Raw genomic sequence first — 57671 nt, 5'->3', positions numbered from 1 at the left:
CGCTGTGCTCGTTCGTCATCGCCATCACCCCGACGGTGTCCACGATCGGTATTGCCGCGCCCATCATCCTGCTGCTGGCGCGCCTGCTGCAGGGCTTTGCCACCGGTGGCGAGTACGGCACCAGCGCGACCTACATGTCCGAGGCGGCGATTCCGGGCCGGCGTGGGTTCCTGTCCTCGTTCCATTACGTGACGCTGGTGGGCGGGCACGTGCTGGCACAGACCACCTTGCTGGTGATGCTGCATTTCTTCGATGCGCCGCAGGTGTCCGAGTGGGGCTGGCGTGTGGCGTTCGGCCTGGGCGGCATCGGTGCGCTGGTGGTGTTCTGGCTGCGCCAGACCATGGACGAATCGCTGAGCTCCGAATCCATCGCCGATTCGCGCACCGGCAAGGCCAAGGCGTCGGGTTCGATGCGCGAGCTGTTCGTCAACCAGTGGCGCCCGTTGCTGCTGTGCTTTTTGATCACTGCCGGCGGCACCATCGCGTTCTACACCTACTCGGTGACCGGGCCGAAGATGATCCAGACCGCATTCGCCGGTGGCGACGTGATGGCCGGCACCATCATCAACCTGGTCGCGCTGACGGTGCTGATGCTGATGCAGCCGGTGGGCGGCTGGCTGTCGGACATCGTCGGGCGCAAGAGCCTGCTGGTGTTCTTCGGTATCGGCGGGGTGCTCTACACCTGGTTCCTGGTGATGGAACTGCCCAAGCAGACCGACTGGCTGACCGCGTTCGCGATCCTCACCGTGGGCTTTGTGATCCTGACCGGCTACACCTCGATCAATGCGGTGGTGAAGGCCGAACTGTTCCCCACCCATGTGCGCGCGCTGGGCGTGGGCCTGGGCTATGCGCTGGCCAACTCCGCCTTTGGCGGCACCGCGCCGTTGCTGTACCAGGCCTCGTTGAAGACCGGCCACGTCAGCGAGTTCGTGATCTATGCGACGGCGGTGATCGCGGTGTCGTTGGTGGTGTACATGTTCTTCCTGACCAACAAGGGCAGCAACTGGCTGGACGACGAAGCGGCGATGCATCAGCGCAAGCGCTGAGGTGTTGATGCAACCGCAAGATTGAGATCTAGCTCCCTTCTCCCGTCGGGAGAAGGTGCCCCGAAGGGGCGGATGAGGGGCGCCTCCGGTGACTGGCACGCCGACTGTGGTGAGCGCGTCGCCACGCGCCGCCAAGGTGAAGCATCGATACTGCGGTCGTGGATTGGCACCCGTACCCTCACCCCAACCCCTCTCCCGACGGGAGAGGGGCTTGAGTAGCCTGTTGTTGCATGAAGTCTTGATGGTGCTGCGTCGTCTCGGCAAACACGCTGTAACGCAGTCCGATCAACCCCAGCAGCGCCTCATCGCGATGCGCACCCGCCGGCACCTTGCCGACGCGCGCCAGCGACGCATCCAGACGATCACGCAACGCAGCCGGCCCAGGCAACGGCCGCTTGTGCGCGATCTGTTGCCGGTAATGCGCGGCGACATCGGCCAGAATCGCATCCACCGCATCAACGCTCGACTGCGGCAAGCCATGCCGCGCACTGCGCAGTTGCAGGATGTTCAAGCCCACGCGCACTTCGTTGAGCATGTCCATCGAGGCCAGGTCGCTGCCTTCCGGCGCCAAGGCCAACCGGGGTGCGAGCAGGCCAAGCAGGTCCAGCATGCGGGCGGCAAAGTGCTGCCGGTTCTGTACGCCGCGGCCCTCGGCGGCATCGGCCAGCGTGCGCCAACCCTGGCGCACCAGCCGGCGCGCGCTCCATTCGGCGCCCACCGAACGGAACAATCGCGTCAGCACCACCGCAAATCCAATGCCCAGCACCATCGCCACCGCCGCGTTGACGAAGCTCTGGATATTGGCGTTGTAGGTGTTCTGCAGGCTGAGCAGGGCGGTGAGGTTTACCACCAGCGGCAGCGCGATCAACATGCTCTTGGGGCGATGCAGCAACGCGCCGATCGGCAGGAATACCGCCGCCAATACCAGCACCAGCATCGGGAAATCGTGGATGGCCGGGAAGATGCCGAACAGGTAAACGCCGGCGACCACGCTGGCGACTACCGCCCAGGTCAGGAACGACAGCATGCTCGGCGCCGGGTCGTCCTGCGCGGCGAAGAACGCTGCCGTCACCGCGGCCATCATCGCGCCGTTGCCGCCGCCTTCCCAACCGATGCCGATCCACAGCACGCAGTACGCCATCAACGCAAAGCCCGCGCTCAGCGCGGAAAACGCGGCCATGCCGAAGTCGATGTGCCGCGCGCCGCTGGCAGGTACCGGTGCATCGCTTGGGTCGCGCGGTGACCGGGTAAGCCGCTGCAGCAACGAGGGTTGCGTGCGCGAACGCGCGGCAGGCTCGCGTTGCGCAGCCTCGGTCCTTTCGGGTGATTCGGCCATTGCAGCATCGCGTCGTGACCAGCCCAGGCGCTGCAGCAATGAAGGCTGCATGCGCGAACGCACAGCAGGTTCGCTTTGTGCAGTGTCGGCCCGTTCGGATGATTCCGCCGTTGTAGCTTGTCTCGCCGCAGCCGGCATCGCACGCAGCACCGGCATCGCCGTGCCGTGCACCACCGCCTGCTGCAGCGCGCGGCAGTCCTGCCACAGGTCGAGCAGCTCTTCCAGCCGCAGCAGCAAACTCGCCAGCAGCAGATGCTCGATGTCCTGGTCCACCGCCGGGCGCAGTGCGGCGATGCGTGCACGCAAGGCGTCGACGTCCGCATCGCTGCGTGCGTCCTCGTCCTGATCCACCCAGGCCGCGACGTCCTCCATCAGCGCTGCAATCTCAGCCGGCAACGCCGACCCATCGCGCTGCAACGCATCCAGCCGGTCGGCGATCGACGACAGCACCGGCAACAGCATCAGCATGCGTGCGCGCAGTTGCTCCATGGCCGGCGCCGCACCGGCATGGCGTGGGTCATCGTGGCGCACGAAGGCGATCAAGGCCTCGAACTGCACCAGATCGGCGGCCAGCCGATTGCGCGGTGCCTGCCATGGACCGCGCTGCAGCACCTGCCGGCACCATTGCGCGGCGTCGCGCATCCAGTTGCCGATGCGCGCGGTCAGCATCGGCTTGACCGAGGCGGGGAACACCAGCGCGGCGAACAGCACCGCCATCACCGTGCCCAGGATGATCTCCTCGCTGCGCGCCACCACGGTGTCGAAGATGCCTTCCGGCGCGGTCACCGCCGGGAAGCCGATGAAGGCGGTGGTGTAGCCGGCCAGCAGAAACGCATAGCCGCGCGGGCCGCGATTGAGCAGCGCCAGGAACAGGCAGGCCGACAGCCACAGCGCCATCGCCGCACTGAGCAGCAGCGGCGTCTCCACCAGGTTCGGCAGCATCACCAGGGTCGCCGCGCCGGCCAGCAAGGTGCCGAGCACGCGGTACACGCCCTTGGCGCGGGTGGGGCCGAGCAGCGGCTGGGAGACGATGTAGACCGTGGCCATCGCCCAGTACGGCCGCGACAGGTTGCCGGCCAGCGCCACGTACAACGCCGCGATCGACGCGGCAAAGGTCTTGGCCGAAAACAGCCAGGCCTGGCGATCGCGCAGCAACGCACTCATCGCGCGGCCGTGGCGTCGGTGCGGCCGGCGGTCGCTTCCCAACCACCGCCCAATGCCAGGAACAGCTGCAGTTGATCCTGCGAGACCTGCGCCTGCGCATTGGCCAGCGTCATGTCGGCGGTGGCCAGCGTGCGCTCGGCATCCAGGCTGGACAGATACGGCGTGCGTCCGCCCTGATACAGCCGGCGGTTTTGCGACGAGGCCAGCTCGGCCTGTTGCTGCGCCTGCTCGAGCAGGTGCAGGCGGTCCAGGTCCTGCGCATAGCGCGACAGTGTGGTCTGCACTTCGCGCAGCGCCTGCAGCACGGTGTGGTCGAACTGCGCCAGCGCCGCGTCCGCGCCGGCCTCGGTGGCGCGCACGCGGGCACGCGCGCCGCGGGAGGGCAGCGTCCACGAGATCAGCGGGCCGAACGACCAGGCATGCGTGGCCGGCTCGCCGAAGTCCGCCAGCAGGCCGGTGGCACCGATCGAGCCGCCCAGGCGGATATCCGGATACAGCTCTGCAGTGGCCACGCCGATGCGCGCGGTGGCTGCCGCCAGCCGACGTTCGGCCTGGCGCACATCCGGGCGACGCGCCAGCAGCGCGCGGCCGTCGCCGATCGGAATCGGGCGCTGCAGGGCCGGCGCGTGCGCACAGCTGTCCACGCCGGCCGGCACCTCGCCGGGGGTCTTGCCGAGCAGCGCGGCCAGTTGATACCCGGCGGCCTGGCGGCGCGCGCGCAGCGGCGGCAGCGCCGCTTCCAGCATCGCCACCTGTGCAGTGGCGCGGGCCAGATCGGGTGGGGTGCCGCGGCCGGCAGCGATCAGGCGCTGGGTGATGTCGCGGCTGCGCTGCTGCAACTGCAGCGAATGCTCGGCCACGTGCAGCTCGTGGTTGGCGTGGCAGATCTCCACGTAGCTGCCGGCCACCTGCGCGGCCACGTTGACGCGCGCCAGGTCGATCGCGGCCTGGGCGACCTGCGTATCGGCCTGCGCGGCCTCGGCGCCGCGTTGCAGCTTGCCGAACAGATCGAACTGATACGACACCCCGAGCTTGCCATCGGCCAGGTTGAACACCGGCAGCTTTTCCTGCTGCAGGAACGCCTCGGCCGACACCTGCGCGCGGCTGACGCCGGCCTCCACCTCGTAATCGAAGCCGCCCGCGTCCAGCGCCTGTTCGTACACCGCGGCGGCGCGGCGCAGGTTGGCACCGGCCACCTTCAGCTCGACGTTGTCGCGCAAGGCCTGTTCGATCAGGCCGTCCAGCATCGGGTCCTGATACAGCGCCCACCAGCGTGCCGGCAGCGGCGCGCCGGCCTGCACCTGCGCGTTGCCGGTGTCGAGAAACGCCGCATTGGCGGCCGGGCGCTGGTAGGCCGAATCGTCCGGCACGGCATAGTTCGGGCCGACTGTGGTGCAGGCGGCCAGCAAGGTGACGGCAGCGCTCAGGCCGAGCAGACGCAAGCGGTTCATGGCGCGGCCTTTGCCTGCACGTGCGCAGGCGAGGCAGCGGACGGCGTCTGCGTGGCATCGGGCAGGATCGTCACCGTGGCGGTACGTCCGGCGATCAGCTGCACATGCGCCGGTACCTGATCCAGCACGATGCGTACCGGGATGCGCTGCGCCAGCCGCACCCAGTCGAACGCCGGGGTGACGTTGGGCAAGGCGCCGGCGCTGCCGCTGCGGTAACGGTCCTCGATCCCGGCGGCGATGCTCTGCACATGCCCGTGCAAGGTGGCCGGCTCGCCCATCAGGTGCACGTCCACGCGCTGGCCGGCATGCACGCCCTGCAGGCGGGTTTCCTCGAAATAGCCATCGACGCGGAACGAGCCGGTATCCAGCACCGCCACCACCGGGCGCCCGGCACTGACGTAATCGCCCACGCGCACGGTGCGGTCGCTGATGTGGCCATCGGCCGGGCTGCGCACCTGCGTGCGGTCCAGATTGAGCTGGGCCAGGTCCACCGCCGCTTGCGCGGTGGCCACGGCGGCCTGCGCCTTTTGCACATTGGAGCGTCGCACCTCGGCATCTTCGGCGGCCACCAGGTCCTGCAGGCTGCGGTCGCGCGCGATCTCGCGGCGCAACTGGCTCAGCGTGGCCTGGCGCTCGGCCAGCGCGGCGCGCGCCTGTTCCAGCGCGATCGCATAGCGCGCGCGGTCCACCACAAACAGCAGCTGCCCGCGCTTGACCGCCTGGTTGTCGGCCACCGCCACCGATTCCACCAGCCCGGACACATCCGGCGCCACCTGCACTACATCGGCGCCCACGTGCGCATCGCGCGTCCACGGCGCGTCCATGTAATAACGCCACAGGTGCTGCAGCACCAGCGCGGCCACCACCACCATTGCCAGGGTCAGCAGCGCCGGCCCCGCGTTCTTGATCAGCTTTTTCACGATTGCATCCAACGGGTAATGAAAAACAGGCCGCCCAGCAGCGTGATGTACAGCGCCAGGTTGAACAGCGCCGGGTGCCAGATGTGGCGGTACGCACCGGCCCGGGTCAGCAGCGCGCCGATGGCGCTGTTGAGCAGATAGGCCAGCGTCATCAACGCCAGCAAGGTGGGAACGAACACACCGTAGAGACTGAATTCGCCGTACATCGGGACGTCCTGCAATAGCTAAAGGAAAAACACCACCACTGGGCAGCGCAGGTGCGCCGCCTTGCACGCTCACCGCGCATGGCGACCAACAGAGCTGCTGCGTGGCCGTCAGGCCGGCTGGCCAGCGCGGCCAATGGGGAAGCGACACGTACCGCGCACGGGAAGGTGCCTCCGCGCTGTCGGCTGCTGCCGTACGGCCGCTTGCCGCGTTCCGTCAGCCGCTCGGGTCGGACTGGCCCAGCCGCGCATGCGCCTGCGCGATCTGCTCCCACAAGGTCAGCACCACGTGCACCTGCGCCTCGCTGAGTGCGCCGAACACCTCCGCACGCAGCGCATCCAGGCGGATCTCGATGCGCCCGACCAGCGCCTGGCCTGCGTCGGTGAGCCACAGCTGGTTGGCGCGGCGGTCGCTGCTGTCGGCCTCGCGCCGGACCAGGCCCTGCGCGGCCAGCTTGTCCAGCAGCCGCACCAGCGAGGGGCCTTCCATGCCCAGTTGCTGGGCCAGCGCCACCTGGCGGATGCCGCCGCCGGAGCGGCCGACCATCAACAGCGGGCCGGTGCAGGCACTGGAAAGGTCGAATTCGGCAAATGCCTGGTCGGCCAGCCGTTGCCACTGGCGGGCGGCGACCAGCAGGCCGGAGCTGAGCTGGGCACGAGGGGGGAGAACACTGTTCGTCATAATAGTTAGGATGCTATCAATTCAACAATGAATCAATAGTCACTGAACCCGCGCAAGCCGGCGCAACCGCCACTGGGGCCGCCGGCCCGTCCTCGGGTACCATGCTCGCCCCCTTTGGGTGCACCTGCGCATGAGCCAGTCCGACCAGCCCGATTCTTCCGTCACCCAGGCCCAGGCCGAAGACGCCGTGCGCACCCTGCTGCGCTGGGCCGGCGAAGACCCGGCCCGCGAGGGCCTGCTGGATACCCCGCGCCGGGTTGCCGAAGCCTATGGCGACTGGTTCAGCGGCTACCGCGAGGAACCGCGCGAGTATCTGGAACGCACCTTCGAAGAGGTGGCCGGCTACGACGAGCTGATCGTGCTGCGCGACATCTCCTACGAAAGCCATTGCGAGCACCACATGGCGCCGATCATCGGCAAGGTGCACGTGGGCTACCTGCCGCGCGGCAAGGTGGTCGGCATCAGCAAGCTGGCGCGCGTGGTGGAAAGCTATGCGCGGCGCTTCCAGGTGCAGGAAAAGATGACCGCGCAGATCGCCCAGTGCATTCAGGACGTGCTGCAGCCGCGCGGTGTCGGCGTGGTGGTGGAAGGCGCGCATGAATGCATGACCACCCGCGGCATCCACAAGCGCGGCGTCAGCATGGTGACCTCCAAGATGCTGGGCAGCTTCCGCGAAGACGCGCGTACCCGCGCCGAATTCCTGCAGTTCATCGAAGTGGGCGGCAAGCGTTGAGGCAGCCGTCGCCGTCGCCATGAAGCACCAGGCACGTATCGCCGGCTATCGTCAATTGCGCGAGCAGCCGGTGTGGAAACTGCTGGCCGCCGACCACGCGCCGGAGCTGATCGGCCTGCTGCAGACGGTGTTGCTGGACGGCGAACGCCGCCTGCCCTCGGCCGTGCTGCACGAGCGCCTGCAGCGCCAGCTCGACGTGCTGCGTGCCGACGAGCTCTCGCGCGAGTTGCCGCGTACCGCGCAGGCCTATCTGGCGCATTGGCTGGCGCAGGGCTGGCTGGAACGCCGCCTGCCCGAAGGCGCGGCCGAAGAGGAATACGAGCTGTCGCGCGCGGCCACCCAGGCCATCCGCTTCATCGTCGGCCTGCGCGAGAGCAGCAGCAGCGCCACCGAAAGCCGCCTGTCGCTGGTGATCCAGCAGCTGGTGCAGCTGGCCGGGCAGACCGAAGCCGACCCGGAGCTGCGCCTGGCCGCCCTGCGCGAAGAACGCGCGCGCATTGATGCCGAGATCGAACGCGTGGCTTCGGGCCGCGTGGCCGCGCTGGACGGCAAGCGCGCGCTGGAGCGCGCCCGCGACCTGATCCATCTCTCCGACGAGCTGGCCGAGGACTTCCATCGCGTCCGCGACGATTTCGAACAGCTCAACCGCCAGTTCCGCGAGCGCATCATCGACGACGAGGGCGCGCGCGGCGATGTGCTGGAGCAGCTGTTCAACGGCGTGGACGTCATCGCCGACAGCGAGGCCGGGCGCACCTTCGAGGCGTTCTGGAGCCTGCTCAACGACACCCAGCAAAGCAGCCAGCTCGATCAGGCGCTGGATGCGCTGCTGGCACGCGGTTTCGCGCGCAAGCTGGACCGGCGCGAGCGCGCCTTCCTGCGCGGGCTGACCGGCACGCTGCTGGAGCGCGGCGGCGAGGTGCACACGGTGATGCAGCACTTCGCGCGCAGCCTGCGCGGTTTCGTGCAGAGCCGCGGCTATCTGGAGCAGCGCCGGCTCAATCAACTGCTCAGGCAGGCGCAGGGCGAAGCCTTGCAGCTGCGCGACAGCCTGCACGCCACCACCGCCACCGGCTACACACAGGCGTTGAGCGCCGCCCGCCTGCGGTCGCTGTCGCAATGGCGCCTGCACGATCCGCGCCTGACCCAGGTCGATGGCCGCGTGCAGGCCGCCGATGCGGCGGACATCTCGCTCGACAGCGTGGGCGATCTGGTCGCGCAATCGGAGATCGACGTGCGCACCTTGCGCAACGATCTTTACGTACTGCTTGGGCAGCAGCCGCGGCTCACCATCGGCGATGCGCTGCAGCAGCGCCCGGCCGCGCAGGGCCTGGGCAGCGTGATCGGCTACCTGTCGCTGGGCACCCGCCACGGCGTGGTGATCGACGGACAGATGGAAACGGTGCAATGGGAAGGCGGCGACGGCGCGCTGCGGCGCGCACGCATTCCCTTGGTGTGGTTCACCCGGGAGAAACGCAATGAACTGGTCTGAGGACACCCGCCTGGATGCGGACGAGGACACGGGCGCGTCGGCCGATGCCGGCCGCACGCCGCTGACGGAGCCATCGCCTGCACAGCCGCAAGGCGAGCTGTTCCTGGGCGACACCGGCACGCTGCCGTTCGACGCGCGGCGCGCGCTGTGCCAGTTGCTGGCCGGCCCCAGCATCGACGCGCAACGCCACGGTGCGCTGTGGCCTGCGCTGTTGCGCAACGAAGCGCCGATCCGCCAGGTGTTGTGCGAGCTGTTCCTGGAACTGGTGCTGGACCGCGAGGGCGGGGTGGCCTTCACCCGTCAGGCCGATACCGCCGAGCTGGAATCGCCGACCCTGCTGCGTAGTGCGCCTTTGACCTTTATCGAGTCGGTGCTGCTGCTGTTCCTGCGCCAGCAACTGGCCGAGGCCGACACGCGCGGCGAGCGTGCGGTGGTGGACGAGGCGCAGCTGGTGGAGGCCTTGTCGGTCTACGAGAAGAACGTGTCCACCGACCGCGCGGGATTCGCGCGACGGGTGATGACGGCGATCGGCAAGATGCGCGACAACCAGTTGCTGTCGCGCCTGCGCGGCAGCGAAGAGCGCTATGAGGTCTCGCCGGTGCTGAAGTTGCTGTTCTCGGCCGAGGACGTGCAGGCCCTGGTGGTGGCGTACCGCGGCTTGCGCGAGGGGGAGGTTGTGTCGGAATGATGGCGTCTGCACCCGGGACGGCCCATCCCTTCTCCCACCGGGAGAAGGTGCCCGAAGGGCGGATGAGGGTACGGCCAATAGCGATGCCTGATATGTGACGTCTGGAGTGTGTGTAGCCGTGCGTTATGCGTTGCGCGACGAAAGTCAGCTCCCACGCCCCGTCAAGCGCAAGTGACTTTCTTCATGGGCGGGCACTGAGGCATCAGCGTCCCGCGCATCGGTCAGCACCCGCTCTCGTCACTCACCCGTGTCCATCCAGATCACCGCGCCCCGTAGGAGCGGCCCAGGCCGCGAAGGGACGTACCCGATCACCGTCAGCCACCGCAGTCCATGCTTGTCCAGCAACACCCCGCTTCAAACATGCGTGATGTGCTTCGTCCTAAGCGTTACCCGTCATCCCGTTTTTGGTGAGTGAGCCATGAATTCCCAGTCCAACCTGTCGCCGGCGCAGCCGGGCGCGTCCCTGTTCACTGATTCGCTTGCCGAGCAGCGCGCGCAGCAGTTCCGCATGCGGCGGTTGCAGGTGCACAACTGGGGCACGTTCAATGGCCTGACCGAGGTGCCGATCGCCGAGAAGGGCTTCCTGTTCGTCGGCCGGTCCGGGTCGGGCAAGTCGACCTTGCTGGATGCGATGTCGGCACTGCTGACCCCGCCCAGCATCGTCGACTTCAACGCCGCCGCACGCGAGGCCGAGCGCAGTGGGCGCGATCGCAGCCTGGTGTCGTATGTGCGTGGTGCCTGGGCCGATCAGCAGGACAGCACCTCGGGCGAGATCGCCACCCAATACCTGCGCAAGGGCGCCACCTGGTCTGCGCTGGTGCTGGAGTACCGCAACGCGCATGGCGAGACGGTCAGCCTGATTCGCCTGTTCTGGATCGCCGGCAGCGGCAATGCCGCGGCCGATGTGCGCCGTCATTACATGGTCGCACCGCGCAGCTTCGATGTGGCCAGCGAGCTGGATGGCTTCGACCTGGATCTGCGCAAGCTCAAGGCGCGTCTGGGCGAGGAGGTTGCGCATTTCGACGGCTTCGCCGGCTACGCGGAGCGTTTCCGGCATGCGCTGGGCATCGGCAACGAGATGGCGTTGCGGTTGCTGCACAAGACCCAGTCGGCCAAGAACCTGGGCGATCTCAATGTGTTCCTGCGCGGCTTCATGCTGGACGAGCCGCGCACGTTCGAGGCGGCCGACCGGCTGGTGGAAGACTTCGCCGAACTCGATGGCGCCCATCATGCGGTGGTCACCGCACGGCGCCAGGTGGAAACGCTGAGCCCGGCACGCGAACACCATGCGGCACTGATGGCCTTGCGCCACAGCGTCGGCGAGCTGCGCGAGCTGCAGCTGGGTGTGGACAGCTATCGCGAACAGCAGCGTCTGGCCTTGCTGGAGACGCGCCTGCAGGAGCTCGACAGCCAGGACCGCGGATTGGCCGGCGAGGAAGGCCAGCGGCGCGAATCGCTGGACAATCACGAACAGAAACTGGCCGGGCTGGAACGCGAACAACGCGCCGCCGGTGGCGAGCAGATCGAGGAACTGGAGCGCGAGCGCGCCCGGGTCGAACGCGAGCGCGACGAGCGACTGCGGCGGCGCGCGCAGATCGAACAGGCCTGCCGCCAGCTCGGCACGGCCCTGGCCGCAGGCGCCAGCGGCTTTGCCGCCCAGGTAGAGCATGCCCAGACCGTGCTCGAGAACGGCAGGCACGACGCCAGCGCGCTGGATGAGGCGATTGCCGAGCGCATGGGTGCGCGCCGGGACGACGAGCGACGCTTTGCCGAGATCCGCGCCGAACTGGAGGCGTTGAAGCGCGCCCCGTCCAGCATGCCGGCACCGATGCAGGCCTTGCGTGCGCGCCTGTGCGAGGACACCGGCATTGCCGAAGCGGCGCTGCCGTTCGTCGGCGAACTGGTGCAGGTGCGCGAGGATCAGTCCGCCTGGCGCGGTGCGATCGAGCGCGTGCTGAGCGGTTTTGCGCAGTCGCTGCTGGTGGACGACCGCCATTACGCGCAGGTCAGCGAGTGGGTCAACCGCACCCACATCGGCACGCGCTTGGTGTACTTCCGGGTGCGTCGCAACGATGCGCTGCATGCGCGTGCGCCGGATGCACGTGCATTGCCGGGCAAGCTGCAGCTGCGCGAGCATGCCTTCACCGAGTGGTTGCGCAACGAGTTGATGCGTCGCTTCGACTACGAATGCGTCGATAACGCCGCCGCGTTGCGTACTGCCGACCGCGCCATCACCCGCGAAGGGCAGGTCAAGCATCCGGGCGATCGCTATGAGAAGGACGACCGCCACGCGGTCAACGACCGCAAGCGCTGGTTGCTGGGCCACGACAACCGCGACAAGCTCAAGGTGTTCGAGCGCGAAGCGCAGACGCTGGCCCAGCGCATCGCCGGTTGCGATGCCGACGTGGCCGCGCTGCGCAGGCAACGCGAGCAGGACCAGGAACGGCAGCTGGCCGCGCACACCCTGGTGGAGCGCGACTGGGACGAGATCGATGTCGGCCCCAAGCTGCAGCGCCTGAGCGATATCGACGAACAGCTGCAGCAGCTGCGCGAAGGCAACAGCGGCCTGCGCGCGCTTGGCCAGGCGATCGAGACCGCACGCACCCTGCGCGACCAGGCCAAGCGCACCTACGAGGACGTGCGGCTGGAGCGCGCGCAGCTGGCGCGCGAGCGGGTCCGGCTGGAACAGCAGCACGCCGCCTGCGCCAGCCGTGCCGGCACCGCCGCGCTCACGCCCACCCAACTGCAGGGCCTGCGCGAACGCCTGGCGGCGTTGGCGCCGCTGTCGCTGGACAATCTGGAAGCGCATTTCCGCGTGGTCGAGCGCGGCCTGGCCGAGCAACTGGCCGAGAGCCAGGGCCGCGACAGCCGGCTCAGCGCGCAGCTGCTCGATTGCTTCCGCAAGTACTGCCAGCAGTGGCCGGAAGACAGCGGCGATTTCACCGTGAGCCTGGCCAGTGCCGACGATTTCCTCGCGCGGCTGGACCGGCTGGAAAGCGATGGCCTGCCGCGCCACGAGCACCGTTTCTTCGACCTGCTGCAGACCCAGAGCAAGAACAATCTGCTCGCCCTGCAGCGCCACACCGCCGAGGCCCACAAGGGCATCAAGCAGCGCATGGACGAGGTCAACGCCAGTCTGGAGCAGGTGCCGTTCAATCGCGGCACGCTGCTGACCATCGAGGTCAGCGACCGTCGCCTGGGCGAGGTGCAGGACTTCCAGCAACAGTTGCGTGCGGTGCTTTCGCATCAACAGACCGAAGACCGCGCACTGGCCGAAGCGCAGTTTTCCACCTTGCGTGAATTGGTGGCACGCCTGGGCGCGCAGGAGCCGGACGCCCGCCGCTGGCGCGAGCAGGTGCTGGACGTGCGCCTGCATGTGGAATTCATCGGTGTCGAACTGGACGCACAGACCCGCGCGCAGGTGGAGATCTACCGCAGCGGCGCCGGCAAGTCCGGCGGTCAACGCCAGAAGCTGGCAACCACCTGCCTGGCCGCTGCGTTGCGCTACCAGCTCGGCGGCGAAGACGGCGAGCTGCCGCGCTACTGCGCCGTGGTGCTGGACGAGGCCTTCGACAAGGCCGACAACGAATTCACTGCGCTGGCAATGAACATCTTCGAGAACTTCGGGTTCCAGATGGTGGTGGCCACACCGCTGAAATCGGTGATGACGCTGGAGCCGTTCATCGGCGGTGCCTGCTTCGTGGAAATCAGCGGCCGGCACAACTCCGGCGTGCTGCTGATCGAATACGACGCGCAGGCGCAGCGACTCCAATTGCCCGAGCGCTCGCGTGGGGACGAGGCTGGTGCAGCGGTGACGGAGCAGGCGGTGGTTACTGCGCAGCCCGAGGATGCAGCGCGTTCGACGCAGAGCCAGACGCAGGTGGACGGCTCCGGTGCGGATTCTGGCGATGAGGGTGTGCCACTTCAGGAAGCCCCTGCCCAGGACGACCTGGCCGCCAAGGCGAGCAAACGCGCCAGCAAGGTCACGCCGGCATCGGCGCCGGCTGTGCAAGCCGCGCCGACGTCTTCGAAAACTGCGGCGTCCAGCAAACGTGCGGGATCACCCCGGTCGGCAAAGGCCGCAGCGGCCAAGACCGCAGCGTCCAAGGCCGCCTCAGCCAAACCTGCCTCAGCCCGGCGTGCCTCGCCTGCCGTGAGCACGCCTGCCGCGAGCACGCCGCGCAAGCCGGCAACCCCGACCAAAACCGCCAAGATGCCGGCTACCACCAGGGCGGCCTCCCGGCGCACGAGCGCGTCCGTCCAGCCGACCACCAAGCCTGGGAAAACCGCGACGACCACGGCAGCGCCGAAGACGCCTGCTTCCAGGCCTGCGGTAGCGAGCAAACGCGCCAGCACGGCGCTGCGTGGCGCAACCAAGGCAACCGCGGCGCGCGGCGCCGCCAGGCCCGCGCCAGCCAAAACGGCAGTGGCCAAGGCGCGCCCTGCGCCAACACGCGGGTCTGCAGGCAAGCCGCGCGGAAAACGCTGAGCGCAACACCTGGATGCCTGCGTCACCGCACTGCGGTCGCAGGCGTCGCGGGGCAGGCGCATCGCAAGGCGTCACGCGCAGATAAGAATCGTTATCATTATCGGCCCGGATGTGCTCGCCAGTGCGCGCATCGCCCCGCTGAAGATCCCGATGACCCCACTGCCTGCGCCTCGCCACCTGTTGTTCGTGTCCCTGTTTGCTGCATTGCCGGCCGCCGCCCAGGAGGCCAGCCTGCTCGATGCCATCGTGGTCAGCGAAAAGCGCGCCCTGTACCGGCCCGAAAAAGCCGCCGGCGCCACCCGCACGCAGACCCCGGTGGAGCGCATTCCGCAGGCGATCCAGGTGGTGCCGCGCTCGGTCATCGACGAACAGCAGCTCACCCGGCTGGTGGACGTGGTGGCCAACGTCTCCAACGTGCAGCCCGGCGGCACCCAGGGCAATCGCTCGGAAACCTTCGTCATCCGCGGCTTCGAGGCGTCTTCGTATGCGGTCGATGGCATCCTGCTCAACCCGGCGCAGAACTTCACCGAGACCGTGCGCGATCTGGCCAATGTCGCCCAGGTGGAAGTGCTCAAGGGCCCGGCGGCGGTGCTGTACGGGCGCGGCGAACCCGGCGGGGTGATCAATCTGGTCACGCTGCGCCCGGACGCGGTGTTCGGCGGCAACGCCTCGGTGCAGGTGGCCGAACACGGCCTGCGCCGCGTGCAGTCCAGCGTCACCGGCCCGCTGGGCCCAACCGTGTCGGCACGGCTCAGCGCCGCCGCGCAGGACACCGGCAGCTTCCGGGACGCGCAGGCCGATGGCGATCGCGTGTTCGTCTCGCCCTCGCTGGCCTGGCGGCCGACCGCGCAGCTGCGCGCCGACCTGGATCTGGAATACACCCGCCAGACCAGCCCGGGCGATCGCGGCCTGGTCGCCATCGACGGCGTGGTGCGTGGCCCGGCGCAGCGCAGCTTCGGCGAGCCGTGGTCGCGCAATCACGGCAGCGTGCGTACCGCACGCGGGCGCATCGAGTACGACGCCACCGACTGGCTGACGCTGCGCCAGATCCTCAACCACCAGGACGGCGACAGCGGCCGCGACGTGGCCGACTTCACCGGCTTCAGCGCCGACCGTGCCTTCCTGCAGCGCCGCGCCGTGCGCCAGGACCAGCAGGTGCGCGCCACCACTTCGCAGACCGAAGCGCTGGCGCATTTCGCCACCGGCCCGCTGCGCCATCAGGTGCTGGCCGGCGCCGAGTACGTCGATGCGCATCGCCACACCGACGAAGCGCGCGCGCCGCTGGCCCGCATCAGCCTGCGCAACCCGGTGCAGGGCGCCTTGCCGGGGACCTATGTGCGGGCGCGCGAGATCGACGTCGATGCGCGCTATGCCGCGCTATACCTGCAGGACCAGATCAGCATCGGCGAGCGCTGGGACGTGCTGGCCGGCGTGCGCTGGGACGATGTGCAGCAGACCACCATCGACAACGGCGCGCGCACCCGCGAGGACGGCAGACGTGCCTCGCCGCGCATCGGCGTGGTGTGGAAGGCCGCGCCGCAGCTGTCGCTGTACGCCAACACCTCCACCTCGTTTCGGCCGCGCAGCGCCTCGCTGTTTTCCGGCGGCAGCGCGCCACCGGAGACCGGCCGCCAGTACGAGCTCGGCCTGAAGAGCGCGCTGTTCGACAACCGGGTGCTCGCCACCGCTGCCGCATTCCAGATCACCAAGGACAACGTCGCCAGCAGCGATCCGGACAACGATGGCTTCGTGCTGGTCACCGGCCAGCAGCGCGTGCGCGGGCTGGAGCTGGACATCACCGGCGAGCTCACCCGGAACTGGCGCCTGATCCTGGGCGCCGGTTATCTGGACGCCCAGGTCACCCGCGACACCGTCATCCCGGTCGGCAATCGCCTGCGCGGCGTGCCGCGCGTCAGTGCCAGTCTATGGAGCACCTACCACGTCGCCAGCGGGCCGCTGTATGGCCTGACATTGGGCGCAGGCGCGGTGCATGTGGGAGAGCGCGAAGGCGATCTCGCCAACAGCTACCGCATTGCCGGCTACACGCGCTTCGATGCCTCGGCGGCCTACCGCTTCGGCGGCCGGTACCAGCTGGCGCTGATGCTGCGCAATGTCGCCAACCGGTTCTACATCGAGCAACCGGTGACGCAGACCACCAACTATCCAGGCGCACCGCGCACCTTGTCGGCGACGCTGAGCGTGGATTTTTAAATCCTGTCGGTGCGGCAGCAGGCGGTTGCCCGATGCGCGGCCGGTGCCCCGCCGCTGCAACGGACGGATGCAACCACGTGATTCCGGACAACAGCCATCGCATGGGCAGCGTGTTCGATCGGTTCCATGAAGCGGATGACAGCGCGCACCGACGCTGTCTTTTTGTTCGCCTGAGGCATGCGTGTGCACCATCGGGTTGCATCAGCGGGCACGCATCACGCGTCAAGTGTTCGCCTGCGGCCTCAGTGCAGCAGATCCCAGCCCATCTTGCCGATCAACACGATGACCAGCACCAGGAACAATTTACGGATCAGCGGCGTGCCACCGCGTAGTGCCATCCGCGTGCCGGCAACCGCACCGGCCACGTTCGCCACCGCCATCGGAATGCCGATCGCCAGCATCACCTGGCCGCTGGGCAAAAAGAACGACAGCGCCGCCAGGTTGGTGGCCAGGTTCACCACCTTGGCCGCGGCCGAGGCGCGCAGAAAGTCCAGCCCGAAAAAGCGGATGAACAGGAAGATCAGGAAACTGCCGGTGCCCGGACCGAAGAACCCGTCGTAGAATCCGATCGCCGCGCCCATCGCCAGGGCAGTGACCAGTTCGCGCCGGCCGATCTGGCGTGGCCGATGCAGCGCACCGAAGTCCTTCTTGATCAGCGTGTAGACCAGCATCGCGATCAGCAGCGCCAGGATCAGCGGCCGCACTGCCTGCTTCGGCATCAGGCTGACCGCAGTCGCGCCCAGAAACGAAAACGTAAACGCCGCCACCGTCGCGTACAGCACCGGCCGCCACGGAAAGCGCACATTACGCGCATACCGCCACGCCGACGCACCGGTGCCGAACATCGCGCTGAACTTGTTGGTGCCCAGAATCAGCGACGGCGCCTGCTGCGGCAACGTGGCGAACAAGCCCGGCAACTGGATCAAGCCACCGCCGCCCACCGCCGCATCCACCAACCCGGCGACGAAGGCAATGCACAGCAGCCACGGCAACTCGGTGGGAATCAGGTCCAGCAAGGCGGCGCTCCGCACGACGGGGCGACAGCATAAACGCGTAGAAACCCCGTTCCCCACTTCCCACTTCCCACTTCCCACTTCCCAACTCCCAACTCCCAACTCCCAACTCCCAACTCCCAATTCCCAATTCCCGCACAATTGCCCGATGCCGACCTCCATCCCCACCGATCCCTGTCCCTGCGGCCGCGCCGCCGACTACGCGCAGTGCTGCGGGCAATACCACGCCGGCGCGGCCGCACCCGACGCCGAAACCCTGATGCGTGCGCGCTACAGCGCCTACGTCCGCCGCGATGTGGATTACCTGCTCGCCAGCTGGCACCCGTCCACGCGTCCGGCCGAACTGTCGCTGGACGAGGGCGGCCGAACCACCTGGCTTGGCCTGACCGTGCAACGCGCCATCGTCACCGGCACCGATACGGCCGAGGTGGTGTTCCTGGCCCGCTATCGCATCGGCGGCGGCAGCGCGGTGCGCATGACCGAACACAGCCGCTTCGTGCGCGAACACGGCCATTGGTATTACCTCGACGCGCGCTGAGCGCAGCCAGCCGCGCCGGAGTGTGCGCAGGCAGGAGCTGCCCGATGCGCAGACCAGCGCTGGCGCTCCACGCCAACCCAGGCACATTCCCCAGGCCGTCGGCGGACAACAGCCTCCAGCTCTGCCGTTGCCCCCCGGCCTGCCGTCTTCCAGCCGGGCCCCGCCGCCTCCAGCTGGCGCCGACGTAAACAGGCATCGTGCACCTCACTCCGCGCACCTCGCCCTTCGCCACGTTCCCCGACCAACGGCGCCCATGGCGCCACTTTGTCGACACGGCGTTCGCAGCCGATCCAGGAAGCTTGCCGCGCGGCGGAGCTCGCCGCGGGGGCGGACAGCGATCATGGGAACCTTCAACTTCTGGCAGTGGGCGCTAATGGCCGTGGTGGTCTTTGCAATCGTGTTGCCGGCGTTGCTGGCCACCTGCATGGTCCGCTTCGGGCCGCGCCACGATGCGCCGCGCCGCGCACGTCCCCGCCGCGTCGCCGAGTCCGGCACCTCCACGCCGGCGCTGTCGCTGCTGAGCGGCATCACCGGCGACCGCAGCTGATACGTCACCGCTGAGGCGCGCTTTACCCCAGCCGCAATGGCAAGCAGGCCGCAGCCAGCACACTCCTGAGTGGAGCGGTTGCCCGGTGGACAGGTCCCGGTGCCGAGCGTTTGTCGTTATTCGGTGGCAGCAGACACCCGGCGCCAGCCCCGCAGCCGCCGAGCCAGCCCACCGGTCTGGCCTCCATCACGCTCGCAGCGCCTCGCGCGACAGCCACCGCATTGCTCCCGGCACCGCCGCTTGCACGCCTGGATCCAGCCAGGTTGGCTATCCTCGCGGATCGACTCACCGCTGGAGTGCAGTACCGCATGACCTCCGTCCACCCGCCGGCCACCGCGCCATGACGCCGACCCGGCGCGCCTTGCCGCTGTTGATGGCCTTGCTGCCGCTGGTCGCCTGCGCCGATCCGGGCTTCGACCGTTGCCTGGCGGGGTTGCAGACCCAGGCCGCCGCCAAAGGTGTGGACACCGCAGATTTCCAGCGCTTTACCGCCGGGTTGGCGCCCGATCCCAGTGTCCTGCCGCTGCTGGACGCGCAACCGGAGTTCACTACGCCCATCTGGGATTACCTGGCCAGCCTGGTCGACAGCCAGCGCGTCACCGATGGCCAGGCCATGCTGGTCACCCACCGCGACTTGCTCGCCCGCCTGTCTGAGCAGACCGGCGTCGACCCGGCCACCATCGTGGCGGTCTGGGGCGTGGAGAGCGACTACGGCCGCGTCACCGGCAAGCGCCCGCTGCTGGTGTCGCTGGCCACGCTGTCGTGCGCAGGCCGCCGCCAACCGTTCTTCCGCGGCGAGTTCCTGGCCTTGCTCAGCCTGTTGCAACGCGGCGACCTGTCGCCGGATGGCCTGACCGGCTCCTGGGCCGGCGCCTTCGGGCAGACCCAGTTCATGCCCTCGACCTATGCCCGCATCGCGGTGGACGGCGACGGCGACGGCCGCCGCGACCTGGTCGCCAGCATTCCCGACGCGCTGGCTTCCACCGCCAACTACCTGGTCAAGGCCGGCTGGGAGCGCGCCCGCCCGTGGGGCATGGAAGTCACCCTGCCGCGCGGCTTCGACGCCAGCAAGGCCGGCCGTACCCGCCGCCAACCGTTGCAGGCCTGGCAGGCCGCCGGCCTGCTCGGTACCGACGGCAAGCCGCTCGCCCCGTCCGGGTTGCCCGCCGAGACGCCTGCCGCGCTGCTGCTGCCGGCCGGCGCCACCGGCCCGGCGTTCCTGGTATTCCGCAACTACGATGCGATCTACGCCTACAACGCCGCCGAAAGCTACGCGTTGTCGATCGCGCTGCTGGCCGATCGCCTGCGCGGCGGCCCCGGCCTGCTCGCCGCCTGGCCCACCGACGACCCCGGCCTGGGTCGCCCGGAGCGCCGCGACCTGCAACAGTTGCTGCTGGCCCGCGGTCACCAGATCGGCGAGGCCGACGGCATGGTCGGCAGTGCCACCCGCCGCGCCATCCAGGTCGAGCAGACCCGGCTGGGCCTGCAGCCGGCCGATGGCCGCCCCGGCCAGCGCATCCTCGCCGCCTTGCGCGTCGCGCCGCCGCTCACCGGCATGGCGGCCGTGCGCGGCACCGCCTTCAAGCTGCCGGCCGCCTATCCCGCATTCGCCCAATCTCCCATCGTCCACAAGGCATCCCCCATGTCCGACACCACCGGCCTGACCACAGGCGACTTCCACGGTTTTCCCTCGCTGTTGATCGACACCCCGTTCTCCACTGCGGCGATCAGCCTGTTCGGCGGCCAGCTGCTGTCGTTCGTGCCCAAGGGCGGCCAGGACGTGATGTGGCTGTCGCCGCTCGCCAAGCAGCCGCCCACCCCGATCCGCGGCGGCGCCCCGGTGTGCTGGCCGTACTTCGGCCGCCAGGACCAGACCGGCGAGGTCCCCGCGCACGGCTTCGTGCGCACCGTGCCCTGGCAGCTCACCGAGAGCCGGCGCGAGGACGACGGCACGCTGGTGCTCACGCTGACCCCGCCCAGTTTCGACGACCTGGCGCTGCGCCTGCGCATGACCCTGCGCATCGGCCGCACCCTCGAACAACGCTTGATCACCGAAAACACCAGCCCCGCTCCGGTGCGCTTCACCCAGGCGCTGCACAACTATTTCCGCGTCGGCGACGCACTCAAGGTCAGCGTGCAGGGCCTGGACGGGCTGGACTACCTCGACAAATACGAGAACTACGCCACCGCCCACCGCCAGCAAGGCGACTGGAGCCTGCGCGATCCGCGCGACCCCGGCCGCAGCGACCGCATCTACGTCAACGCCGGCGGCCGCTATACCCTGACCGACCCGGTGCTCGGCCGCCGCATCGTCATCGCCACCGAGGGCAGCCGCTCGCTGGTGGCCTGGAACCCGGGCGAAGAGGCCGGCAAGAAGATGGCCGACGTGGGCGAGGGCTGGCGCAACTACGTCTGCCTGGAAGCGGCCAACGCCGGCCCGGACGTGATCGAACTGGCCCCCGGCGCCAGCCATACCCTGAGCCAGACCATCAGCGTCGAATAACCCATCGGTCGTTGCCGCCGCGGCCACCCAACCGGGCGCGCAGATCGTCTACCGACGGCGGCTGGTCAATGGATGCTTGCGCGTTGATGTCGCATCCAGTCGATCTGGAGCGGAGCGTTGCGACCGAGCGCGCTCCGTCTGATCGTCGTGCAGTGTCTTAAACCTGCTAGAGGGGTGTAGCCGGCGAAAGCCGGCAGACTTCAGACGGGCGAAAGATCCAGATCGGCCGCGCGGCCTCCCGACGAGGGTAAGCAGCCCAGCTTCACCACACGCGCCGCCGCACCCTCACCCCAAGCCCTCACCCGGCAGGAGGAGGAGCACTAACAACAGCTCGCACGCCCACCTCCCTTCTCCCACCGGGAGAAGGTGCCCGAAGGGCGGATGAGGGTACGGTTTCTACAACGGCTCCAGCCGAGTCCACCAGGTTTTTGAATCTTGTCTCGGGGTCGGCAGGCGAGGGGTACTAGAAACAGCTCGCACGCCCACCTCCCTTCTCCCTCCGGGAGAAGGTGCCCGCAGGGCGGATGAGGGTACGGTTTCTACAACGGCTCCAGCTAAGCGCACCTGCATCCTTCAACGCTGCTCCCGGCCAAAACGCAGTTGCCATCGCCCTTCAGGCATTACGTCGCTCAGGCCCGACTCGTACGAGCCGCGCCAAACCCCAAGCGATCTCCAGCAGAGCGGTCGCACGGATCTGCTGCGGTCGAGCTCGGTCCAGCCGAGTGCACCGATCACAACGCCCTTGAGCCTCGTACTGCCCACGCCTCGTCACGCATCCAGGTCCGATCCGACCCAATCGGCAGCTACACTTCCCGCCTCGCTACCCTGGGCCGCGCGATGTCTCCCTCCGCCGATTCCGCTCCAGCCCCGGGGCGTCGCCGCGCCGCGTTGATCTTCATCTTCATCACCGTGCTGATCGACGTGCTGTCCTTCGGCGTGATCATCCCGGTACTGCCGGATCTGGTGCGCCATTTCACCGGTGGCGACTACGTGGTGGCCGCCGGCTGGATCGGCTGGTTCGGCTTTCTGTTCGCTTCCATCCAGTTCGTCTGCTCGCCGCTGCAAGGCGCCCTGTCCGATCGCTTCGGCCGTCGCCCGGTCATCCTGCTCTCGTGCCTGGGGCTGGGGCTGGACTTCATCCTGATGGCCATCGCCCACAGCTTGCCGATGTTGCTGCTGGCACGGGTGATCTCCGGCATCTGCTCGGCCAGTTTTTCCACGGCCAATGCCTACATCGCCGACGTCACTCCGGCCGACAAACGCGCCGGCGCGTTCGGCATGCTCGGCGCCGCGTTCGGCATTGGCTTCGTCGCCGGCCCGTTGATCGGTGGCTGGCTGGGCGGCATCGGCTTGCGTTGGCCGTTCTGGTTTGCCGCAGGCTTGGCCCTGTTGAACGTGTTGTACGGCTGGTTGGTACTACCCGAATCGCTGCCACCCGAGCGCCGCACCGCGCGGCTCGAGTGGGCGCATGCCAACCCGCTGGGCGCGCTCAAGCTGTTGCGGCGCTACCCGCAGGTGTTCGGTCTGGCGGCGGTGGTTTTTCTGGCCAACCTGGCGCATTACGTCTATCCCAGCATCTTTGTGCTGTTCGCCGGTTACCAGTATCACTGGGGCCCGCGCGAGGTGAGCTGGGTGCTGGCCGGGGTCGGGGTCTGCAGCATCATCGTCAACGCGCTGCTGGTCGGCCGCATCGTGCGGTGGCTGGGCGAACGTCGCGCCTTGTTGCTCGGTCTGGGCTGCGGGGTGGTGGGCTTCGTCATCTACGGGCTGGCCGACAGCGGTACCGCCTTCCTGATCGGCGTGCCGATCAGCGCGTTCTGGGCGATCGCCGCGCCGGCCGCGCAAGCCTTGATCACCCGCGAAGTCGGCGCCGATGCGCAAGGCCGCGTGCAGGGCGCCTTGAGCGGCCTGGTCAGCCTGGCCGGTATCGCCGGGCCGTTGTTGTTCGCCAACGTGTTTGCCTGGTTCATCGGCAGCGGCGCGCCGTTACACCTGCCCGGCGCGCCGTGGTTGCTGGCCGGCGTACTGCTCGCCGCCGGGTGGTTGATGGCGTGGGCGAGGGCGGGGCGCGACCGTGGTCAGGCCGATGCGGCACCTGGCTGATGGCAACGCATTCATATAATGCTCGCGCCCGCTTTTTCTGATTTGCGCGGGCACTGCTAGGCTGGTGTCTCCCGTGCTCCGGCACCGCCTCGATTTCCTATGCGTTCCGACACCCTGGCCGTCCCCGCTTCGGCTGCGCGCGCGCTGCGCCATGCCACCCAGGACACGCATCGTCTGGTCGAAGCAATCCCGCTGATGCAGGCGCTCGGGCAGGGGCAGGTCGAGCGCGCCGGCTATGCGCTGATCCTGCGCCGACACCACGCAGTGCTGGCCGGTTTCGAAGACCGGTTTGGCGACTGGCTGGACACCCTGGTCGGCAACGGTTGGCATTACCGCCGGCGTGCGCCGGCCTTGCGCGCGGATCTGCGCACGCTCGACCAGGCACCGGATACGCCGCTGGCTCCACCGGCCGGCGCCGACGCCGCCACGCGCTGGGGCATGTTGTACGTGATCGAAGGCTCGCAGCTGGGCGGCCGGATGATTGCCCGCAGCCTGCGCCGGCATCGCCCCGCGCTGGCCGACGCCCTGAAATATTTCGAGCTGGCCGACGACGATACCGCCGGCTGGCGCCGTTTCCAGACGGTGCTCGATCACTGCCTGGACAGCCCGCGCGCGCGCGCGCGCGCCATCGAGGGCGCGCAAGCCATGTTTGCCCACTTCCATACCTGCCTCGCAGCGGAGCCGCGCCCGTGAATCAGCCCACCGAACCCCTGGACATGGATGTCTGCGCGCGCGAGCCGATCCACATCCCCGGCATGATCCAGCCTTACGGCGTGCTGCTGGTGATCGAACCGGCCGATGGCCGCATCGTGCAGGCCAGCAGCACCGCCGCCGACCTGCTCGGCGTGCCGCTGCAGACGCTGTTGGGCATGCCGTACGTCCAGGTGCTGGAGGTGCCGGAGGCGCAGCCATTCGCGGTGGATGCGCACCCCCAGCATTTATTGCACGCCGAGGCGCGCTTTCCCGCGCGCGCCGTGCCGCCCGAGCACGCCTGGGTGGCTGCCTGGCATCTGTATCCGGAGCAATGGCTGGTCGAAATCGAGCCGCGCGACGCCCGCCTGATGGATGTCACCCTGCGCGAAGCGCTGCCGCTGTTGCGCAGCATCGAACGCGATCCCGGCATCGACGAAGCGGCGGTGCGGGCGGCCAAGGGCCTGCGCAGCATGATCGGGTTCGACCGGGTGATGATTTACCGCTTCGACGAAGAGTGGAACGGCGAAGTCATCGCCGAAGCGCGTAACCCCGAGCTGCTGGCCTATCTTGGCCAGCGCTATCCCGCCACCGACATCCCGGCGCAGGCGCGCGCGCTGTATTTGCGCAACCGCGTCCGCCAGATCGCCGATGTCGGCTACCAGTCGTCGCCGATCGTGCCCACCCTGCATCCGCGCCTGGGCACTCCGGTGGATCTGAGCGATGTCAGCCTGCGCAGCGTTTCGCCGGTGCATCTGGAATACCTGGCCAACATGGGCGTGAGCGCCACCCTGGTCTCTTCGTTGGTGGTCAACGATGCGTTGTGGGGGCTGATCGCCTGTCACCACTACAGCCCGCACTTCACCAGCCATGCCATGCGCGATGCCACCGACGCGGTGACCCGTGCGCTGTCCGGTCGCATCGGCGCCCTGCAGGCGGTCGAGCGCGCGCGCATGGAATCGGTGTTGCTCACCGTGCGCGAAAAGTTGATCACCGACTTCAACGACGCCGCCCAGATGACGGTAGAGATGCTCGCCGACATGGCGCCGGACCTGATGGACGTGGTCGATGCCGATGGCGTGGCGATCTTCCATGGCAAGGAGATCAGCCGGCACGGCAGCGTGCCCGATGCAGCCGCGCTGCGGCGCATCCGCGACCATATCGAATCGGCGCACCACGATGCCTTGCGCGAGGATGCCGTCGGCGCCCTGCATGTGGAGGCGATCGGCGAGGTATTTCCTGAACTGGCCGATCTCGCGCCGCTGGCCGCCGGCTTCATCTTCGTGCCGCTGATGCCGCAGTCGCGCAGCGCCTTGCTGTGGACCCGCCGCGAAAAGGTGCAGACGGTCAACTGGGCTGGCAATCCGCAGCTGGCCAAGCTGGCCGACATTCCCAACTCACGCCTGTCGCCGCGCAAGAGCTTCGATCTGTGGCAGGAAACCGTGCGCGGCCGCGCGCGGCGTTGGTCGCCGCTGCATCTGGAATCGGCGCGCAGCCTGCGCGTGTTGATCGAACTGATGGAGCGCAAGCGCTTCCAGCAGGACTTCACCCTGCTCGAAGCCTCGCTGTCGCGTCTGCGCGATGGCGTGGCCATCATCGAGCGGGGCGCCGACACTGCCGCGCATCGGCTGATCTTCGTCAACCCGGCATTCGCCGACCTCAGCCAGACCGAGGTCGCCGACCTGATCGGGCGCGACATCCTGACCCTGGTGGCCGACGATGCCGCCAGATCCAAGGTCGAACTGCTCGAGGACGCCTTGCGCCTGGGGCGCGCCGCCTACGTCACCTTGCCGTTGCGCGTGCACGATGGCTCGCCCATCTACCGTCAATTCCACCTCGAACCGCTGCCCAGCCCCAATGGCGTCATCGCCCACTGGCTGCTGCAGCTGCGCGATCCGGAATAGGCGCAGCGCGACACACCGACGTGGAGATAGGGGTGCATGCTGGCGCCGTCGCCGCATCAGTCGTTACGGGCCGCATCACCAGCGACCCGGCCAGCGGTGCGCCGCGTCGACATCATTGAGCATCTGCGTGTCGATGAGTGGACGTACTACTCAAAGCCGGAGAGAACACAGCAAAGCACATCGAGCGCCGGCATCGCCGCCGTCGCCGGGAGGCAACCGCTTCGTCAACTGCGTGGCCGCAGCAGCAACAAGGTGATGGTTCCGGCCACGAGCCCCCAGAACGACGCACCGATTCCGCCCAAGGTCAGCCCGGAGGCCGTCACCAGGAAGGTGATCAATGCCGCCTCGCGTTCGCCGTCTTCGCGCAAGGCGGCCGCCAGACTGTTTCCAATGGTGCCCAGCAGCGCAATTCCGGCAATCGCCATCACCAGCTCGCGCGGGAACGCCGCAAAGACCGCCGCCACGGTCGCCCCGAACAAACCGATCACCAGATACAGCACGCCTGCGCTCACCGCAGCGGCATAACGCCGGGCAGGGTCCTCATGCGCCTCGCGGCCCATGCAGATCGCAGCGGTGATCGCGGCCAGGTTCAATGCAAAGCCGCCGAACGGCGCCAGCAATGCATTGACCGCCCCGATCCAGCCGATCGTCGGCGAGATCGGCACCGTGTAGCCGGACGCGCGGATCACCGCCACGCCGGGCACATTCTGCGAGGCCATCGTGACCACGAACAACGGGATCGCCAGCCCGACCACCGCAGCCCACGACAGCGATGGAATCACCAGGACCGGATGGGCCAGCTCCAGCTGCACGCCGTCCCAGTGCAGCAGCCCACTGCCCGCCGCAATGGCGATGCCGGCCAGCAGGGTCGCAATCACTGCGTAGCGCGCAAACCAGCGCCGGCCCACCAGATAGGTTGCCAGCATCGCCACGGCCAGCACCCGCTGGCTCTGCATCGCCACGAACAGATCCAGTCCGAAGCGCAGCAGCACCCCGGCCAACATGCCCGACGCCAGGGATACCGGCATGCGCTTGATCGCCCGCTCGAACAAGCCCGAGAACCCGGCCACCAGTCCGAGCACCGCCGCGACCACAAACGAACCGACCGCCTCGCGTAACGGAACCCCTGCGGCGCTGCCGATCAGCATTGCCGCACCTGGCGTGGACCAGGCCGTCACCACCGGCACCCGATAGCGCAGCGACAACCCGATGCAGGTAACGCCCATGCCGATGCCCAGCGCCCACATCCACGATGCGATCTGTGCCTGATCGGCACCCAGGTGCCGCGCTGCCTCGAACACGATCACCGCGGAACTGGCAAACCCCACCAGGACGGTGACAAAGCCCGCTGCAATCGCAGACAGGGACAGATCGCGGAACAGGTTGCGGGCTGGCGGCATCGAATGGCTCCTCCGGGCCATGCATTCTTACCGAGCCATCCCATCGGCGGTACTGCAGCGCGCTTCTATAGAGCGAACTCTGGAAAGTGGTTTCGTTGGAGCGTGCTTGTGCTCTTGCCATAGCGAGGCACAGACACGCAAAAAAAACGTGCTGCTGTCATGGCCGTGTCAAAAAATGCTTGCACTTCTGCGCAGGCTCGATAAACTGCGCGGCCTCGCTCAGGACGGCGGCGCTTCTTCAAGCACCGCAACAACGAACGGGTCGAATCGAAAACATCACAAGGTGTTGACGAAACGAAAAAGCCGGCTATGATGGGCGGCTCGCTACACGGAAAGACGCTTTGGCGGATTGAGGTGCAGCGGCGGCAACTTCCTCTTCACGAGGGGTTGACGGGGATGAAAAGCCTGCTAATATGGCCGGCTCGCTTCGCAGAAAACCTTCGGGTCGAAACGAAGCAGCGTCAACCACCTCGAAATGAGGTGTTGACGGCAAGAAAAAGTCCGCTATAATGGGCGGCTCGCTTCGACGGAAACGACGAAGCTGACGGGAACGGCGCTGAGGCCACTTCCCAATGTTCTTTGACAGTGTGCGCAGGTAATTTGTGCGGACGCCTGCAGGAAGGATGATTGTCCATCTTGCAGACGTTTAATCAAAAAGCAACATATTAATTGCTTTGCAAGCGATAAGTTGTCAGTGGTTGAACTTCTGCAGCTAAAGTATTTGTCTTCGGACATGTAATTTTAAGTGAAGAGTTTGATCCTGGCTCAGAGTGAACGCTGGCGGCAGGCCTAACACATGCAAGTCGAACGGCAGCACAGTAAGAGCTTGCTCTTATGGGTGGCGAGTGGCGGACGGGTGAGGAATACATCGGAATCTACTCTTTCGTGGGGGATAACGTAGGGAAACTTACGCTAATACCGCATACGACCTACGGGTGAAAGCGGAGGACCTTCGGGCTTCGCGCGATTGAATGAGCCGATGTCGGATTAGCTAGTTGGCGGGGTAAAGGCCCACCAAGGCGACGATCCGTAGCTGGTCTGAGAGGATGATCAGCCACACTGGAACTGAGACACGGTCCAGACTCCTACGGGAGGCAGCAGTGGGGAATATTGGACAATGGGCGCAAGCCTGATCCAGCCATGCCGCGTGGGTGAAGAAGGCCTTCGGGTTGTAAAGCCCTTTTGTTGGGAAAGAAAAGCAGTCGGTTAATACCCGATTGTTCTGACGGTACCCAAAGAATAAGCACCGGCTAACTTCGTGCCAGCAGCCGCGGTAATACGAAGGGTGCAAGCGTTACTCGGAATTACTGGGCGTAAAGCGTGCGTAGGTGGTGGTTTAAGTCTGTTGTGAAAGCCCTGGGCTCAACCTGGGAATTGCAGTGGATACTGGGTCACTAGAGTGTGGTAGAGGGTAGCGGAATTCCCGGTGTAGCAGTGAAATGCGTAGAGATCGGGAGGAACATCCGTGGCGAAGGCGGCTACCTGGACCAACACTGACACTGAGGCACGAAAGCGTGGGGAGCAAACAGGATTAGATACCCTGGTAGTCCACGCCCTAAACGATGCGAACTGGATGTTGGGTGCAATTTGGCACGCAGTATCGAAGCTAACGCGTTAAGTTCGCCGCCTGGGGAGTACGGTCGCAAGACTGAAACTCAAAGGAATTGACGGGGGCCCGCACAAGCGGTGGAGTATGTGGTTTAATTCGATGCAACGCGAAGAACCTTACCTGGTCTTGACATCCACGGAACTTTCCAGAGATGGATTGGTGCCTTCGGGAACCGTGAGACAGGTGCTGCATGGCTGTCGTCAGCTCGTGTCGTGAGATGTTGGGTTAAGTCCCGCAACGAGCGCAACCCTTGTCCTTAGTTGCCAGCACGTAATGGTGGGAACTCTAAGGAGACCGCCGGTGACAAACCGGAGGAAGGTGGGGATGACGTCAAGTCATCATGGCCCTTACGACCAGGGCTACACACGTACTACAATGGTAGGGACAGAGGGCTGCAAACCCGCGAGGGCAAGCCAATCCCAGAAACCCTATCTCAGTCCGGATTGGAGTCTGCAACTCGACTCCATGAAGTCGGAATCGCTAGTAATCGCAGATCAGCATTGCTGCGGTGAATACGTTCCCGGGCCTTGTACACACCGCCCGTCACACCATGGGAGTTTGTTGCACCAGAAGCAGGTAGCTTAACCTTCGGGAGGGCGCTTGCCACGGTGTGGCCGATGACTGGGGTGAAGTCGTAACAAGGTAGCCGTATCGGAAGGTGCGGCTGGATCACCTCCTTTTGAGCATGACGTCATCGTCTTGCGGGCGTCCTCACAAATTACCTGCATTCAGAGATTCATACCGGCACAGGTCGGTATGCGAAGTCCCTTTTGGGGCCTTAGCTCAGCTGGGAGAGCACCTGCTTTGCAAGCAGGGGGTCGTCGGTTCGATCCCGACAGGCTCCACCATATTGAGTGAAAAGACTTCGGGTCTGTAGCTCAGGTGGTTAGAGCGCACCCCTGATAAGGGTGAGGTCGGTAGTTCGAGTCTACCCAGACCCACCACTCTGAATGTAGTGCACACTTAAGAATTTATATGGATCAGCGTTGAGGCTGATACATGTTCTTTTATAACTTGTGACGTAGCGAGCGTTTGAGATATCTATCTAAACGTGTCGTTGAGGCTAAGGCGGGGACTTCGAGTCCCTAAATAATTGAGTCGTATGTTCGCGTTGGTGGCTTTGTACCCCACACAACACGGCATGTGACCCCGAGGCAACTTGGGGTTATATGGTCAAGCGAATAAGCGCACACGGTGGATGCCTAGGCGGTCAGAGGCGATGAAGGACGTGGTAGCCTGCGAAAAGTGTCGGGGAGCTGGCAACAAGCTTTGATCCGGCAATATCCGAATGGGGAAACCCACTGCTTCGGCAGTATCCTGCAGTGAATTCATAGCTGCTGGAAGCGAACCCGGTGAACTGAAATATCTAAGTAACCGGAGGAAAAGAAATCAACCGAGATTCCCTAAGTAGTGACGAGCGAACGGGGAACAGCCCTTAAGCTGGAATGGCTTTAGAAAAACAATCTGGAAAGATTGGCCATAGAAGGTGATAGCCCTGTATTTAAAAGGGCCACTCCAGTGAAGACGAGTAGGGCGGGGCACGTGAAACCCTGTCTGAATATGGGGGGACCATCCTCCAAGGCTAAATACTCCTGACCGACCGATAGTGAACCAGTACCGTGAGGGAAAGGCGAAAAGAACCCCGGAGAGGGGAGTGAAATAGATCCTGAAACCGTGTGCGTACAAGCAGTAGGAGCTCGCAAGAGTGACTGCGTACCTTTTGTATAATGGGTCAGCGACTTACTGTTCGTGGCAAGCTTAACCGTATAGGGGAGGCGAAGGGAAACCGAGTCTGATAAGGGCGCATAGTCGCGGGCAGTAGACCCGAAACCGGGTGATCTAGTCATGGCCAGGGTGAAGGTGCCGTAACAGGTACTGGAGGCCCGAACCCACGTCTGTTGCAAAAGACGGGGATGAGCTGTGATTAGGAGTGAAAAGCTAATCGAACCCGGAGATAGCTGGTTCTCCTCGAAAGCTATTTAGGTAGCGCCTCGGACGAATACTACTGGGGGTAGAGCACTGTTATGGCTAGGGGGTCATCGCGACTTACCAAACCATTGCAAACTCCGAATACCAGTACGTACTATCCGGGAGACACACGGCGGGTGCTAACGTCCGTCGTGAAAAGGGAAACAACCCAGACCCACAGCTAAGGTCCCAAATTCACTGCTAAGTGGAAAACGATGTGGAAAGGCACAGACAGCCAGGAGGTTGGCTTAGAAGCAGCCACCCTTTAAAGAAAGCGTAATAGCTCACTGGTCGAGTCGGTCTGCGCGGAAGATTTAACGGGGCTAAGCAGTGAACCGAAGCTTGGGGTGCATAAAACTTGTTTTATGCGCGGTAGAGGAGCGTTCCGTAAGCCTGCGAAGGTGGATTGAGAAGTCTGCTGGAGGTATCGGAAGTGCGAATGCTGACATGAGTAACGATAATGCGGGTGAAAAGCCCGCACGCCGAAAGCCCAAGGTTTCCTTGCGCAACGTTAATCGACGCAGGGTTAGTCGGTCCCTAAGGCGAGGGCGAAAGCCGTAGTCGATGGGAAGCAGGTTAATATTCCTGCACCTCGCGTGAGTGCGATGGAGGGACGGAGAAGGTTAGGTGTACCGGGCGTTGGTTGTCCCGGGGAAAGGCGGTAGGTTTGGATCTTTGGCAAATCCGGGATCCTTTAAGACCGAGCACCGAGACGAGCCTTTATGGCGAAGTCACTGATACCACGCTTCCAGGAAAAGCTCCTAAGCTTCAGCTCACGAAGACCGTACCGTAAACCGACACAGGTGGGTAGGATGAGAATTCTCAGGCGCTTGAGAGAACTCGGGTGAAGGAACTAGGCAACATGGCACCGTAACTTCGGGAGAAGGTGCACCCTTTTTGGTGGCTCATGCGAGCTATAGCTGAAGAGGGTCGCAGAAACCAGGCCGCTGCGACTGTTTATCAAAAACACAGCACTCTGCAAACACGAAAGTGGACGTATAGGGTGTGACGCCTGCCCGGTGCTGGAAGGTTAATTGATGGGGTCAGCCGCAAGGCGAAGCTCTTGATCGAAGCCCCAGTAAACGGCGGCCGTAACTATAACGGTCCTAAGGTAGCGAAATTCCTTGTCGGGTAAGTTCCGACCTGCACGAATGGCGTAACGACAGCGGCGCTGTCTCCACCCGAGACTCAGTGAAATTGAAATCGCTGTGAAGATGCAGCGTTCCCGTGGCAAGACGGAAAGACCCCGTGAACCTTTACTATAGCTTTACACTGAACGTTGAGTTCGTCTGTGTAGGATAGGTGGGAGGCTATGAAACTGTGGCGCTAGCTGCAGTGGAGCCATCCTTGAAATACCACCCTGTCGTGCTTGACGTTCTAACCTAGATCCGTTATCCGGATCAGGGACCGTGTATGGTGGGTAGTTTGACTGGGGCGGTCTCCTCCTAAAGAGTAACGGAGGAGCACGAAGGTACGCTCAGCGCGGTCGGACATCGCGCACTGTGTGCAAAGGCATAAGCGTGCTTGACTGCAAGATCGACGGATCAAGCAGGTACGAAAGTAGGTCTTAGTGATCCGGTGGTTCTGTATGGAAGGGCCATCGCTCAACGGATAAAAGGTACTCCGGGGATAACAGGCTGATACCGCCCAAGAGTTCATATCGACGGCGGTGTTTGGCACCTCGATGTCGGCTCATCACATCCTGGGGCTGTAGTCGGTCCCAAGGGTATGGCTGTTCGCCATTTAAAGTGGTACGCGAGCTGGGTTCAGAACGTCGTGAGACAGTTCGGTCCCTATCTGCCATGGGCGTTGGAAGTTTGAGAGGGGCTGCTCCTAGTACGAGAGGACCGGAGTGGACGAACCTCTGGTGTTCCGGTTGTCACGCCAGTGGCATTGCCGGGTAGCTATGTTCGGAAGCGATAACCGCTGAAAGCATCTAAGCGGGAAGCGCGCCTCAAGATGAGACTTCCCGGGGCACAAGCCCCCTAAAGGAACCATATAGACTATGTGGTTGATAGGTCAGGTGTGTAAGTACAGCAATGTATTGAGCTAACTGATACTAATGATCCGTGCGGCTTGACCATATAACCTCAAGTTGCCTTGGTCCCAACGAACGTTGGTAGATCACCAAACGCAAGCTACGTCACAAGTTAACTATGCGAGACTGGGCGCCTTAATCCGTTTCTTGGATGGCGACGCTCCAACCGTCTCCCTGGTGAAATTAGCGCTGTGGAACCACCCGATCCCATCCCGAACTCGGAAGTGAAACGCAGCTGCGCCGATGGTAGTGTGGCTCAAGCCATGCGAGAGTAGGTCATCGCCAGGGGCTTTACCCGAAACCCTCAGTCCAACTGGACTGAGGGTTTCTTTTTGGGCGGCAGTTGGGAAGAAGTCCACTGACGCGTGCTGCTGTGCATTGCGGTCGTCCTGCGCCGCCAGTTACACCCGGAGGCAACATCGCGCATGGCGGCAATGCAGGGGCGATGATGCGTATCCATCGCGACCTGGTCGTATCCAACTGCCGCCTGCAGGGCAGCACTGGCGCCGATACCGGTCAGCAATGGCATGACCCTGCCCTCGGCAGATAGGTGCAGCCACGTGCTGCCTGCGCCTGCGCTAGCGCCTCGCTCTGCACGCTTCGCCAACAGTCCACACACCGACCACTTCGCCCAACTCCTGATTGTTTTTCAGCGAGCAGACCTCCATATGGTGCTGTGCCGGGACATGACCGGCTGTTTCTGGATGCCGCGATGCCAGAGTTGCCCGAAGTCGAAACTACCGTGCGCGGACTTGCGCCGCATCTGGTCGGGCAGCGCATCCATGGGGTCATTCTGCGTCGTCCGGACTTGCGTTGGCCGATTGCCGAGCAGATCGAGCGCCTGCTCCCTGGAGCCACCATCACGCAAGTGCGTCGACGTGCAAAGTACTTGTTGATGGATACCGATGCCGGCGGTAGCGCGTTGCTGCATCTGGGAATGTCCGGGAGCCTGCGTGTGCTGCCCGGAGATACCTTGCCGCGCGCACATGATCATGTGGATGTCAGCCTGGAAAACGGCCGCGTGCTGCGCTTCAACGACCCGCGCCGGTTCGGTTGCCTGTTGTGGCAATCCGACACACAGGTGCACGAGTTGCTTGCGGCGTTGGGTCCGGAGCCATTATCAGAAGCATTTACCGGCGATTATCTTTATGCGCTGTCGCGCGGCCGTCGTGCTGCGGTCAAGACCTTTCTGATGGATCAGGCAGTGGTTGTTGGCGTCGGTAATATCTATGCAGCCGAGAGCCTGCATCGTGCGGGAATCAGCCCGCTGCGCGAAGCTGGAAAAGTGTCGCTTGAGCGGTACCGGAGCCTGGCGACCGCGGTAAAGGAAATCTTGAGTTATGCGATCCAGCGTGGTGGCACGACGTTGCGCGACTTCATCAGTCCGGACGGCGCGCCTGGCTATTTCGAGCAGGAATTGACGGTCTACGGCCGCGAGGGCGAGCCCTGCAAGCAGTGCGGGCGGACCTTGAAACACGCAACGGTTGGACAGCGCGCGACGGTGTGGTGCGGCAATTGCCAGCGTTGAGGCATGGCAGAACGCTGTAAACGGTTCGAGCTGTCCTCCAGACCAGGTGGATCTGCTCGCTCGATCGAGGTGCTGCCCTAACGGATGAGTCGCAGGCCAGCCGATCGCTGGCTCGACGTTCGCAGTGAGAAGCTGCAGCACTGCTAGTTTCCACAGCTGGACCACGCCACAATCGATGCGTCCTGCGCTCTGGAACTGCGTCATGCCCATCTCACGGCCTCTTTGCATGTCCCTGGCGGCTGGCGGGGTACTGGCGCTAGTGCTTCTTGGCACGGCGTATGCGGATAACATCGCGACGACCGGCCCCGCGCCAGCAGAGCGTATCCAGTTGCGCAACGCTGCGGTGGAGCTGAGCGCCACGCCGGCATTCGGGGGGCGTGTGCTGTCCTTCAACCTGCGCGGGCAGCCCAGTGTGTTGAAGATCGGAGCGGCAGTGGATCGCCAACCCTCACCAACGGTGTCTGTCAGTGCGGGCGATATTCCGTATCTCGGTCACGATGTGTGGGTGGGGCCGCAGAGTCAGTGGTGGTTGCATCAGCAGGTCAATCTTGAGCGCAAGGCCGCCGCTGCGGTGTGGCCGCCGGATCCGTACCTGTCGTTGGCCACCACGCGTGCCGTGATGCATGGACCGACCGAGATACGTCTGCAAGGCGTGCCCAGCCCGGTGACCGGCGTGCAGCTGAGCAAGCGCATCGCGCTGTCCTCGGTGCGCGCCGACACGGTGGAGGTGCAGGCCACGGCGCGCAATAGCCGCAAGAAGCCGATCGCCTGGGATCTGTGGTTCAACACGCGCGTTGCGGCGAGTACGCGGGTGTTTGTACCGGTGGCCGATGCAGGCGATATTCGGGTGCAGCCGCCGAGCGAGCCGGATACGGTACTGCCCACGTTCGGCCACCGTGCGGGCGTGCTGGCGTTGCGTGCCGAGGTGCGCGATGACGGCATGATCCAGCGCGGCAAGCTGTTGCTGCAGCCATCGGCAGGCTGGATGGCCGGCTTCGTTGGTGCGCAGGTGCTGGTGATCCGCTTTACGCATCAGCCATTGGCCGCGATCCATCCGGAACAAGGCCAAGTGGAGTTGTACCTCGATGCTCCGCCCCTGCATCCCGAACGGGGTTTGCTGGAGATGGAAGTGCATGCCCCGTATCGCCAGCTCGCGCCGGGCGCGCAGATGCAGGCGCAAGAGCAGTGGACGTTGCTGCCGTACAGCGGGCCGGACGATGCGCAGGCGCAGCGGCAATTTCTGTGCAGCAAGGCGGAAGAACTGGCATTGGACAACGCCTGCGAAGCTGGATCGGCAGCGCCTTAGCTCCGCACGCGCGCGTCCGCGCCGGGCTGTGGCTATGATGGCGCCATTCCCCGATCAGACCGATGCGCATGCAACGACGCCACTTCCTGAAGAATGCCGCTGCCGCCTTGGCCGCGCTTGGTTTGCCGGCATTGCCGCAGTGGGCGTTGGCTGCCAAGGCGGTGGGACTGCGTCGGCTCGGGCAGCCGCAACCATTCGATTACGCATGGCTCAAGGGACAGGCGCGTGCGCTGGCCAAAGCCCCCTACAAAAGCCACAAGCAGGTGCTGCCAGGCCCGCTGGAAGCATTGAACTGGGATCAGTATCAGTCGATCCGCTATCGCCAGGACCACGCGCTGTGGGCCGACGGCAACGGCAAGTTCCAGGCGAAGTTCTTCCACCTGGGGCTGTACTTCCATACCCCGGTGCACATCTACGACATCGTCGATGGCAAGGCGCAGCAGTTGGCCTATGACCCGGCTGCGTTCGATTACGGCAGCAGCGGGCTGGGCGGCAAGCAGCTGCCCAAGGACCTGGGCTTTGCCGGGTTTCGGCTCAACACGCGCAAGGACACCGACCGCGACTTTGCGGCGTTTCTGGGCGCGAGCTATTTCCGTGCAGTGGGCAAGGAAGGCCAGTACGGGCAGTCGGCGCGTGGGCTGGCGATCGACACCGGCACCGGCGGTCCGGAAGAATTTCCGGACTTCATCGCCTACTACCTGGAGCAACCGGCCGACGACTCGGATACCGTGGTGGTCTACGGCCTGCTGGATTCTCCCAGTGTCGCCGGCGCCTACCGCTTTGCCATCACCAATGGCGAAGTGCTGCTGATGGATATCGACAGCGCGCTGTACCCGCGCAAGGCCATCGAACGGCTCGGCATCGGCCCGTGCACCAGCATGTACCAGGTCGGCGAAAACGACAGCCGCATGGATTGGGACTGGCGGCCGGAGATCCACGATACCGACGGGCTGGCGATGTGGACCGGCGGTGGCGAATGGATCTGGCGGCCGCTGTGCAACCCGCCGCAGCTGCGTTTCAACATGTTTGTCGATGAGAACCCGCGTGGGTTCGGACTGCTGCAGCGCGACCGCAATTTCGACCATTACCAGGATGACGGCGTGTTCTACGAGAAGCGCCCGTGCCTGTGGGTGGAACCCAAGAGCGGTTGGGGCAAGGGCTCGGTGCAGTTGGTCGAGATCCCGACCGTGGACGAGACCTTCGACAACATCGTGGCGTTCTGGAATCCGCAGGCCAAGCCGCAGCCGGGGCAGGAGTTGTTGATGGGCTACCGGTTGTACTGGGGCGCACAGCCGCCGGCCAGCTCGCCGTTGGCGCACTGCGTCGCCACCCGTACCGGTTTGGGCGGCATCGTCGGACAGAAGCGCAGCCATTTTTCCTGGCGCTTTGCAGTGGACTTCGCCGGCGGCGACCTGCCTGGGTTGGTGAAGGATGCCAAGACCAAGGTCGAGGCGGTGATTCAGGTATCGCGCGGCAGCACCGAGATCGTGTCGGCGCGGCCGTTGCATGAGCTCAAGGGCTATCGGGCAATGTTCGACCTGGTGCCGCCGGATGACAGCATGCAGCAGATCGACGTCCGCCTGTACCTGCGCGCCAACGGCAAGCCGCTGACCGAAACCTGGCTCTACCAATGGACGCCGCCGCCGGCGAGCGAGCGCAAGATCTACTGAGTGTGTGATGGGAGTGCGCCGCGCCGTCGCCGGGGCGGCGCGCTCAGGCCGACGTGATACCGCCGACCAGGTGCATGCGCGCACGTGGCCGGGCGCATGCCAGCTCCACGCGGAAGCAGGTGCCGTTCTTGCCGCTGGTGATGTGCAGCTCGCCCTGATGCGCCTGCGCGATCTGTGCGGCCATGTGCAGGCCCAGATCCACTTCCGGCAGGGCCCGGCCGGCGGTATGCACGTGCGTGGACGCGTGCAGCACATCCAGCCGTCGCGGCTCGATGCCGTCCAGATTGCAGACCTCGATGCGCAGGCGCCCTTGTTCGGTGACCGCGACCGCCTTGATCAACGAACTCTGCTGCCCCTGCACCACGGCGTTGATCATCATGCTGCCGAACATCTGCGCCAGTCGCACCGCATCGCCGTGCACCGGCTCGTCGATGGCCACGTGCGTGGACAGCACCTGGTTGGGATAGGCGGCGCGGGTTTCGTCGACCACCTGCGACAGCGCATCGAGCAGATCGCTGCCGTTGCCGTAGTCCAGCTGCAGCCAGTCGCGCTCGATACCGCGGGCGAAATCGCAGGCGAAATCGATCAGTTCTTCCATGCGGCGCAGGCTGCGCTGCATCGAGCGTATCGACGCGCCCTGGCGCTGGTTGAGCGGGTCGATGGACAGCGCGTCCACCACCGCATGCATCGATTGCAGCGGGTTGCGCAGGTCGTGACCGAGGATGCCGATGAACTCCTCGCGCAGCCGTGCCGAGGCGCCTGCGCGGCCCAGCTCGCTGCGTGCGCGCTGCGACTCCTGCGCGCTCTCTTCGGCACGCTGCTCGGCCTGGATCTGCGCGGCCAGCAGCTGCGCCAGCAGTTCGACCTTTTCCACCATCGGCGCATCCATGACACGCGGCAACGGGTCCAGCGCGCACAAGGTGCCGAACACGCTGCCATCGTCGAACTTGATCGGCACCGAGACATAGCTTTCGAAGCCGTACAACCGCGGCGTGGGATGGTCGCGGAAGACCGGATGCTCGGAGGCGTGGCCGAACCACAAGGCGTTGCCCTGGGTGCGCACGCTGTCGCAGAAGGTGGTGACCAGCGGCAGCTCGTCGCCTGGCGTCAGACCGAACGACAGTTCGTCGCGGACCTGGCAGGTGATCCAGCGCGTATCGGTCACGCGCGCAACGGCGGCAAATCCCATGCCAGTCAGACGGGTGAGAATGGTCAGCACGTCGGGCACCGACGATAGCCGGCCAACACGTGCGATATCGGCGCGTAACTCGGGAGGAAGCGGAGCCATGGGTGCCTCCCGACAAGTGGATGGTCGCCAGTTTACAGGACGGTGGTTGCGCTTGGTCATGCACACGGCCGCCAAGCCCGCGTAACGATACGCCTGTCGGCGTGTCGCCGATATCGCGCGGCAATTGCATGCATTGCAAGGTGTAACGATGCCTCAAAAGCTTATAGCGGGCAGGTGACTAGCGCGCGGGAGAGGCGATGCCATACATTGCTGAAGTCTTCAGTCCAGCAACGCTTCCGTCGCTGTGTGGCTGTGCGTGCGCGACGATGCCGGCAATGCGGCACGGTCGCCTGCCCGGATGCGACCGAGGGATTGGACAATGTCGGGTCACGGTGCGCTCCGGCTTCCGCAGCATGCCGCTGTGGCGTGAGTGGGCCGCAGCGACACCGCGTCAGGCATTGTCCGACCGCGGCGCATGCCGGTGCCGGCACGCCTAGGGCGCCGTAGACGGCAACGGCAAGGCGATCTGTAGCGGGTCGATGCGGCCTTCGCCGCGCATGATCTTCTTGAACTCGGGGCGGCTGACCGACACATAGCGCTCGTTGCCGCCGATCTCCACCTGCGGGCCGTCCTGCACCGCATGCCCTTGCGCATCCACGCGCACGGTCATGGTGGCCTTACTGCCGCTATGGCAGATGGTCTTGATCTCCTCCAGCTCGTCGGCCCAGGCCAGCAGGAACTGGCTGCCTTCGAACAGCTCGCCGCGAAAATCCGTCCGCAGGCCGTAGCACAGCACCGGGATGCGCAGCCGGTCGACCACCTCGCTCAACTGCCAGACCTGCGCGCGGCCGAGAAACTGCGCCTCGTCCACCAGAACGCAGTGCAGGGCGCCCTGGGCGGCGATGTCACGCTCGACCAGCTGCTGCAGTTCGGTGTCGCGATCGAACGCGCGCCCGTCTGCACGCAAGCCGATCCGCGATGCGACCACGCCGCTGCCGGCGCGGTGGTCGAGTTTGGGTGTCAGGATCAGCGTGCGCATGCCGCGTTCGCGGTAGTTGTGCGCCGACTGCAGCAAGGTGGTGGTCTTGCCGGCATTCATTGCCGAATAATAGAAATAGAGCTTGGCCATCGGGCGATTTTACCGGGCCGGGCGGCGGCATGCAGCGCACCACGGGTAACCGGTGTCGCCGGCTACCGGACCGCGGCGGGTGCTGCTGCCGCGCTACCGAACCCGTCCATCGGGGGCACCATGACAGCGCAGCAGCCGAGCTGAATCCGGCGCGCCGGCCAGCCGCAGGCGGCGCCGGTACAATGGCCTGCTCTGTTGGAAGCCTCTATGCACGGTCTCAATCCCCCGCAAAGCGCCGCAGTGCTGCACTGCGAAGGTCCCTTGTTGGTGCTGGCCGGCGCCGGCAGCGGCAAGACGCGCGTGATCGTGGAAAAGATCGCGCACCTGATCGCCACCGGCCGCTATCCGGCCAAGCGTATCGCCGCGATCACCTTCACCAACAAGTCGGCCAAGGAAATGCGCGAGCGTGTGGCCAAGCGCATCCGTGGCGATGGCGCCGAAGGCCTGACCATCTGCACCTTCCATGCGCTGGGGCTGAAGTTCCTGCAGATCGAGCACGCTGCGGCCGGCTTGAAGCGAGGCTTTTCGATCTTCGATTCCGACGATGCCGCCGCGCAGATCAAGGACCTGATGCACGGCGCCAAGCCCGATGCGATCGAGGATGCCAAGAACCTGATCTCGCGCGCCAAGAATGCCGGCCTGTCACCCGAACAGGCGATGGCCGCGGCGCGCAGCAACCGCGAAAAGGAAGCCGCCAGCCTGTACGAGCGCTATCAGGCGCGGCTGACCACCTTCAACGCGGTGGACTTCGACGACCTGATCCGGCTGCCGGTGCAGATCCTGGAGGCCAACGAGGAGATCGTGATGGGCTGGCGCGAGCGCATCGGCTATCTGCTGGTGGACGAGTGCCAGGACACCAACGATGCACAGTACCGGCTGTTGAAAATGCTGGCCGGCCCGCGCGGCAACTTCACCTGCGTGGGCGACGACGATCAGAGCATCTACGCCTGGCGTGGCGCCAATCCGGAAAACCTGCAGCAGATGGGGCGCGACTACCCGGCGCTGGAAATCATCAAGCTGGAGCAGAACTACCGCTGCTCCAACCGCGTGCTGCGTGCGGCCAATGCCTTGATCGCGCACAACCCGCACGAGCACTTGAAGACCCTGTGGAGCGACCAGGCCGACGGCGAGCGTATCCGCGTGTGGGAATGCCGCGACAGCGAGCACGAGGCCGAAAAGGTCGCTGCCGAGATCTCGTTCCTGGGGACCGCCAAGCAGGTGCCGTGGAGCGATTTCTGCATCCTGTTCCGCGGCAATTTTCAGTCGCGGCCGCTGGAAAAGGCGCTGCAGCTGCTGCGCGTGCCGTATCACCTGACCGGCGGCACCGCGTTTCTGGAGCGGCAGGAAGTCAAGGATGTGCTGTCGTGGTTGCGGCTGATCGTCAACCCCGAAGATGACGCGGCATTTTTGCGCGCCGTGCAGTCGCCAAAGCGCGAGGTCGGTGCGACCTCGCTGGCGCGGTTGGCCGAGCTGGCCAGTGCGAAGTCGGTGCCGATGTCGCGCGCGGCCGAGTCGATGGGCGCGCTGCAGCACCTGCCGCCGCGTGCGGCCAATGGCCTGAGTGCGTTCACCGATATCCTGCGCGATATGCGCGAGCATTCGGCCACGATGCCCGCTGGCGAACTGGTGCGCACCCTGGCCGAAAAATCCGGCCTGCTCAACGACCTGCGCAATCAGTCCAAGGACGAAACCGGCTTCCAGCGCCGCAAGCGCAATCTGGACGAGTTGGCCGAGTGGTTCGAAGGCGGCCCGCGTGGCGCCAGCGCCAGCGATCTGGCCGCGCAACTGGCGTTGCTGTCGCGCAACGACAAGGACGATGGTGGCAACCAGGTGCGCATGATGACCATGCATGCGTCCAAGGGCCTGGAATTCCGTTATGTGTTCATCGTCGGCTGCGAAGACGGCGTGCTTCCGCATGAAGTGAGCCTGGAAGAAGGCAACCTGCAGGAAGAACGCCGCCTGCTGTACGTGGGCATCACCCGCGCAAAGGAGCAGCTGTGGATGAGCCACAGCAAATTGACGCGCAAGTTCGGCGAGCACGTGCGGCTCAAGCCCAGCCGGTTCTTCGACGAGATTCCGGCCGAAGAACTGCAGCGCGATGGCGCCGACCCGGTGGCCGATGCCGAGCGCAAGAAGGAGCGCGCCAGTGCCGGGCTTGCGGCGATCCAGGCGCTGTTCGACTGAGGTTGCCGCGCAAGCCACGGCGCTTGTGGTCAGGTTGGTGCCGTTGCGGGGTGCGGGATTAGCGTTTGGCATCCGCGTCTGGCACGCGCCCGGATACCTGCCGGCAAGGCATCGATCGTTGCCGGGCTGTCATGCGCTTCAGCACGCGTGGCAGGTGGCTTTTGCCGCATCCGCACTGCCGCGACGGCGCGGCAGTGTGCGGTTGTCGAAAGACCTGCGCCTGGCTGCACGCAGCAAGCCCTGTCGCCGGTGACCATCGAGGTTTTGACGTGCAGCCTGCATGCAGCTGCTGGTCGTCCGCTGGATGGTTGCCGATGCTTGTCAGCGGTAGCGCGCTGAAGCTTGCCAGCGACATGCCTGCACGGCAGTCTGGTTTGCCCTGCTCAAGGAGTGCGCCATGACCGTCGTGATCGAAACTCCGCGCTTGCGCTTGCGCACGCTCGATGCCGAGCGCGATGCCGATGCGATGCTGGCGCTGGTCAACGACCCCGGCTTTATCGCCGGCATCAACGACCGCGGCATCCGTACCCGCGCGCAGGCGAGCGCGCATCTGCGCGAGTGGGCGCAGGCGCATCACGACACGTACGGGTTTGCGCATTGGGCGCTGGAGATCCGCGCGACCGACGCATTCGCAGGCACGCTGGGCTTGTTGTGCCGCGACAGCTTGCCGGTGCCGCATCTGGGCTTCGCGCTGTTGCCTGCCTATCGTGGACAAGGCTATGTGAGCGAAGCCGGGCGCGCGGTGCTGGACTATGCACGCGATGTGCTGGGGCTGACCCGGCTGTGCGCGATCGCCTCACCGGACAACGTCGCTTCCCTGCGCGCGCTGGAAGCGCTGGGGCTGCAGCGCGAGGGGCTGCGCGTGTTGAGTCCCGGCACCGACGCAGTGGCGTATTACACGATCGCCCTCGCTCCCGCCGACATGGACAGCAACCCAGGGGTGCGGCACCCTGCCGGCCTGCCTCCGACTGCATAAGGACACCCGCATGCCGCTGCTGGTCAACGCCTATTCCACGCTGCGCGAACCGCGATGGCCGGACTTTCTGCCGCACGCGGCCGTGCAGCACCGCGACCACGCCGATCCGGAACTGGCCAATCATCTGCACGGTTTTGTCGGCTACGTGAATCAGGCCGGCGACGGGCAAATGACCCAGTCGCGGTATCACCTGATGCGGCATGTGCAGCGGGTGCGCCAGCACTTCAGTTTCGAGGTCGACGACAGCGCGTTCGGCGATCTGGCGCAATGGGCCGAGCAGGCCAATGCGGTGTGTTTTCTGGCCGATGGCAGCGTGCGCGACCCGCAGGGGCGCGTGCTGATCAGCCAGGGCGAACCCGCGCTCGATGACCAGGCGCAGGTGCCGTACCCGCCGGATGCGCGGGAGCGGCGGGCGCATCACCTGGCGCAGCTGAGCGCGCAGGGCGTCCGCGTACCGCCGAGTTTGCCGCCGGTGGCCGGCGAGGGCGAGGCGCGGGTGCGCGACGCGGCGGCGGTGAGGCAACGGATGCTGGCGTTGTTTGCGGTGGCCTTGCGTGCGGAGATGCTGGCCGCCGGCGACGCGCCACCGGCGTTGCACGAGGTGGAGGGACGGTTGCCCGGCGTGACCGCTGCGCTGTCGCCGCAGGAGCGCGCTTTCTTCGCCCAGGCGCAACCAGAACAACAGATGCTGGTCAACTTCGGCTGGCGTTACGAAAGCCTGGCCGTGCTGCAGTGGGCGCTGGGCCTGGCCGACACATTGCCACAGCCCACCGCGCTGTGCGACGTGCCGCTGGTTGCGCAACGCGCGCTGGACCAAGCGCAGGCGCCCGCGCGCACGTTGCCGACGCTGCGGCCGTTGCCCGAACTGCTGGATGCGCTGGACCTGCATCTGCGCCTGCACTGGGCCGTGCGCCAGGCCGGCCACACCCAGCAGGCACCGCCGGCCGGGCTCGTGCCGGGCGTGGTGTACGAGCGCCATTACGCGCTCAACTGGCTGCTGCACTTCGAAGACGCCGACTGGGATGAGGTCGACACGCCGACCTGAGCGGAGCGGGCACCGCTGCAACCTTGGTGCTGCGAAACTCCCAGCGCCGCGCATCCGCGTGGCGTCGTGGCGTTGCGTTGTTGCGCCTGCCGTAGCGCGGTGTCTTGCGCGCTAGCCGAGGAAGGACATGGCGTGGGCCAACGAGCGGTCGGTCTGCAGATCCAGCAAGCGGCCGTGCGCGTCATGCAACAGCAGATGGCCGGGCTGCTCGCGCACCTGGACCGCGATGCCCGCAGGCCAGTCCAGCGACGCCACGATGCGGCCGTCATGGTGGCGCACCAGGAAATAGCGCGAGCCGTGCGGCCAATGCAGGCCAACCAGGAATCCCAGTTCAAGCGCCATCACGCTCGATCCGTCCGGCTCGCCGGATGCGTCGCTGCGGTGATGCAAACGGCAATGACGGGCGTTGCCGGTGTGCTGGTAGTGCAGGCAAATGTCGCCATCGGGATCGGTGCGCACATCGGCTTGCTGCACGCTGCCGAGCCGATGCGCGAGCACTGGCATTTGCGGGTCCACGCGCAGGGGATCGCGCGCCTTGAGGCGTCGCTCGGGCAGGCTGTAGGTCCAGTCCTCCAGCTGCTCGCGGGCCCGCACCAGGTACACCTCGCGATCGCTGAAGAATCCTGCCGCGATCACCGGGCCGGGCAGGTCGCCGACATGCCACAGCACGCTGTGCAGATCCTTGTCGGTATCGACGACCAGCAGCCGGTTGTCGACCACGATGCTCCAGCCGATCCCGCTGTAGCCGGGCGCGGCGTATTGCAGCGCGATCTGGCCCAGGTCGCGCACCGCATGGGTGATCAGATCCAGCCGATGGACGGTGGACACGCGCTCACGGGGTGCGATTGCCAGGGCAACCTGTCCGCTGTCGGCGATGACGATTCCGAATGCCGGCGCCGGGTAGCGCTGCAGCACGCGCCCGTGCGCGTCCACCACCGCCGCGCCGGCGTCGCCCAAGGCCAGCAGATAGCGGCGATCCGGGAGCGCAGCCACGTCGTGGATGGCCGCCAGGCCGGCCTGCGGCGGCTGCAGGTGCAGGATGGTGGCGCCCTCCCATAGCCCGGCTTGGCTGGTCGCGGCGCGTGGTTTGAAGGCTGGGATATCGGCGCTGAGCAGGGGGTCCTTGGCCAGCTTCAGCAGCGTGGTCAGATCGCCGACGGACAGGCTGTTGCGTGCGAACGCATGATCGGCGGCGATCGCCGGCAGCAGCTGCCGCGCCAGCTGTTGCAGCGCGCGGTTGGGGGAAGCATCTGCCAGCAGCGCCGCCGCCATTTCACTGCGCGGTGCGGAGTCGGCGGCGGGGTCTGCAAGCGCGGCGATGCGCTCGGCGTAGTGTTGCAGCGTGTCCGGCAACAGTTGCGCGCGCTTGACCAGGGCGCGTGCGCGCAGCGTGCTGCCGGCCTGTTCGGCGGCCAGCAGCCACTGCGCGGCCTGGTTGCGCGCCGCGTGCAATGGCCACACCGCGTCCACGGCGGCCAGCCAGTCGCCGGCCTGCACCAGTGCCTGGCCCCATTCCAGCCGCAGCGCGTCGGCCAGTGCGCGGTCGGCGCCGTGCAGCAGCTGGATTGCGGCGGCGAAGGCGCCATCGCGGCGCGCGACCTGCACGGCACGTGCATGGTCGCCGGCCAGCATCAGCAGCCGGATGATCATCGCCGCCGGCATGTCCCAACCCAGCGCCAGCTCTGCGGCCTGGGTGTAACGGGCGTGCTTGACCAGATAGTCGAGCGCCTCATGGCGCGCATTGAGCAATTCGGCCAGGACGAACACCGCACGATCGATCTGCCCCTCGCGGTCCAGGCGCGCGAAGGCGCTGCGATAGGTCGCGCGCAGATGCGCCTGCAGCTCTTCGCCCATGCCGATGCTGGTGCCGGCGCCGCGCGTGCGCGACAGGCTCAGGTCGCTGCGCCGTTGTGGCACCCCGAACGCCTGCCCCAAGGACTCGTCCACGCCATCGAGCGGCAGCGCGTTGCGCAAGGCTTCGTCCAGATCGCCGTCTTCGAACTGGCGCAGCATCCGGCGCATGTAGGCGCCCTGGCGATGTCCGACCAGGCTGGCCAACCGCGAGGCAACCAGTGCGCGGGCAAGCCGCGTGCGCCAGGCCGATACCGCTGCGGCACCCCGGCGTGCCGGCACGGCCGCGTTCTGCCCGGTGGCTGGGGATCCATGCGATGCCGGCGCGTGCTCGCTGCCCAGCGCGCGCTGGGCGCGCGCCAGCAGGCCTTGCCACAGCGTGTGGTTCTGCATGTCGGGGCGCTGCGTCTTCAACGCGTGCAGGAACGCATCGCGCTCGGCGCTGGCGGGCGGGACGGCAGTGCCCAGCAGTTGCCGCAGCGGTTTGCCGCGCAGCCGGTCCACCTCCAGCGGTGGCGCGGCCGGGCTGCAGTCGTAGGGCATGTGCAGCGGGTAGCCGGTCACGTCGATCGCCTCGGCAGGATCCAGCGCCACTGCCTGATGCCACTGCAAGGCGATCACCTGGGCGCCATGGACCAGGCCGATGTCGGCGGGGGGCAACTGCGCCGCCTCGGCGGCGGTCAACGCGCCGGAAAACAGGCCGCCATGCACCTGGCACAGCGCCAGCCCGGGCGCTTGCTCGCAGACCAGCGCACGCGGCGCGGCGAAGCACAGCACATCGCCGTCGGCGAAGCACAGCACATCGCCGTCGGCGAAGCGCAGCGCCCGGCTGCCCGGTTGCCAGGCGCGGACGAGCCTGGCCAGGCGTTGCTCCGGGCCGAGCCACGCTGCCGAGAACCACAACGCCGACACCATCTGGCTGCCGTGCCACAGCGGGTACCGCACGCTGCCGCCAGCGTTGTCCGTGCGCGCGGGGCTAGTCATGGCCGGGTTGCTCGGCCTGGCCTTGCACGACCATCAACGGGGTCAGCCCGCCATCGCCCAGGATCCAGGCCTGCCCCTGCAGGGTGACCAGGGCGACCCGCGCGCCATCGCTGGACACCGCCGCAGCGCTGATCTCGCTGGCGGCGCGATGCAGTGTCCGGCGCCCGCTGGCCCCGATGGCGAGCAGTGCGCGACGATCGGCGCGCAGCACCAGCAGCAGGCTGTGCTGCGGCGCGTCCGGGTCGCCGATCAGACCGATCGCTCTGTCGCCGGACGCCACGATCGCCTCGAATTCCTGGAAGCCATCGGCCGGCCCCCCGTGCAGTACCCGGTAGGCCAGCGAGCGGTCGCCGCCGGCCTGGCGGCTTGCCAGTTCGAGGGCGATGGCGCCACGCCATTGGCCCTCCTGGGCCAGGCTGCGCAGCAACACGACCGGCGGACGCGACCCCAACGCCAGCTGCAGGACGAGGTCCTGCTTGCCGGTGCGGTGCAGGCGCAACAGGCGCAGTTCGCCCGCGACATGGGTGACGTAGACCGCGTGCTCGGCATCGCCTTGCGCCAGCGCCACCACCTGCCCGGCGATCTCGCTGCCTTGCGCAACCCGCTGCCGCTGGTTGCTCTCGCGCGTCCACGACATCAGCCGGCCGTGCTGGTCCCACAGCAGGAACCGCTGCGGCTGGCCGCCGCTGTTGAGCCACACGCACGGACGCAGCCGCACCTGGCCGGGTACGGGGCAGATGCTCTGCCCGCCCGCCTCGATCGAACTGGGCATGCCCGGGAGATTCCAGAACTCGGGCTGCTCCCGGAGAGCGACGATGCCGCCGACGTGCTTGTTCTGCGCCGCAAGGCACAGCGGCTGACCGCCCTGCGCCCATTGGTGGTAGCGCGGTGCCGCCCGTTTGGCGATGTCGGCGGGCTGCACCTTCACCATCGCGCTGCGGCAGCCTTCTGCCAGCAGCAATGCGACATGGCTGCCGTCCGGGCTGAACAGCGGCGCATGGCGCAGCGAGAACCTGCCCCTGACCACGTGTTTTGCGGTGTCGGCCTCGGCGGGGCGTTGGGTGTCGATGAAATGCCCGCGCAGCAGCTGCGTGGCGGCCATGCTGGCAGGCACCGGCAACAGGCTGCTGCGGGTGCCGGGGCGCGTCTGCAGCACCACCTGCAGCTGCGCATCGGCTGCAGGCACGATGCTGGCCTGGTGGTGGAACGGCGCTGCGCGCACCGGTTGTGCACCGATCCACCAGCACTCGCTGGTGGTCGGCGTGTCGGTTGCCAGCTGCGTGGCCCAGGCTTGCGCGTGCTGCGTGCCGGTCGCCTCGAAGGTGCGGCCCTGCAGCAGCTGTTGCAGCCGGGCGGGGCTATCGGCGTCGTGCAGCTCGCCGGGCAGATGCGCCAGGCCCCAGACAAAGCGCGCATTGGCGGACTGCGCGCGGCGTGCCAGCAGGATCCACAACGCAATCTGCGCCAGACGCGGCGCCCCCCATTGCGCCGGGCCGGCATCGAAGATCGCCACCAGGCGCGCATCGCGCGTGCGCGCCTGCATGCGCGGCACCAGGAACAGGTGCTCGGCGTGCGCGGCGCGGCGCAGGAATTCCTCCGGCAATGCGTCTGCCAGTGCCCACTCGCTCAGCAGCAGGTGCTCGTAGCTGCCGCGCCGACGCAGGTCGTCGATGCCGTCCGGCTCGCTGTCGCCCTCTTGGCGGCGCAGGCGACTGGTGCGGCCGAGCAGGGGATCCAGGCGCACCAACCAGGCACCGAGCTGGGAGGCGATCTGCGGGTCGAACCAGTCCAGCCACAGCCGCCAGGGCTGTAGCGGTGCAGGCATCTGCAGCACGGCGCTCACGCGGCCTCCCAGCGCTGACGGATCTGCGCCACGACCTCGGCACGCGCCGGCAGCAACCGATGCAGCGGCAGCACCAGTGCGGGTGAGCGCAGCAGCAACAGCGGCTGCGCTCCGTGCTGGCGGCGCAGCGCACGCTCCAGCAGTTCCAGCGGCAGGTCGGGGCGCTCGGCGGTAGGCAACCACAGGCCGGCGGCGTCCGCGCGCGGCGCCACGTACTGCACGCCGTCGGCCCAGGGCAGCTGCAGCGCAGGGCCGGTCAGCAGCAAGGCCCGGGCCGTGGCGGTGACCAGCAAGCCAGTGCCGTCGGACACGCGCGCCCATGCCGCCAGCAACCGGCGTGCGGCATCGTCCACGCCGATCACCCCCTGCGGGGCGACCGGCACCGGCTCGTCCTGCCACGACCAGTTCACGCGCCGCTGCCGATCTGCTCGATCAGGCGGATGCGTTCGTGGGCCAGCTCGGCCGGCAGCGAGGCGGCCGTGAAGTTGGCATCGATCTCGCGCAGCAAGGCTTCTGCCATGGTGCGCAGGGCGGGATTGTGCTGATCCTGCAGGCAGCACTGGGCGGCCTCCACCAGCCGGGCAGTGCGCGAGAGCGGCTGCAGGGCGGCCTGTTCGACCGCCGCGCGCAAGGTGGGGTTGGTGGCGGCGGCCAGGGTGCCGCGCAGCAGGTCCCGTGCGCTGGCTTGTTGCTCGCGCGTCGGCAGCACATAGAACAGCGGCCACAGATCGGCCTCGCTGGCCTGGGTGCGTCCGGCCAGCACGCAGGCGGCGGCGATCAGCCGCTGGGTCTTGACCAGGCGACGGTCCGACAGCTGTACGCCTGCGCCGCGCAATGTCCGGATCGCCGCAGCGAGCGCCGTGCGTGCGCCCTCCATGTCCACCGCACGCGCCTGTTCGCACAACAGGTCCAGGTCGGCCAGCCCGGCGACAGGCTGCAGCGGCGCACGTTCGGCCTGCCATCCACCCGACAGCAATGCTTCGAGCTGATGGTCCGCCACCGGCTCGACGAACAGATGCAGCAGGAAGCGGTCGCTGAAGGCCGCCAGCGCATCGTCGTCCGGCAGCGCGTTGGCCGCGCCCACGCACAGGCGCAACGGGCAGTGCAGGTCGGTCTGGCCACGCCGGAAGCGGCGTTCGTTGAGCAGCCCGAGCAAGGTGTTGAGGATGGCGGTGGACCCCAGGAAGACTTCGTCGAGGAAGGCGATGTCCGCTTCGGGCAACATCCCGGTCACATCGATCTGCACGCTGCCCTCGCGCAATTTGCGCAGGTCCACCGGGCCGAACAACTCGGCCGGTTCGGTGAAGCGGCCCAGCAGATATTCGAAATAGCGACCGCCCAGTGCGGCGGCGACGCGTCGCACCACCGCGCTCTTGGCGGTGCCCGGCGGGCCGATGATCAGCAGATGTTCCTGCGCCACCGCTGCGAGCACGATCAATTCGGCCAGCTGATCGCGCTCGATCAATCCGGTGGTGGCGGCCTGGACGGTGGCGCGAATGCGCGCGGCGGCGGGATGGGCGTGCATGCGATCGGTCCTTCGAGCAAAACGTGCGGCGCGGTGCAGGCACCGGTGACCGCCTGTGGAACGGGTGATGAAGCGGTGGCGCATGGCATTAACGAGGTTGCCATGAGCGTACGGGTATCCTTTGAGCTCACCGAGCCAGGGAGGCAATGCAATGACGATCGGCGAGTATTCGGAATTCTATCGCGGCAAGCGCGTGGTGGACTTCAGCGTGGACCAGCCCGCCAGCGGCGGCGATGTGGTGTATCGGCTGCGTCAGGAGTACGAAGGCGAAGGCAGCCAGGCGGAGTTGCTCGACAGCCTGCTGGCGCAGGTCGACCCGGCCAGCATCCAGGCCTTGATCATCGGCCCCTGGCGCGAATCCTACGAGGAAGGCCCCAGCGGCTATCTGCAGCGGTTGATCGAACGCCGCGACGAACTGACCGCGCTGCGCGCGCTGTTCGTCGGCGACATGGTCTGCGAGGACTGCGAGGTGTCGTGGATCATCCAGACCGACTACACCCCGCTGCTGGCGGCGTTCCCGGCGCTGCAATCGTTGCGCGTGCGCGGTTCGTCCAAACTGGTGCTGACCCCGTTCACGCATACGCAGCTGCAGGAACTGGCGATCGAATGCGGCGGGCTGCCGTCTGCCATCGTGCAGGCGATCGCCGACTCCACGCTGCCGGCGCTGCAGCACCTGGAGCTATGGCTGGGTGTGGAGGATTACGGCTACGACGGCGACCTGGGCACCTATCAGCGGCTGCTGGCAGCCATCGGCCCGGAGCGTCTGCGCTATCTGGGCCTGCGCAATGCCGCCAACACCGACGAACTGGCGACCTGGCTGGCCACCCAGCCGTGGCTGGGCAGCCTGGACACGCTGGACCTGTCGCTGGGCACCATCGGCGATGCCGGTGCGCGCGCCCTGGTCGAAAGCACGCAGCTGGGCCAGCTGCAGCGGATCGATCTGAGCCACCACTACATTTCTGCCGACTGGCAGGCCCGTCTGGCGACGTTGCCGGTGACGGTGATCCTGGAAGACCCGGAAGAGGAAGAAGAAGACGAGCGCTACGTCGCCGTCTCCGAGTGACGTGAGCGCGCACTGGGTCGTGGTGGGGCCACGGGACAGCCGCAGGGTCGCCGCCCTGCAGCAGGCATTGCAGGCGCAGGGGCAGCCTGCGGCCACGGTGTTCGATTATCTGCAGCTGCTGGACACCACAGCGCCGTTGCGGGACTGGCTGGCGCGGCATCCGGCCGCGCTGGTCAAGCTGGAATCGCCAGGCGAGGCGCCGGCGCTGCATCAGGCGCTGATCGTGCGCGGTTGGCACTGTCTGGGGCGGCCGGGGGCGGCTCCTGCGCCATTGGCGCATGGCGAACTCGCGCATCAGCAGCTGTGGTATGCGGGGGTTGCAGACCTGTTTGCGACCTTGCCGGCGGCGCGCTATCTGAATCCACCGGCGGGTCTGCTGGCCATGACCGACAAGCTTGGCTGCCAGCAGCGCCTGGCTGCGGCCGGTGTCGCCGTGCCGGCGCTGCTGGGCACGGTCGACAGCTATGCCGGCCTGCGCGAACGCCTGCAGGCCAGCGGCTGCAGCCAGGCATTTCTCAAGCCGCGCTACGGATCTTCCGGCGCGGGGGTGCTGGCGTATCGCTGGCACCGCGATGGGCGCCAGATCGCCAGCGGCTCGGCCGAGCTGGTGGTGCAGGACGGCCAGGTGCGGGTGTTCAACGCATTGCGCCAGCGCAGCTACACCCGCACCGAGGAGATCGCGCCACTGGTGGATGCGATCGCCGCGCAGGGCGCTTACCTGGAGCGGTGGATTCCCAAGCCGCGCGCGCCCGGCCTGCCCGGCTATCACTACGACCTGCGCGTGATCGCGTTCGACGGTGCGGCGCGGCAGCGTGTGGCACGTGCCAGCCGCGGTGCGCTGACCAATCTGCACCTGGGCAACCGGCGCCTGCCGGCGCAGGCCTGGCAGAGCGACGAGGTGGATGCGGCGGTGGCCAGCACCGTGGCGCAGGCGGCCAGCGCGTTCGCCGACTGTCGCATGATCGGTTTCGACCTGATCCAGCGCGCCGGGCGCTGCCATGTGCTGGAAGCCAACGGCTTTGGCGACCTGCTGCCGCAGCTGCGCTGGCAGGGGCGCACCACTTACGAGGATCAGGCAGCACTTGGCACCGTCCTCGCCACTGCTGGCATGACCGCCGACGCGCGCTGCGAGAACCGCCTGCATGGTTGAGATGCTGCCGGACATGCGCGCCATCGTCGGTGCGCACGACATCGTGCTGATCACCTTGGATACGCTGCGCTACGACGCTGCGCAGCGCTGTTTTGCGCAGGGCGAGCTGCCGGTGCTGGCGCCGTACCTGCCGGCCGATGGCTGGGAGCGGCGGCACACGCCGGGCAGCTTTACCTACGCGGCGCATATGGCGTTCTTCGCCGGGTTCTTACCGACCCCGGCGCGCCAGGGCCCGCATCCGCGCCTGTTCGCGCTGGCCTTCGACGGCAGCGAGACCATCGTCGCGCAGACCCAGGTGTTCGCCGACAGCGGCGATATCGTCGATGGCCTGGCGCGCTGCGGATACCACACGCTATGCATCGGCGGCACCGGTTTTTTCAACAAGGCCAACGCGCTCGGCGCGCAGCTGCCCGGCCTGTTCGGCGAGAGTCACTGGTCGCCGGAGTTTGGCGTCACCGCCGCCGATTCGACCGAGCGCCAGGTCGCACTGGCCTGCGCACGCCTGGGCGACCCCGCCCTGCGCGATACCCGCTGTTTTCTCTTCATCAACGTCTCGGCCCTGCATCAGCCCAATTGCCATTACGTCCCCGGCGCGGTACGCGACGACTTCGACAGCCACTGCGCCGCGCTGCGCTATGTGGATGCGGCGCTGGCGCCGTTGTTTGCCGCATTGCGCGCGCGCGGTGGTGCGTTTGCCATCGTCTGTTCCGATCACGGCACCGCCTACGGCGAGGATGGCTACCATGGCCATCGCCTGGCCCACGAAGTGGTGATGACCGTGCCTTATGCCCATTTCCTGGTGACCCCATGAGCCTGCCTTCGTTGGCCGAGTTGCTGCGCCAGCCGCCGTACCAGGCCTATTCGTACTCGTACCCGCACAAGACCAGTTACCGGCCGCTGCAGCCGGCCGTGCCGCTGTCGCAGGTCTGGGCCGACGAACCCCGGCAGGCGCTGTTCCTGTACCTGCATATCCCGTTCTGCTCTTACCGCTGCGGGTTCTGCAACCTGTTCGCGCTGGCGCGCCCGGCAGCGGCGCAGGTGGAGGCCTATTTGCTGCAGATGGAACAGCAACTGCGCGCCACCGTGCAGGCCTTGGGCACGCACCGCTTCGTGCGTTTTGCGATGGGCGGCGGCACGCCGAGCTATCTGGATCCGGCGCAATTGCAGCGCGTGTTCGACATGGTGGCGCGGCACGCGACAATTGCGCTGGACACCATTCCGGCCGGCATCGAAGTCTCGCCGGAAACGGTGGATGCCGAGCGGCTGCGGGTCTGCCGGCAGGCCGGCATCGATCGCGTAAGCATGGGCATCCAGAGTTTCAGCGCCGCCGAAGTGAGCGCACTGGTGCGGCCGCAGCAGCGCGACACGGTGGAGCGGGCGATCGCCATCATTCGCGCCCAGGACATCCCGACGCTGAACCTGGATCTGATCTACGGCATCGCCGGGCAGACCGTGGACAGCTTCCTGGCCTCCATCGACAGCGCACTGCGGCATGCGCCGGAGGAGCTGTACCTGTATCCGCTGTACGTGCGGCCGATGACCGGCCTGGGCCGGATCGAGGCCAAGAGTGGCGGGCGACGCAGCTTCGTGCTGCAACCCGAGCCGCTGGACGAGCGCCTGGCGCTGTACCGGGCCGGACGCGATCATCTGCTGGCGGCCGGCTACACCCAGGTCTCGATGCGCATGTTCCGCGCCCCGCATGCGCGCGATAGCGACGCGCCGGTGTACTGCTGCCAGAGCGATGGCATGGTGGGGATCGGCTGCGGCGCGCGCTCGTATACCGCCGGCCTGCATTACTCCAGCGAATACGGGGTCAGCCGGCGCTCGGTGGCGGAAATTCTCGATCACTACCTGGCGCGCGATCCGGCCAGCTTCGCCTGCGCCGACTACGGCATCGCGCTGGATGCCGACGATGCCATGCGGCGGCATGCGATCCAGTCGTTGCTGGTGTTCCCGGGGCTGGACCGCGACGACTTTGGTCGGCGCTTCGGCCTCGATTGCCTGGAGGCCTTGCCGCAGCTGCAGGAGTTGCTGGCGCTGGGGCTGGCGCAGCAGCACGGAACGCTGCTGGCGCTCACCGCCGCAGGCATGGAGCGGGCCGACACCATCGGCCCCTGGCTGACCTCTGCGCCGATTGTCGAGCGCATGCAGCAGTACCAGGTCGGGTAAGCGACCGATGCATCTGTCATTGCTCTATCGGGGACGGCTGAGCAGCTGCAATTACGCCTGCGATTACTGCCCGTTCGCCAAGACCTACGACAGCCCCGCCGCGCTGCGCCGCGATGCGCAGGATCTGGCGCGGTTCGTCGGCTGGGCACAGGCGCAGACGCGGCCGTTGTCGATCCTGTTCACGCCCTGGGGCGAGGGCCTGGTGCGGCGGCATTACCGCGATGCGATGGTGCAGCTGAGCCAACTGCCGCAGCTGCGCCGGGTGGCGATCCAGACCAACCTGTGCACGGGCATGCGCTGGCTGGATGCGGCCAATCTCGACCGCCTGGCGCTGTGGTGCACCTACCATCCCAGCCAGGTGACGCGCGCGGCCTTCCTGCGGCGCTGCCAGGCGTTGCGCGAACGCGGCGTGCGCCACAGCGTGGGCATGGTGGCCTCGCACGCGCACATGGACGAGATCGAGGCGCTACGTGCTGCGCTGCCTGCCGCCACGCCGATGTGGCTCAACGCCTTCGATCCGCGCCCGCCGGACTACTACACGCCCGAGCAGGTGCAGCGCTTGAGCCGGATCGATCCGCATTTCGGCTACAACCTCGCCCCGCCGCCCAGCTTCGGCGCGCCCTGCCTGACCGGCGAGTCGGTGCTGTCGGTGGATGGCGACGGCACCGTGCGGCGCTGCCACTTCGTCGCTACGCCGCTGGGCAATCTCTACGACGGCAGTTTCGCCGCGCAGCTGCGTGCCCGCAGCTGCCCCAATACGCGGTGCGATTGCTTCATCGGCTACGTGCACCGGCCGGACCTGCCGTTCCAGGCCGACTATGCGGGCGGCGTGCTGGAACGGGTGCCGGCGACTGTGTGATCCGCCAAGGCCGACCGGTGACTTGCCCGGAGCGGCTCGCAGCGTGGCGGGCAGTTATCGGGGATGGCGCGCAGTCACCGCAGTGCGCGCGCGGTCCGTGCCCCACCAGACATCGCCGGCGTGCGCCTGGCGGCGGCGCGAGCGCTTCGCTTCCTGCGTTTACTCGCCCAGGCGGGTGCGCAGCGCGGTCACCTGCTCGCGCAGTTCCTGCAGCTGCTCTTCCAGGCTCTGCACGCGCGCTTCCAGCGCAGCGCTGTCGGCGCCGCGCGGCGTGCTCTCGCGCGTGGCAGCTGCGGCCTGCAGCGCGTCCAGATCCAGCTCGCCGCCGAGCAGATGCATGTAGCGGTCCTCGCGCTGGCCGCTGGCGCGTGGCAGTTGCACCGCCAGGCTGCGCTGGATCAGCCGGTCCAGGTGATGGCGCACGTCGTCGGCATCGTTGAAGCGCGCCAGCCGCTCGCTGCGCGCGAACAACTCGCCCAGGGTTTGCGGGCCGCGCAACAGCAGCAGGCCGATCAGGGCCACCTGCTGGCGCGTCAGATCCAGCACGCTGCCCAGCCGGTGTTCGTAACGCTCGGCACGCGAGGAGAACTGCTGGCGCACCAGGCCCAGCGTTTCCAGCTGGCGTAGCGCGTGATGCACCACGCCGGTCTGCAGGTTCAGCACCGGCTCGCGCGCGGTCTTCTGATTGGCGGCCACCTGTGCGGCGTTGACGGTGAGCGGGTAGGCGTCCGGGGTGGTGGCCTCTTTTTCGATCAGGCAGCCAAGCACGCGGGCCTGGGCGGTATCGAGAACGGGCGGTGGCGAGGTCTCTGTCATCGGTGACTCCGGGGCAATCAGCGCACAAGGATATGCCGATCCTGTGTCGGTGTTCTTCGAGGCGCCTGCGATCAGCCTGTGCGTGCCGCCAAGCTGCTGCGGGCGGCAGCGCGTGCGCCGTCGCAGCCCATGCGCCATGGCAGTCGTCGGCCGCTACGCGGTTTCCAGCCACCACTGCCACGCAGGGCCATCGCTGCAGTCACCTCCCATGGGTGCGTGTCGCGTCCACTGGCCTTGCTGTCGCCAACAGCGGGCGGCCAGGCGCGAACCCGCTAAAATCGCGGGCTTAATGACCGCTCCTGTTCTGGTGGATGCCATGCGCCCCTCGCTTTACGCACCGTTGTCCCTGCTCGCCTGCACCGTGCTGGCCTTGAGCGCCTGCAAGCCCGCCGACAAGTCGCCGGCGCAGCCTGCGGCCGCCTCCGCCGATGCTGCCGGCACGGCGTCTGCCACGCCCGCGACACCTGCCAGCACGCTCCCGGCCGGCGACGACAACCTCAATGCGGTGCTGTGGATGCAGCGCTCGGAGGAATACCGCGCCGTGGCCGAGCAGACCTACCGCGCTGCGGCCGACAAGCTCGATGCCGCGCTCAAGCAACCCAACTGGGACGCGCTGGTCCCCGAAGAACGCGGCAATGCCGCCAGCGGGCTGAAGCCGGCGGTGGTGCTGGACGTGGACGAGACCGTGCTGGACAACTCGCCCTATCAGGCGCGCCTGCTGCGCGACGGCAAGGAATACGACGAGTTGAGCTGGGACCAGTGGGTGGCCGAGAAGAAGGCCAAGCCGATTCCGGGCGTGGTGGATTTCGCCAAGGCCGCCAACGCCCGCGGCATCACCCTGATCTACATCTCCAACCGCGCAGTGCACCTCAAGGACGCCACCCTGGCCAACCTGCGCAGCGCCGGCCTGCCGGTGGCCGACGACAGCGTGTTTCTGGGCCTGGGCACGGTGGTCAAGGGCTGCGAGCAGAACGGCAGCGAGAAGAACTGCCGGCGCCAGCTGGCCGGGCAGACCTACCGCGTGCTGATGCAGTTCGGCGACCAGCTGGGCGACTTCGTGCAGGTCACCGCCAATACCGGCCAGGCGCGCGGCGCATTGCTGCAGCAGTACCACGACTGGTTCGGCGAGCGCTGGTGGATGCTGCCCAATCCCAGCTATGGCGGCTGGGAGCCGGCGCAGTTCAACAACGATTCTTCCCAATCCTGGCAGACCCGCCACGACGCCAAGCGCGCCGCGCTGGAGGTGGCCCGATGAGCCGCGCACCGTTGCCGCTGGCCGCGCACGAGCGGCTGATCTTCGCGCTGGACGTGCCCGGCCATGACGAGGCGATCGCCTGGGTGGACCGGTTGGGCGAGTCGGTGTCCTTCTACAAGATCGGCATGGAACTGCTGGCCTCGGGCGAGTACTTCCATGTGCTCGATGCGCTGGCCAAGCGCAACAAGCGCGTGTTCGTCGACCTGAAGTTCTTCGACATCCCCGCCACCGTGGCCGGCAACATCCGCCGCCTGTCGCAGTGGCCGGTGAGTTATTGCACCGTGCACGGCTGGCATGCCGGCATGCTGCAGGCCGCCGCCGAAGCCAACCAGGGCGACATGCGCCTGCTGGCGGTGACCGTGCTG

Annotated in this window: 39 protein-coding genes, 2 tRNA genes and 3 rRNA genes (2 of these 44 cut by a window edge); 30 read left to right on the top strand and 14 right to left on the bottom strand. The window is 66.7% G+C overall.

Going from position 1 to position 57671, the window contains the following annotated elements; translation table 11 throughout:
- A protein-coding gene (locus VZ068_RS21360; RefSeq protein ID WP_211914464.1) for an MFS transporter crosses the window boundary here: on the top strand, positions 1-1046 show its 3' portion. Its footprint begins 316 nt before the window's first position; 1046 of the gene's 1362 nt are visible here — the last part of the coding sequence; the start codon falls outside the window, past its left edge; the stop codon is at positions 1044-1046.
- A 178-nt stretch (positions 1047-1224) separates the two neighbouring features.
- Here the strand turns inward: VZ068_RS21360 and VZ068_RS21355 are convergent, their stop codons facing one another.
- From VZ068_RS21355 to VZ068_RS21335, 5 genes are all read right to left on the bottom strand, one after another.
- Positions 1225-3546, bottom strand: a complete 2322-nt coding sequence (locus VZ068_RS21355; protein WP_349656431.1) for an FUSC family protein — start codon at positions 3544-3546, stop codon at positions 1225-1227.
- On the bottom strand, positions 3543-4997 hold the full coding sequence (locus tag VZ068_RS21350; protein WP_349656430.1) for an efflux transporter outer membrane subunit: 1455 nt from the start codon (positions 4995-4997) through the stop codon (positions 3543-3545). Before VZ068_RS21350 ends, VZ068_RS21355 begins: the two co-directional genes overlap by 4 nt.
- On the bottom strand, positions 4994-5917 hold the full coding sequence (locus VZ068_RS21345) for an efflux RND transporter periplasmic adaptor subunit (RefSeq protein WP_259166422.1): 924 nt from the start codon (positions 5915-5917) through the stop codon (positions 4994-4996). Before VZ068_RS21345 ends, VZ068_RS21350 begins: the two co-directional genes overlap by 4 nt.
- A complete protein-coding gene (locus VZ068_RS21340; protein WP_349656429.1) occupies positions 5914-6123 on the bottom strand; it encodes a DUF1656 domain-containing protein in 210 nt (69 codons plus the stop codon). The genes VZ068_RS21345 and VZ068_RS21340 overlap by 4 nt, the downstream gene beginning before the upstream one ends.
- Before the next feature lie 214 nt (positions 6124-6337).
- Positions 6338-6802 carry a MarR family transcriptional regulator gene (locus VZ068_RS21335; RefSeq protein WP_349656428.1) on the bottom strand — a complete coding sequence of 155 codons (465 nt, stop codon included), beginning with the start codon at positions 6800-6802 and terminating at the stop codon, positions 6338-6340.
- A 130-nt stretch (positions 6803-6932) separates the two neighbouring features.
- On the opposite strand from VZ068_RS21335, the gene folE reads away from it, so the two are divergent.
- The 5 genes from folE (at position 6933) to VZ068_RS21310 (ending at position 16412) form a co-directional block, all read left to right on the top strand.
- Entirely contained in the window at positions 6933-7535 is a 603-nt protein-coding gene (folE, locus tag VZ068_RS21330; RefSeq protein WP_259166419.1) for a GTP cyclohydrolase I FolE, read from the top strand.
- A gap of 19 nt (positions 7536-7554) precedes the next feature.
- The gene (locus VZ068_RS21325) at positions 7555-9024 is read left to right on the top strand and encodes a DUF3375 domain-containing protein (protein WP_349656427.1); all 1470 of its coding nucleotides are present in this window, start codon (positions 7555-7557) and stop codon (positions 9022-9024) included.
- Complete coding sequence (locus VZ068_RS21320; RefSeq protein ID WP_349656426.1) at positions 9011-9712, top strand: DUF4194 domain-containing protein; 702 nt, start codon at positions 9011-9013, stop codon at positions 9710-9712. Before VZ068_RS21325 ends, VZ068_RS21320 begins: the two co-directional genes overlap by 14 nt.
- Before the next feature lie 418 nt (positions 9713-10130).
- The gene (locus VZ068_RS21315) at positions 10131-14201 is read left to right on the top strand and encodes an SbcC/MukB-like Walker B domain-containing protein (protein ID WP_349656425.1); all 4071 of its coding nucleotides are present in this window, start codon (positions 10131-10133) and stop codon (positions 14199-14201) included.
- Between the two features lie 150 nt (positions 14202-14351).
- Positions 14352-16412, top strand: a complete 2061-nt coding sequence (locus tag VZ068_RS21310; protein WP_349656424.1) for a TonB-dependent siderophore receptor — start codon at positions 14352-14354, stop codon at positions 16410-16412.
- A 242-nt stretch (positions 16413-16654) separates the two neighbouring features.
- On the opposite strand, the gene VZ068_RS21305 is transcribed toward VZ068_RS21310, so the two are convergent.
- Positions 16655-17428 carry a TSUP family transporter gene (locus VZ068_RS21305; RefSeq protein ID WP_259166408.1) on the bottom strand — a complete coding sequence of 258 codons (774 nt, stop codon included), beginning with the start codon at positions 17426-17428 and terminating at the stop codon, positions 16655-16657.
- Positions 17429-17573: 145 nt separating this feature from the next.
- Here VZ068_RS21305 and VZ068_RS21300 point away from each other — a divergent pair, with 145 nt between their 5' ends.
- The 6 genes from VZ068_RS21300 to bphP all read left to right on the top strand — a co-directional run bounded on the left by VZ068_RS21300 (position 17574) and on the right by bphP (position 25710).
- A complete protein-coding gene (locus VZ068_RS21300) occupies positions 17574-17963 on the top strand; it encodes a YchJ family protein (protein ID WP_259158489.1) in 390 nt (129 codons plus the stop codon).
- A 340-nt stretch (positions 17964-18303) separates the two neighbouring features.
- Positions 18304-18510, top strand: coding sequence for a hypothetical protein (locus tag VZ068_RS21295; protein ID WP_259166406.1), 207 nt, complete (start codon positions 18304-18306; stop codon positions 18508-18510).
- Positions 18511-18850: 340 nt separating this feature from the next.
- A complete protein-coding gene (locus VZ068_RS21290) occupies positions 18851-21013 on the top strand; it encodes a lytic murein transglycosylase (protein ID WP_349656423.1) in 2163 nt (720 codons plus the stop codon).
- A gap of 837 nt (positions 21014-21850) precedes the next feature.
- Positions 21851-23116, top strand: a complete 1266-nt coding sequence (locus VZ068_RS21285) for a TCR/Tet family MFS transporter (RefSeq protein ID WP_259166404.1) — start codon at positions 21851-21853, stop codon at positions 23114-23116.
- 99 nt (positions 23117-23215) lie between these two features.
- The gene (locus VZ068_RS21280) at positions 23216-23809 is read left to right on the top strand and encodes a biliverdin-producing heme oxygenase (protein ID WP_349656422.1); all 594 of its coding nucleotides are present in this window, start codon (positions 23216-23218) and stop codon (positions 23807-23809) included.
- Positions 23806-25710, top strand: coding sequence for a bacteriophytochrome BphP (gene bphP, locus VZ068_RS21275; protein ID WP_259158476.1), 1905 nt, complete (start codon positions 23806-23808; stop codon positions 25708-25710). Before VZ068_RS21280 ends, bphP begins: the two co-directional genes overlap by 4 nt.
- A gap of 224 nt (positions 25711-25934) precedes the next feature.
- Here the strand turns inward: bphP and VZ068_RS21270 are convergent, their stop codons facing one another.
- Positions 25935-27110: a benzoate/H(+) symporter BenE family transporter gene (locus tag VZ068_RS21270; protein WP_349656421.1), complete on the bottom strand. Its 1176-nt coding sequence runs from the start codon at positions 27108-27110 to the stop codon at positions 25935-25937.
- A 742-nt stretch (positions 27111-27852) separates the two neighbouring features.
- Between VZ068_RS21270 and VZ068_RS21265 the strand changes: the two genes are divergently transcribed.
- From VZ068_RS21265 to VZ068_RS21230, 8 genes are all read left to right on the top strand, one after another.
- Positions 27853-29399: ribosomal RNA gene (locus VZ068_RS21265) — 16S ribosomal RNA — on the top strand.
- A 92-nt stretch (positions 29400-29491) separates the two neighbouring features.
- Positions 29492-29567, top strand: a tRNA-Ala gene (locus tag VZ068_RS21260).
- Positions 29568-29586: 19 nt separating this feature from the next.
- Positions 29587-29663: transfer RNA gene (locus tag VZ068_RS21255), tRNA-Ile, on the top strand.
- Positions 29664-29890: 227 nt separating this feature from the next.
- Positions 29891-32771, top strand: a 23S ribosomal RNA gene (locus VZ068_RS21250).
- A gap of 127 nt (positions 32772-32898) precedes the next feature.
- Positions 32899-33013 (top strand): 5S ribosomal RNA (rrf, locus tag VZ068_RS21245).
- The 16S, 23S and 5S rRNA genes sit together here with 2 tRNA genes alongside, the layout of an rRNA operon.
- A gap of 424 nt (positions 33014-33437) precedes the next feature.
- Positions 33438-34253 carry a bifunctional DNA-formamidopyrimidine glycosylase/DNA-(apurinic or apyrimidinic site) lyase gene (mutM, locus tag VZ068_RS21240; RefSeq protein WP_349657782.1) on the top strand — a complete coding sequence of 272 codons (816 nt, stop codon included), beginning with the start codon at positions 33438-33440 and terminating at the stop codon, positions 34251-34253.
- A 226-nt stretch (positions 34254-34479) separates the two neighbouring features.
- A complete protein-coding gene (locus VZ068_RS21235) occupies positions 34480-35559 on the top strand; it encodes a DUF4380 domain-containing protein (RefSeq protein WP_349656420.1) in 1080 nt (359 codons plus the stop codon).
- 68 nt (positions 35560-35627) lie between these two features.
- The gene (locus VZ068_RS21230; RefSeq protein ID WP_349656419.1) at positions 35628-37229 is read left to right on the top strand and encodes a glucan biosynthesis protein D; all 1602 of its coding nucleotides are present in this window, start codon (positions 35628-35630) and stop codon (positions 37227-37229) included.
- 43 nt (positions 37230-37272) lie between these two features.
- On the opposite strand, the gene VZ068_RS21225 is transcribed toward VZ068_RS21230, so the two are convergent.
- Both VZ068_RS21225 and VZ068_RS21220 read right to left on the bottom strand, forming a co-directional pair.
- Entirely contained in the window at positions 37273-38517 is a 1245-nt protein-coding gene (locus VZ068_RS21225; RefSeq protein WP_349656418.1) for a GAF domain-containing sensor histidine kinase, read from the bottom strand.
- 433 nt (positions 38518-38950) lie between these two features.
- Positions 38951-39586, bottom strand: coding sequence for a thymidine kinase (locus tag VZ068_RS21220; protein WP_259160011.1), 636 nt, complete (start codon positions 39584-39586; stop codon positions 38951-38953).
- 207 nt (positions 39587-39793) lie between these two features.
- On the opposite strand from VZ068_RS21220, the gene rep reads away from it, so the two are divergent.
- The 3 genes from rep (at position 39794) to VZ068_RS21205 (ending at position 43791) form a co-directional block, all read left to right on the top strand.
- The gene (rep, locus tag VZ068_RS21215; RefSeq protein ID WP_046963838.1) at positions 39794-41770 is read left to right on the top strand and encodes a DNA helicase Rep; all 1977 of its coding nucleotides are present in this window, start codon (positions 39794-39796) and stop codon (positions 41768-41770) included.
- 397 nt (positions 41771-42167) lie between these two features.
- Positions 42168-42746, top strand: coding sequence for a GNAT family N-acetyltransferase (locus VZ068_RS21210; protein WP_349656417.1), 579 nt, complete (start codon positions 42168-42170; stop codon positions 42744-42746).
- Positions 42747-42756: 10 nt separating this feature from the next.
- A complete protein-coding gene (locus VZ068_RS21205; protein WP_349656416.1) occupies positions 42757-43791 on the top strand; it encodes a DUF4272 domain-containing protein in 1035 nt (344 codons plus the stop codon).
- A 111-nt stretch (positions 43792-43902) separates the two neighbouring features.
- Here the strand turns inward: VZ068_RS21205 and VZ068_RS21200 are convergent, their stop codons facing one another.
- Genes VZ068_RS21200 through VZ068_RS21185 form a run of 4 tightly spaced genes read right to left on the bottom strand, consistent with a single transcriptional unit; the run spans position 43903 to position 49994 of the window.
- Positions 43903-46626, bottom strand: coding sequence for a bpX6 domain-containing protein (locus tag VZ068_RS21200; RefSeq protein WP_349656415.1), 2724 nt, complete (start codon positions 46624-46626; stop codon positions 43903-43905).
- Positions 46619-48469 carry a hypothetical protein gene (locus VZ068_RS21195; protein ID WP_349656414.1) on the bottom strand — a complete coding sequence of 617 codons (1851 nt, stop codon included), beginning with the start codon at positions 48467-48469 and terminating at the stop codon, positions 46619-46621. Before VZ068_RS21195 ends, VZ068_RS21200 begins: the two co-directional genes overlap by 8 nt.
- The gene (locus VZ068_RS21190; RefSeq protein WP_259160001.1) at positions 48466-48879 is read right to left on the bottom strand and encodes a hypothetical protein; all 414 of its coding nucleotides are present in this window, start codon (positions 48877-48879) and stop codon (positions 48466-48468) included. Before VZ068_RS21190 ends, VZ068_RS21195 begins: the two co-directional genes overlap by 4 nt.
- Positions 48876-49994 carry an AAA family ATPase gene (locus VZ068_RS21185; protein WP_259159999.1) on the bottom strand — a complete coding sequence of 373 codons (1119 nt, stop codon included), beginning with the start codon at positions 49992-49994 and terminating at the stop codon, positions 48876-48878. Before VZ068_RS21185 ends, VZ068_RS21190 begins: the two co-directional genes overlap by 4 nt.
- 151 nt (positions 49995-50145) lie before the next feature.
- Between VZ068_RS21185 and VZ068_RS21180 the strand changes: the two genes are divergently transcribed.
- The 5 genes from VZ068_RS21180 to VZ068_RS21160 are packed head-to-tail and all read left to right on the top strand — an operon-like array spanning position 50146 to position 55235.
- Positions 50146-51057: an STM4015 family protein gene (locus VZ068_RS21180; protein ID WP_349656413.1), complete on the top strand. Its 912-nt coding sequence runs from the start codon at positions 50146-50148 to the stop codon at positions 51055-51057.
- Between the two features lie 19 nt (positions 51058-51076).
- A complete protein-coding gene (locus tag VZ068_RS21175) occupies positions 51077-52207 on the top strand; it encodes an STM4014 family protein (RefSeq protein ID WP_349657781.1) in 1131 nt (376 codons plus the stop codon).
- Positions 52200-53018, top strand: a complete 819-nt coding sequence (locus VZ068_RS21170) for an STM4013/SEN3800 family hydrolase (protein WP_259159997.1) — start codon at positions 52200-52202, stop codon at positions 53016-53018. The genes VZ068_RS21175 and VZ068_RS21170 overlap by 8 nt, the downstream gene beginning before the upstream one ends.
- The gene (locus VZ068_RS21165) at positions 53015-54376 is read left to right on the top strand and encodes an STM4012 family radical SAM protein (protein WP_349656412.1); all 1362 of its coding nucleotides are present in this window, start codon (positions 53015-53017) and stop codon (positions 54374-54376) included. The genes VZ068_RS21170 and VZ068_RS21165 overlap by 4 nt, the downstream gene beginning before the upstream one ends.
- 7 nt (positions 54377-54383) lie before the next feature.
- Complete coding sequence (locus VZ068_RS21160) at positions 54384-55235, top strand: STM4011 family radical SAM protein (RefSeq protein ID WP_259167325.1); 852 nt, start codon at positions 54384-54386, stop codon at positions 55233-55235.
- A 159-nt stretch (positions 55236-55394) separates the two neighbouring features.
- On the opposite strand, the gene VZ068_RS21155 is transcribed toward VZ068_RS21160, so the two are convergent.
- Positions 55395-56051, bottom strand: coding sequence for a YceH family protein (locus VZ068_RS21155; RefSeq protein WP_259159992.1), 657 nt, complete (start codon positions 56049-56051; stop codon positions 55395-55397).
- A 307-nt stretch (positions 56052-56358) separates the two neighbouring features.
- On the opposite strand from VZ068_RS21155, the gene VZ068_RS21150 reads away from it, so the two are divergent.
- Together VZ068_RS21150 and pyrF are read left to right on the top strand one after the other, a co-directional pair.
- Entirely contained in the window at positions 56359-57306 is a 948-nt protein-coding gene (locus VZ068_RS21150; RefSeq protein ID WP_349657780.1) for a 5'-nucleotidase, lipoprotein e(P4) family, read from the top strand.
- On the top strand, positions 57303-57671 hold the 5' portion of the coding sequence (gene pyrF / locus VZ068_RS21145) for an orotidine-5'-phosphate decarboxylase (protein ID WP_349656411.1). It continues 363 nt past the right edge of the window; only the first 369 of its 732 coding nucleotides appear in the window; the start codon lies at positions 57303-57305; its stop codon lies beyond the right edge, outside the window. The genes VZ068_RS21150 and pyrF overlap by 4 nt, the downstream gene beginning before the upstream one ends.

It is taken from the genome of Xanthomonas sp. 10-10 (assembly GCF_040182365.1).
Taxonomy (GTDB): Bacteria; Pseudomonadota; Gammaproteobacteria; order Xanthomonadales; family Xanthomonadaceae; genus Xanthomonas; species Xanthomonas arboricola_F.
The sequence above is the reverse complement of the archived record's forward strand: the minus strand, read 5'-3'. Positions and strand labels throughout refer to the sequence as shown.

Coding starts and splice junctions, on each gene's coding strand:
- VZ068_RS21315 (WP_349656425.1), top strand. CDS start 10,131: ATGAATTCCCAGTCCAACCTGTCGCCGGCGCAGCCGGGCGCGTCCCTG.
- VZ068_RS21155 (WP_259159992.1), bottom strand. CDS start 56,051: ATGACAGAGACCTCGCCACCGCCCGTTCTCGATACCGCCCAGGCCCGC.
- VZ068_RS21325 (WP_349656427.1), top strand. CDS start 7,555: ATGAAGCACCAGGCACGTATCGCCGGCTATCGTCAATTGCGCGAGCAG.
- folE (WP_259166419.1), top strand. CDS start 6,933: ATGAGCCAGTCCGACCAGCCCGATTCTTCCGTCACCCAGGCCCAGGCC.
- VZ068_RS21300 (WP_259158489.1), top strand. CDS start 17,574: ATGCCGACCTCCATCCCCACCGATCCCTGTCCCTGCGGCCGCGCCGCC.
- VZ068_RS21165 (WP_349656412.1), top strand. CDS start 53,015: ATGAGCCTGCCTTCGTTGGCCGAGTTGCTGCGCCAGCCGCCGTACCAG.
- VZ068_RS21185 (WP_259159999.1), bottom strand. CDS start 49,994: ATGCACGCCCATCCCGCCGCCGCGCGCATTCGCGCCACCGTCCAGGCC.
- VZ068_RS21270 (WP_349656421.1), bottom strand. CDS start 27,110: ATGCCGCCAGCCCGCAACCTGTTCCGCGATCTGTCCCTGTCTGCGATT.
- VZ068_RS21170 (WP_259159997.1), top strand. CDS start 52,200: ATGGTTGAGATGCTGCCGGACATGCGCGCCATCGTCGGTGCGCACGAC.
- VZ068_RS21180 (WP_349656413.1), top strand. CDS start 50,146: ATGACGATCGGCGAGTATTCGGAATTCTATCGCGGCAAGCGCGTGGTG.
- VZ068_RS21205 (WP_349656416.1), top strand. CDS start 42,757: ATGCCGCTGCTGGTCAACGCCTATTCCACGCTGCGCGAACCGCGATGG.
- VZ068_RS21220 (WP_259160011.1), bottom strand. CDS start 39,586: ATGGCCAAGCTCTATTTCTATTATTCGGCAATGAATGCCGGCAAGACC.
- mutM (WP_349657782.1), top strand. CDS start 33,438: ATGCCAGAGTTGCCCGAAGTCGAAACTACCGTGCGCGGACTTGCGCCG.
- VZ068_RS21295 (WP_259166406.1), top strand. CDS start 18,304: ATGGGAACCTTCAACTTCTGGCAGTGGGCGCTAATGGCCGTGGTGGTC.
- VZ068_RS21280 (WP_349656422.1), top strand. CDS start 23,216: ATGCGTTCCGACACCCTGGCCGTCCCCGCTTCGGCTGCGCGCGCGCTG.
- VZ068_RS21355 (WP_349656431.1), bottom strand. CDS start 3,546: ATGAGTGCGTTGCTGCGCGATCGCCAGGCCTGGCTGTTTTCGGCCAAG.
- VZ068_RS21310 (WP_349656424.1), top strand. CDS start 14,352: ATGACCCCACTGCCTGCGCCTCGCCACCTGTTGTTCGTGTCCCTGTTT.
- VZ068_RS21340 (WP_349656429.1), bottom strand. CDS start 6,123: ATGTACGGCGAATTCAGTCTCTACGGTGTGTTCGTTCCCACCTTGCTG.
- VZ068_RS21320 (WP_349656426.1), top strand. CDS start 9,011: ATGAACTGGTCTGAGGACACCCGCCTGGATGCGGACGAGGACACGGGC.
- VZ068_RS21210 (WP_349656417.1), top strand. CDS start 42,168: ATGACCGTCGTGATCGAAACTCCGCGCTTGCGCTTGCGCACGCTCGAT.
- VZ068_RS21350 (WP_349656430.1), bottom strand. CDS start 4,997: ATGAACCGCTTGCGTCTGCTCGGCCTGAGCGCTGCCGTCACCTTGCTG.
- VZ068_RS21235 (WP_349656420.1), top strand. CDS start 34,480: ATGTCCCTGGCGGCTGGCGGGGTACTGGCGCTAGTGCTTCTTGGCACG.
- VZ068_RS21160 (WP_259167325.1), top strand. CDS start 54,384: ATGCATCTGTCATTGCTCTATCGGGGACGGCTGAGCAGCTGCAATTAC.
- VZ068_RS21230 (WP_349656419.1), top strand. CDS start 35,628: ATGCAACGACGCCACTTCCTGAAGAATGCCGCTGCCGCCTTGGCCGCG.
- VZ068_RS21285 (WP_259166404.1), top strand. CDS start 21,851: ATGTCTCCCTCCGCCGATTCCGCTCCAGCCCCGGGGCGTCGCCGCGCC.
- VZ068_RS21290 (WP_349656423.1), top strand. CDS start 18,851: ATGACGCCGACCCGGCGCGCCTTGCCGCTGTTGATGGCCTTGCTGCCG.
- VZ068_RS21200 (WP_349656415.1), bottom strand. CDS start 46,626: ATGACTAGCCCCGCGCGCACGGACAACGCTGGCGGCAGCGTGCGGTAC.
- VZ068_RS21225 (WP_349656418.1), bottom strand. CDS start 38,517: ATGGCTCCGCTTCCTCCCGAGTTACGCGCCGATATCGCACGTGTTGGC.
- rep (WP_046963838.1), top strand. CDS start 39,794: ATGCACGGTCTCAATCCCCCGCAAAGCGCCGCAGTGCTGCACTGCGAA.
- VZ068_RS21335 (WP_349656428.1), bottom strand. CDS start 6,802: ATGACGAACAGTGTTCTCCCCCCTCGTGCCCAGCTCAGCTCCGGCCTG.